Below are 57,671 nucleotides of genomic sequence, written 5' to 3'. Positions count from 1 at the left end.
TCGGTTCGGCTTACTGGAACCGGGTGTATTTCTTTAATCCGATCATGGCACAGCTGATGTCACACAATACTGTGTTTAATGGCATCTGGTGGGACCGTCTGCCTGACTATGCTGCTTACGGTGAAAAGATTGAACTGGGTCGCTGGATGAGTCCACAGGAAACCAATGATGTGTATAACGGCACTAAAATTGTCATAAACCTCCATCGCTCCCACGAAGACGATTCGGTCAACAACAATCATATTAAGATTCCACCAGCCTCACCGAACCCGAGAACGTTTGAAATTGCCGCTTCCGCTACCCTTCAATTGACAGATGCCCGTGATGATCTGGCACGTTTCTATAAACCGGGTGTGGAGATCGAGACGTACTCATCCCCTCAGGAATTGCTCGACAAGGTGGAATACTATATTTCCCATGAGAAAGAACGCCGCGAAATTGCCTTGCGCGGACTTGAACGCACACTGAAAGACCACACGTATGGCAAAAGAATCAATGAACTGTTGACCATAATATTCCCTTAATTTTGGCCGGAAGGAGGTGTGCACAGAACCCTGCATGCTTCATGCAGGGTCCGTGCGGCCATGGCGAATAAACCTAGACTCATGTTGTTTTCCCATGTGTGCAACACCCGCAGCATTACGGGGGCGGAGAAGCTGCTGCTTCATTTTATGAGGGAAATGGGTACCATCTTCGATTGCATACTTGTCGTGCCTCAGGAAGGTAAGCTCGCCGGACTTGCGCGGAGGTTCGATATTCAGGTCAAAATATGTTTCCTGCCGATGCTTCACGGTGTGTACACACCTTACCGGGGAATCGCAACGGATGCAGAACAGCTTCGCCAATCACCAGCCTATCAGGACGTGGTTTCCCTTATCCGGGAGACTGCGCCTGAACTGGTGTTAACGAATACCTGTGTCAACGTGATGCCAGCTGTAGCAGCGAAATCTCTGCAAATTCCGGTGATCTGGAAGATTACCGAAATTATTCAGGAGAATGAACATACAAACGAGGCTGTACAGATGATTGGTCGTTACGCGGATTGGATCATAGGTATATCCGAAACGGCGATAACCCCATTCAAAAAAGCGGGCATAAGCGACAAACTCACGGTGATTTCCCCAACCTGTGATCCGTCTCTGCCAGCTCCAGATCGATGGGTGCACTTAAGGGAACGCAAACGCAAAGAACTTGGTTTCAAGCCATCGCAAATCTGTATCGGTTATATCTCTTCATTTATATATGATGCCAAAGGTCTAAAGCCGTTCATTGACATGGCGCTGCAATTGTGTGAAGTCCATTCACGCTGCCGTTTCTGGATCATTGGCACATCAGCTGACAAAAAGTATTATGACGAGTGCGTGTCACGGGTGAAAAAATCCGGTTATTATCGCAGGTTCACCTTTACGACGTTTGAAGAGAACGTATCTCTGGCGTATACAGCCATGGATATCGTAGTTATCCCGAGTATGGTCAAAGAAGGATTCGGCATGACCGCGCTGGAGGGGCTTTATTTTGCCAAACCGGTTATCGCATTTGCCCAGGGCGGATTGAAGGAATTGCTGGAATCGGTAGGCAGTGGTGCATTTTTGGCTCCACCGGGTGATACTCAAGCGTTGTTCACGCTGGCCACAACGTTGTTGAATGATCCTGAACTGGCTTCCGACATCGGATGGCGCAATCGGACAGAAGCGGAAAAGCTCTATGGTATTGAAACCTACAGGGCAAAGTTGCATACGATGGTGACACAGTGGTTAACGCGTTTTCCCGGATGGTTTAGGTACATTCAGCCTCCGAATGGTCCAGTGTACGCATGGGGCGAGGGACAATTACGAACCGTGCTGGTTCTGGAACCAGCTACAGTTCGGGCACTTTTATTTCCACTGACTGTGATCCAAACGTTGCCGCTCTCACCGTTACCTCCGCTTGCAATAGGTCAACCTGTCCATGAAGCAACAGAACCACGCTCAAGCCACAGAACGGGACGAAGGGGGCGGTATCCCCATTCAACCCCACGCAGCAGGGTTCGTGAACGAATGAAACGAGGTACGGGAACAGGCGGTAGGAAGCTGAAGGCACGTAAAAAGAAGCGTGTACGCGTGGGGCAACCGACTGCCCGCAAACGTGCTCCTCGCAAAGCCAGACGAACCCGGATCCACCGGAGAGCATCCAATAGACGATGAAGGCAGGGATTACGATGAAGATCATGACGGTGCTGGGGACTCGACCTGAAATCATACGGCTCAGCCTGATCATTTCCAAGTTGGACCAGTACGCGTCCAAACATATTCTGGTACACACGGGACAAAACTTCACGGAAAGTCTCAGCGGTCTTTTCTTCAAGGAAATGGGCTTGCGGGCGCCGGACTACGTCCTTCAGGATGAAGCGGCCTCGCTCGGTCGGCAATTATCCTCGATGTTTACGCAAATGGAAGATTTGTTAAATCAGGAGCAACCGGATAAAGTGCTGCTGCTCGGCGATACGAACAGTGCATTATGTGCTGTGCTGGCTGAACGGATGGGCATACCCGTCATTCATATGGAAGCGGGCAACCGATGTTTTGATCTGGATGTGCCTGAGGAGAAAAATCGCCGGGTCATCGACGCCATTTCAACCATTAATATGCCTTATACCGAACAGAGCAAGAAACATTTGGTTAGTGAAGGGATTCCCAGTCGTCGAATTGTGCTGACGGGCAATCCGATCTATGAAGTGATGCGTCACTACGACACACAGGTGAGTTCCAGCAAAATATTGAAAAAATTGAAGCTGAAATCCGGGCAATATTTTTTGGTTACGGCCCATAGGGCAGAGAATGTTGATCACCCTCCTCATTTGCTGGAGATCATGAAAGGCTTGAACCAGGTTGCTGAAGAACATGCCATGCGAGTCATATGCAGCATTCACCCTCGAACGGCTATTCGAATTGCCGAGCATCTGCAACTGGAGATGCACCCGCTGGTGGAATTTCACGAACCATTCGGTTTTTTCGACTTCGTGATGCTGGAACGACATGCACGCTGTGCACTTACGGACAGTGGTACCGTACAGGAGGAGTGCTGCATCATGGGTGTGCCTACGGTAACCATGCGACGCACAACAGAACGACCGGAGACGGTGGATTGCGGCAGCAACGTGGTCTCAGGTCTGGATGCGGAGCGTATTGCGGGTTGTGTGAAAGTAATGATCGAAATGTCAAACGACTGGGATTGTCCACAAGGCTACAAAGCAACCGATGTATCCAGTAAAGTGGTCAAATTTCTGCTTGGAGGGAAAATGCATGTTTGAAAATAAGCGTATACTCGTGACTGGCGGTACGGGATCATGGGGTTATGAACTTGTGGCTCAACTTCTGCCCCAGCAGCCCAAGGAGATTATCGTTTACTCCCGGAATGAATCCAGCCAAGTGGCGATGAGTCGTGAATTCGAAGACCCGCGTCTTCATTTTCGTATTGGTGATATTCGAGACAAGGACGCCTTAACCGTTGCCTGTCAGCATGTGGACTATGTATTTCATCTCGCAGCGCTCAAACATGTACCGGTGTGTGAAGACCAACCTTACGAAGCACTCAAAACGAATGTGATCGGCACACAAAATGTCATTGAGGCTGCAATTGAAAATAATGTGGAAAAAGTCATTTATATCTCGACCGATAAGGCCGCCAATCCATCCAATTTCTACGGCATGACTAAGGCGATCGGTGAGAAATTGATCGTATACGCTAATCTGCTTCACAGCAATACGCGATTTGTCACTGTACGTGGTGGCAATGTACTTGGAACGAATGGCAGTGTTGTGCATTTGTTCAAAAATCAAATTCGTCAGAAAGGCCAAGTTTCCATTACCGACATGAAAATGACGCGGTTCTTTCTGACCTTGAAAGATGCCATCACCTTGCTGTTCAAAGCATCGGTGGAAAGCGTGGGTGGCGAGATTTTTGTTATGACCATGCCGACGTGCAAAATTGTGGATCTGGCAGAGGTACTGATTGAGGATTCAGGTGTGGAGAATGTGTCCATTGTGGAGCGCGGTACTCGGCCTGGCGAGAAGATACACGAGATTCTGATGAGTGAATTCGAGAGCATGACCACAGTGGTATACGATGAGCAATATCTGGTGATCTTGCCTACACTCGGCATACCGGGGTTGAAGGAGCATTATACCAATTGCCCCCCTGTTTCTTTCAGCAGTTTTAGTTCGGAGCATCAGCTAATGACCAAACAGGAGATTCGAGACATTCTGCAACGCGGAGGGTTTCTGTCATGAAGCTGCTGATACTTGGGGGGAACGGAATGGCCGGTCATATTCTGGTCGATTATTTCCGCCGTCAAGGCATCCACAGCGTCTTCTATACCACCCGGGATGTAACGGACCCCAACGGTCTGTTGCTGGATGTAAATGACAGCTTTATGGTTGACCGTCTGGTAGAGGCGGTGCACCCGGATGTCATCGTTAACGCTGTAGGTGTTTTGAACAGTTTTGCAGATGAAGACAAAATTACTGCTTATCACATTAATGGATTCCTGCCGCATCGTTTGCGGCGGGTTGCCGACACGATTGGTGCACGTCTGATTCATATCAGTACGGACTGTGTGTTTAGTGGGGATCGGGGGGCATATCGGGAGGACGATGTTACTGATGGAACATCTGCCTATGCGATCACGAAAGCACTGGGTGAAGTCCAGGATGCTGGACATCTGACGATTCGCACGTCCATTATTGGACCTGAAATTCGGAAGGGTGGCATCGGTCTGATGCATTGGTTCATGTCCACTACAGGGGAAGTTGGCGGATATACACGTGTCTTCTGGAATGGGGTAACCACCCTTGAACTAGCCAAGTGGGTAGATCATTATCTGGCATCGCCGGTCAGTGGTCTAATCCATCTGGCTCATCCGGTACCTGTCAGCAAACATGATCTGCTCATCCTGTTCCAAAAGACATGGGATAAGCAGGATGTTGTTGTTGTCCCTGATGATAGCATAGTGCAGGACCGTACGCTGGTGTCCACACGTGAGGACGTGAAGACAGACCTTCCGGATTATTCTACAATGCTGAAGGAGCTGGCATTATGGATGGAGCAGAGCTGACAGGTAAAAAGATACTGATCACGGGTGCCTCCGGCTTTACCGGACGGCATGCGGTCGCTTATTTCCGCGCAGCTGAAGCTGCGGTTGCTGCAGTGGTCAGGCGGGCAGGTGCACATTCGTTTGGCGATGACGTGGCTGTACACGTCTGCGATCTTAACGACAAGCAACAAGTCCGCCATCTGATTGAAGAGGTGAAACCGGATTATGTGCTGCATCTTGCAGGCAAAAATTCCGTACCCGATTCGTGGTCCGATCCACTACTGGTGCTGGAGACCAATGTGATGGCTGTACTGTATCTGCTAGATGCTCTCCGGAGCTGCCCAGCGGCACGGACCGTTATTGTAGGTTCCCGGTTAAAATACACACCTGAACCCGGTCGGCATCCTCAGCCTCCCCACCCGTACAGTCTCAGCAAAGCACTGGAGGAGATGGTGTCGCTGTCGTGGATGTCCCTCTTTGGACAGCAGATTATGTTGGCAGAGCCGGGGAATCTGATCGGGGCAGGTCCTTCAACGGGCATATGCTCGCTGCTGGCACGTCATATTGTTGCCTGTGAACAGGAAGGTAAGACAGAGGCCTTTCGTCTATCCGGGCGGGATAATACCCGTGATTTTCTGGATGTACGGGATGCGGTTCGGGCCTACGCAACCTTGCTTGTTCAGGGCGTGTCAGGCACCGTCTACCCCGTCGTATCGGGCAAAGAGCGAAGCCTGGGTGAAATAGTGGATACGCTGCTAACCATGACCAAAGCAGAGGTGCCTGTACGCTGGGATGGAGCTTCATCCGGTCCAGATGGGGCTGGAGATCAGGAGGAGTTATCGGCGCTGCGCAAGTTGGGCTGGCAGCCGCTGGTTCCATTTACCCAATCTCTGCAGGACATTCTGAGAGATGTTCGTACCCAGCAGGGGAGGTCGACTACTTGAATCCGAGAGTGTCCATTGTTATTCCGTTTTACAATTGTCCCTATGTACCTCAAGCAATCCAAAGTGCACTGAATCAGACATATACCGATGTTGAGATCATTATCGTCAACGATGGCTCTACCCGGCATACGGAATTGCTCCAGCCGTATCTCCCCTACATTTATGTTCTTGGCAAAAGCAATGGCGGTACAGCTTCAGCTCTGAATCACGGCATCCGTCATGCCTCCGGGGACTATGTCGCCTGGCTGAGTTCGGATGACCTCTTATATCGGGATAAGATTCGTCATCAGGTTGAATTTATGCAACGGGAGAATGTGCTCATCTCACATACCAACTTTAATTACATTAATGAGCACTCTGCGGTGACCAAGTTAAACGGGGGAGCAGAACCGATGGCAGAACCGGATTGGCTGCGCCTCTTCGTAAACGGCAATCCGGTGAACGGCTGTACCGTGATGATCCGCAAGGATCTCTTTAGTGGGGTGGGCCTGTTTAATGAATTGTTGCCTTATACGCATGATTTGGATCTATGGATGCGTATTTTACTGAACGGACATCGTTTTCCATATCTGAACGAGTCGCTTACTGCATATCGACGGCACGGGGGGATGGGGACGTTACGCCATGCAGATGCCATCGGTCGGGAGGCCGCCATGGTATGGTCCAGATATCGGGAGCCTTTGTTGCAGCGGATTACTGCCATGGGGGGATGAACAACTTTGGTGGGGGTTATGGAGGCCGTATGTTGGCTGAATAACGCCCTCTTTATTTATATGTAATTCGATCTATAAGCCACTCATTGGATTAATGCAAAATGCTCATATGCGTAAATTATGAGTCGTTATGCAACAGATGCCCGATACCTAACGGATCTATCCTCATATAATAGGGAGAATGGTAATATTCACGCGGAGAAAGGGGAGTACCGAATGGAGCCGAAGGTATCAATTGTCATTCCTTTTTATAATTGTGCGTATATCGAGCAGGCTGTTCACAGTGCCATTCACCAGACGTATCCGCATATTGAGGTCATTGTGGTGGATGACGGCTCTACGAAGCATGTGGAGCGGCTTCAACCATTCATGAATCGCATTCGCTATATACGAAAAGAGAATGGTGGAACAGCAACCGCGTTAAACGAGGGAATCAAACAGGCGACAGGTGATTACTTTGTCTGGCTCAGCTCCGATGATGTGATGTTGCTGGACCGGGTAGAGAAACAACTGAAGTTCATGCTAGAGGTCAAGGCTTCGTTCTGTCACGGGGCCTATCATTATGTAGATGCGAACAGCGAATGGATGGACACAGTGAGACCAGAAGTAGGCAGTCGTCTAGAGATGCTTCAGGTGCTGACCGAAGGTTGCCCAATCAACGGTTGTACAGTGATGCTTGAGATGGATGCATTTCGAAAGTTCGGCGTGTTTGACACCGAATTTCGCTATACGCATGACTATGAGATGTGGCTGAGGCTGTTTCCGCTTTATGAGCTGTTCTATTACAGTGAACCACTGATGTGTTATCGGGTTCATGAATCAATGGGAACCAAGAAACACTTTGAGGCATTGAAAGCCGAAATGGAACTTGTTCAAGCGAAGCATCGACCTGTATTACTCAATCTGTTGCAGGTTGGCGGTTACTGGAAGTAGTTGTGATAAGTCATGGAAGAAACCAAGAATGTTAGATAGTGAACCACAAACAAGAAAAAGAGGATATTCGGTTGCCGTAAAGTGCTTGCGGCATGAACGAATATCCTCTTATTTGTTCCTGTTTGTAGAGTTACTTGACTCTAATTATTCTCAGATGTGAGAATGAGCATGCTTGCCGGATCAGGGAATACGTACCCTTTGGGCAGCTTTCTCATTAATTCGTTCATTACAGCGTAATCCACCTCGATATGCGTCGTGGACACAGGGGTGGAGAACCAACGATTATACAAATCACTGGGGACGAGCAATGTCATATTCTCTGACCTCCCAACTGAATGGCTTCCTGGTAAACATGCAGCGTGCGCAATCCCATCTCTTCCAGTGATCGATGTTGTTCAACCCAGGCTTTGGCTGCTGCTCCTACCTTTGCACGGGTAGCATCATCCTGCAGAAGGGCATTTAACAGTGCGCTAAGGGCTTCGACATCCTGTGGCGGCACGACCCAACCGGTATGTTCAGGCTGCACCATCTCAGGCATACCTGCCGTACCGCTTACAATGACAGGCAATCCGGCGAGCTGAGCCTCTGTAACCGAGAAAGGCTGCGTATCCTGCAAGCTGGGCTGTACATAAATGTCAGCATGGCGTAGGAATGAAGGGATGTTGTCGAGTTTCCCCCAAAAAACGATGTCAGCACCTACTCCAAGGTCATTGGCTAGGGAGCGTAAATCCTCCATCAGATTGCCTTCCCCAGCAATCCAGCAGACCCAATCCGAGCGATTCTTCTTAAGGCTGGAGAGTGCTTTTACCAGAATATGAACCCCTTTGATGTGCTCCAGTCTGCCCGTAAAGGCGATCACTTTTTTGCCCGCTGTCTTCCTCTGACGGAACTTGACTGCTGCTTGGGCACGGTAGGCTGGAATATCCACAGCATAAGGAATAATTCGAAATTTGGACTCGGGAACATGGAGGTCCGTAAGTGTGCTCTTAATCCAATGGCTGGAGACCAGAATAAGCTGGGATTGTTCAGCGCTTCGCTCTTCCAGTGACAGGAAGTAACGTCCACGTTTGGATTGCAAATATTCGGGAAGTGTTAGCTTCGCGTTAGAGTTTTGAGCATCGTAAAAAGCTTCTCGCGCAAGCGCCCCGTGATAACTCGTTACCATTGGTGTGTTGCGGTTTAATATACGTCTCATTGCGACTGCTGCTACCGGGTCCTGCGCATGGATGACATCGTAATGATCAACGCCGAGATACGCGGCTCCCATTTCAAAGGCATACCTGTTCAATTCATAATAAGCCACGAGAGAATCGGCTGTGAATTGAGGCAAATCAGTCGGATTAAGTTTGGCTTGAAGCATGGGCCATACCTTATCTTTGGAGAAGGAACGATTGAGATTGCGAATGTACACTTCATTTTTGGCTCCGTTGGTGCCCATAATATCCACCTCTACGCCAAGAGCCATTAGCCTGTCAGCCAGCTGTTTCACATATGTCCATATTCCACCCATCTGTGTAAGCTCCCAATAGGTCACGAGCAGAACTCTCATAGGTACCTCCTTGTCACGGCCTGCACAGGCCGATCTTCTATCCTGTTAGTCTATGAAAAAAAGCAGACGAAAGGGTGGGCATTTCCGTGGAATTAATTAAAATGGGTGATTGCAAATAGCAATGGACGAGAGCAGGCATACCATATCTAGAGAAAGGTTCAACTCTGCCCTACAGGAGGGATATACCGTGGCCGCATATGTATTGGAGATTCACGAAAAACTGCTGCAAACCGTTGTTCCGGTGAGATATATGGACATTGAATTGGCATTTGTAGGAAATGACGATGTGGATATATTTGTCGGAGAAATCAGTCACACCCGTGGGGAGCTGTATCGCTATCTTTGTCGGATTGGGGCGGACACAGGAAATCACATTATTCATAATCTCACAGTCTCATCCGAACCGTGCGAACTGCGCATCATTAGCAACAATTCTACACCAAGGCATCTGGTTATTCGCATATACTGCAGGAGTGACCAAGGCCAGACCTTGGGTATACTTTCGGAGCATCAGATGATCAAATTGGCAGATTAGAAAATATCACCATAATGGACATCGATTAACCAATGGGGTGGAGCAGGAGAAGACCTGGTCCATTTTTTGGCATACATACGTGATTCGTTATCCAATAAAAAATAGCTTGACAGCAAAGGTATTTTCATTAGAATTAACCTATGCTTAAACAAGAGTTTAAAACGACGGTTTAAAACGAAAGTTTGAAACGTCGTGAATATAAGGCCGATGGGGAGACACATACAAAGATATTGCCTCCAGGCCGGAAAAGAGAGTGGAGAGAGTGAAACAACAAACAGCAGTGCCCCAGGAACCGGCGGAGTTCTCGATTAAAACGATTATTCTGCCCCTACTGGCTATTATTGTCGGGATGATTATGGTCATCTTGGACAGCACGGTAGTTAACGTGGCAATTCCGAATCTGGTTCAATATTTTGAGACCGATCTGAAGACGATTCAATGGACGGTTACAGGATATACGTTGGCCTTGTCAGCAGTCATACCGCTAGCGGGATGGTTGACCGACCGATTCGGTGCCAAAAGAGTATTTCTGTTCACGATCGCGATGTTTACTCTGGGTTCAGTATTGTGTTCGATCGCGCAATCTCCTGAACAATTGATTATTTACCGTATCATCCAGGGGCTTGGCGGAGGCATGGTTGCACCGATTGGTATGGCGATGGTATTCCGTCTGGCTCCTCCTGAAAGAAGGGGCTCTATCATGGGTATGCTCGGGATTCCGATGCTGTTGGCCCCTGCACTGGGTCCGGTATTATCTGGCTGGTTTATTGAATCATTTAGCTGGCACTGGATCTTCCTGATCAATCTGCCGATCGGTATTGCCGCTTTTATTCTATGTATCAAATTCCTGCCAGATACAGATCGTGGACGCACGCCTGCGCTTGATCTGCTCGGTATGATTCTGGCACCAATCGCATTCTCGATGCTCGCATACGGTGTAAGTGAAGGCGGAACAAGCTGGACGTCTGCAACAACACTAACAGGTGTGATTGTCGGAGGCGTGGCGCTGATCTTGTTCGTTATCGTGGAGCTTCGTCACAAAAATCCGCTGTTGGAACTTCGGGTGTTCAAATCATCTGATTTCACACGGGGTATTATTCTGGCATGGGTGTCACAAGTCGCTTTGTTTGGGGCGATGATTTTGATTCCACTTTATCTGCAACAAATCAAAGGCTACACTGCATTGGAAACAGGGCTCATTTTGCTCCCGCAGGCGCTGGCTTCGGGTGTAGGTATGCCGCTTGGTGGACGTTTGTTTGATAAAATTGGTGCAAGACCCTTGGCTTTCGTGGGTCTGGGTATTATCTCGGGTGCACTGTTTATTCTGTCGACAATTACGGCGGAAACGGGTCTTGGCCTAATCATTCTTAGCCTTGTCATGATGGGATTAGGTATGGGTTTCTCCATGATGCCACTCAATACGCATGTACTGAATGCTGCTCCACGTAAGCTGGTAGGTCGGGTTACCCCGCTTACTGCTGCTGCACAACAAGTGGTTGTGTCCTTTGCAGTTGCCGGCTTGACCGGATTCCTGACCTCCCATATTGCAAGCAATACAGCTGGAGCTACTGATGCTACAGGTGTGGTGAATGGATTAGTGGCTGGTTTCAACGATACCTTCTTCCTGGCAGCATGTATTGCCTTGTTTGGATGCCTGCTCAGTCTGATTCTGCGCAAACCAAAACGGATGGAGGAAGAAACCCTTCAAACAGGGGATCAACCTGATCCTGCAATGATGATGGGACATTAATTCTTATAAGCTAATCAAGATATTCATTTAAGGCAGTTCAGGAAATTCTTCTGAACTGCCTTTTTGTTTTGTTTAGAAGAAAATACTCAAGGCTGTCATCATTTCCCGAAATGAAGCGGCGTATCGATCAGGTGAGAAGGAGACGGCCATATGCTGTCTGCCCTGAATACGTATATTCTCTCGCAGCTTCTTGTTCCGCATAAGGTCTACTGCTTCGGATACAGCGGCTTTCACGTTGCCAAGCGGATAAAATTTACCCGTTTTGTTATGTGTGATAAAGGAACGCACGCCATCTGAATCAGTGCTGAGCACTGGGCAGCCGCAACTGATGGCTTCAGCAACCGCATATCCAAAACCTTCAAGCAGGGATGTAGACAGCATAATCCCCCCGGAAGCTGCAATCATGGAATAAAATGTGGGCATCTCGGAATGGGGGACATTGATAAAAATGCCAATCCGATCTTCAAGACCGTATTCGGCGAGCATGTGTCGGAACATGACCTCATCTTCCGGATTAGCCAAGGTAGGATCGTGAAACAACCATAGTCTGGCTTTCGGAATTTTCTTAATGATTTTGCTGGATATCATCAAGTATTCCCGCCAGTTTTTATTGTGTTCGAGCCTTCCTACCCATGCAAGTACCGGATAGGGAGGAGTATCCACCGAAATTGGGGCAAAGGTATTGGTATCCAGCATATTGGGAATGACAAACCGATGAAGCCAAGGGCACATATGAATGAACAGCTCCAGTAAATGATCTGTTGGAGGAATGACCGCAGCATTACAGTGGGCTTGAAGATAAGGTACTCCCAACTGAATGGTTTCCATAGCCTGTTCACGCGTCCCAAGTCCCTGTGCTTCATAGATAATGCGTCCTTTATACCCGAGGGCTCTTAATCTGCCCGGCATGGCAATATCGGAGGTAACAATAATGGCATCATAACAATGATGATGAATCAAACTATGAATTTCCTCATCACTGGAAGCGGTGAAGACCGGCGTACTGGTATTGTTCTGCATTCCTGAGCCAGGGTACAAATACAATAAATGCGCTTCGATGCCATGGCGTTGCAGAACGGCTGTACGCAATCGGTTTAAAGTATCCACACCGCCGCTTGGAACAAAAAATGTGAATAGTACTTTCACACGGTTCACCCTCTGACTTTTGTGCAGGTGCTCAAGCTCCTGTACTGTAAGGTACGTTGTCTCAGAGTACAGGGTGTGGGTGAATGAAGTGGTGTTCACATTTTAGACACATATTTTTAAGCTCTCTTTTAAGTGACATTAAGCTGCATTTAGGATACAACACGTAAGATACAAGGAACTTCCCGTGTTGACCATCTGAAGAAAGCGATGATGGCACACGGGTATTTTAACGGGAAAGGATGAATGATGTGCTCGAAGTGAAACAGGTAAGCAAAGTATTTGATGGACGGCGCGGCGTGCATCAACTGGATTTCACAATGGAGCGCGGTGAGATTGTTGGATTTTTGGGACCGAATGGTGCCGGGAAAACCACAACGATGCGAATGATTACGGGCTATTTGCATCCTACGGCAGGCTCCATTGCAGTGGATGGCATATCGGTGCACGATCAGAGCAGGAGCGTTCGTTCCAAGATCGGCTATCTGCCGGAGACACCGCCGCTTTATCCAGATATGACGGTACAGTCTTATTTGAAGTTCGTCGCTAATCTGAGGGATGTCCCGACACGCGAAGTGAAATTGCGGATCAGTGAGATGGTCAGCAGGCTGGGTCTTCAAGGTCGTGAAAAGCAATTGGTTCGCGGACTGTCCAAAGGGTACAAGCAGCGTCTGGGTCTGGCTGGAGCCATTATTCACAAACCGGATCTGCTCGTGCTGGATGAGCCGACTTCAGGACTCGATCCAAATCAGATTATGGAGATACGGGATCTGATCCGTGAACTGGGTGAGAATCATACAGTGCTGCTTAGTACACATATTTTGCCGGAAGTGAGCACGCTTTGTAATCGCATGTTGATTATTAATCAGGGGCAGCTCGTATTGGATGGTTCACCGCAGCATTTTGGCTCAGCAATGGGAGATCAGTTTAAGGTGTCCATTGAAGTGAAGTCCACAGAGCAGCAATTACATAATGTGCTGACACCATGGGAGAAAGTTCGGAGCGAAGTCATTCAAGCAGCAGATGGGCAATCATCCAATGGTTCTACTGATACGGTAAAAATGCTGCTTACCGGCGAATCTTCTGAAGATTTCCGGGAGGAACTATTCTACCTTTTGTCTGGTGCAGGCTTGCCCATTCTGGAGATGAAGAAAGAAAATCTCAGTCTGGAACAGATTTTCCTCAAGCTGACCACAACGGAAACGGTATCCGAAGCGGAACTGGCAATACAGGAAACACAGGAGACAGAAACTGATAAAGTGCAGCTCGTCAGTCAGGTCCCAGAGGAAGAGGACAATTTGGGAACCACTTCAGATTCGAAGCAATCGGCTAGGTCCGGGAGTGCTTCATCTGATTCCCACACAGGGGAGGGTTCCAAATGAGAAGAATGATGGCGGTTTGCAATAAAGAACTGCAGGCATACTTCCTGTCACCTACGTCCTATTTTGCTTTTGCTGTATATGTACTGATGACAAGTTTGCTGTTCTATTCCAGCTTTGTGTATTACCAGCCAAGCATTGTAGATTATCGACTAGTGCTGGGAGATACGCTATCCATGCTGCTGTTTGTGGTGCCGTTGCTGACGATGCGTCTGGTAGCAGAAGAATTCCGTCAGGGAACGGACGAACTGTTGTTGACTTCACCTGCACGGGTGACAGAGATTATTTTCGGTAAATATTTGGCGTCACTTGCCATTCTTGTTGTACTTATTCTGTGTAGTCTCGTTTACCCGTTTATTATGTCCTTCTTTGGTGAACTGGATCTGACATCCGTATGGTTGTCTGCACTGGGTCTCTTTTTCCTGGGCGGAAGCATGATGGCAATTGGACTGTTTGCTTCCACATTATCTCAGCACCAGATGGTGGCTGCGGTTGCCGGTTTTATTATTTTGCTCGTATTGTGGATGCTTGATTCATTTGCAGGCAATTCCGGGTCTGCGTTACAACAATGGCTGGACCCGTTTGCGTTAACGAACCGGTTTGACAGTTTCACCAAGGGTGTACTTAGTGGCCCAGATATATTGTATTACGTGACGCTCTCAGGTGTGTTTCTGCTGTTAAGCATTCAAATTGTGGAACGGAAGCGGTGGAGGTGAGAAGATGAAAAAATGGTTGAGTCATACCAACAGTACCGTGCTGTCTGTAGCGGTGATTGGCATCTTTATTTTGCTGACCCTGTTTCTGAATTCGATTGGCGGCTTCCAACTGGATCTGACCTCAAATAAACAATATACCTTGTCTGACCAGTCTCTTACCGCGATCAAAAACGTAAAAGAAGACGTCAACATTCTGGTGTTAACCGTCGAAAATGCGAATAATACGGTCTTGAACCGCGAAGTATCGGATATGGTTCAGGAATATACGAAACGCAACAGCAAACTGACGATGAAGCAATACAATCTGACGCAGGAGCCTACCCTGGCCTCCAAATATGGTATCACAGGCAGCTCCATTGTATTGGAGCAGGGCGATCAACATAAAGTCATTGATATCGCCAGTCTATTCACGGCAGTCGGGGATGGAAGTGATGGATCCTACCAGTTCACAGGTGAGGAAAAGTTGACACAAGCGCTAATGAATCTGTCTTCAACGGAGATGCACAAGATGGTCTTCCTGACAGGACATGAGGAGCTTGGCCTGGATCAACTGACTACGCTGCGTACATCTCTGGAACAGAATAATATCACGACAGAAGAACTTCAGCTGAATCAGGCAGGTCAGGTTCCAGAAGATGCGGACGTACTCGCGATTATTGGTCCACAGCGGGATATTAGTGATACTGAAATAAAAGCTATTCGGACTTATTTGAGTAACGGAGGGAAATTGCTGTTATCCCTCGGTTTTCACGAAGACATGAAGTTGACTTGGAAAAATATCGATGCACTCATGACGGATTATGGCGTGGTTGATGAGCATGCAGTTATGGTGGATAATCAGCAGGCCAGCACAATGGGCCCACTGTGGGTTGTGCCGGAGTATGGCACACATGCCATCACGGATAAACTATCAGAAAGCAAACTGTATCCGATGTTATCCTTGTCCATTGCTTTGACAAGCAAAGAGCAGGATAAATACACATTATCGCCGCTTATTCATTCATCCGATGACAGTTATGGCGAGACGAATATTGCAGGTTTATTGCAAAACGAAACAACCAACGATCCGGATCAGGATGTACAAGGTCCTGTTGAACTTGGATATGCGGCAGATACAACAGATGGCAAACCGAAAGCTGTAATTCTGGGTTCATCCATTTTCATGCAGGACTCGGAAATAGTGAACGGTGGTAACCGAGATTTTATTCTGAATACCGTCAATTATCTAAGTGAAAAAGAAGATGGAGTAACGATCCGGCCTCGAGTGCAAACCGGTTATCAAACGGCGTATCTGGACGGTGAACAAGCCAGAACCATTTTCTTCGTGGCGATTGTCGCATTCCCGCTCATCTTTGTTATGATAGGTGTACTCTTATGGTGGAGGCGCAGACGTGTATGAAAAAATGGGTCCCAACGATTTTAGTCTTATTGGTCTTGATTATCGGGTGGGTCTATGCGGCCAGTCAAAATTATTTTCGTGAAGAGGAAGCGGAGAAGGTCAAATTACTTGGTATTAAGTCTTCGGATATAGAGTCGATCACGATTCATGATAACAGTACAGATACATCAGGTGCTTCAAAAACCTCATCTTCACAATTGGAACTAAAGAATGGCGTATGGAGTATGGTGGAACCCAAGTCTTATCCTCTGAATGGTTATACGGTAAGCAGCTGGCTCGATGCCTTAAGTGGCGCGAATCAGGAACTGGTTGTAGAGGAGGAGCCGAAGAATCTCGACAAGTATGGATTGGGTTCAGATGCAGCGCTGCTGGACATTCAACTGAAGGATAACCGTGAGATCAAACTGAGCATCGGTGGCAAATTGCCAGCAGATGACGCTCGTTATGTGCGGGTAGACTCCGGACCTGTCGTAGCAGTACAGACGGAATCCATCAGCAATATAGAATTATCACGGCAGGATCTGCTGGATACGACTCCGTTTAATCTGGATGAAACTAATGTCACTACATTGGAATGGGAAGGCGAAGCAGCCACCTGGATGCTCAAATCTTCGTCAGAGGAGGGTGCGGCAGAGCAGACGTGGACGCTTAATGGTGAAGCTATTGAAGCTACCGATGCTGTATCTCTGATTGGCAAAATTAAGAACCTGTCCACGGCTGACGATGTGCGCAAAGCTTCTGAACTGAAGGGAACCGTGCCACGCTTTACTTTATCCGTTGAGCAGACGGTTAATGGAGAAGCTGTTACGGATGTGTACCGTGGGCTTACTATTCCATCAGAACCGGATCAGATCTGGGTAATCACACCTGACGGTCAGTGGGCCTATCCGATGGATGCAGCTAGTCTGAAGGAAGCAGAGCAATTTCCGAATTCGATCAAAAAATTAGAATCAGATGCAACATCTTCTTCGAGTAGAGATGATGCTGATGCGAATTCCTCCCCCACATCCAAGTAAGTGAATAGCTCCTTCAACATGATAATGAAGATTCACACTAGAATGGGAAATACAAAGTTTTATGGAGCGGTGCTGCACTTTGTGCAAGCACCGCTTTTTTATTTTTTTATGTGAAATGTATGAGCCCAGATAAAGGAGGCTAATGTTCCATATCCTTTCAGCATATCGCTTTGTACAGAAGAGCATCCTATCCTTGTGACCAAAACCAACATAATTGGAGGATGAGACATGCCAGCAGCCAAAAAGGCGACAGCAATCAGCTTATCTTTGTCTACTGCAATCTTTGTAATGGCTGGATTGACGGGTTGTGGAACGAGCACAAAAGATAACAATCTGCACACCCAAAGTGTTCGTCACGAAGTGAAAGGCATTAACCGTTATGGTGTTGAGTCCAATGGGATGGATGGTATCCGTGCGAAAAGCTATCGTACGCATAACGTCACTAACCTGAAATCAAGTGACGAGTTGGCTAAACGCATTACGGAAATGAAGGAAGTGAAGTCCGCAAATGTTATGCTGACTGATCGTAATGCATATGTTGCAGTCCGTTTGACAGATGGTCACGCTGGCAAATTGGAAAGCAAATCTTTGCGTAACCGTGCGAACGGTACTATGCGTACAGAAAGCTACAACCAAGATATGGGCGGGTTGCGTGTACATGGTGGTAATGGAACTATGTCTCCATATAGCACCAGCGGCATAGCTCCGGGGCTGAACACCAATGCAGCTACGGATCGCAGCCACATGGGCAATGACCGCAGCATCTATGGAACCATGGGAACGGGATCTTATGGCATGATGCGTGGTCTGACGAATAGTGGAAATGCACGTACAATGACTGATGGTCACTATGGGATGAAGAGTGAAACTTCACGTATTGACAGCACGGATGACAACACACCCGAAGAGATTAAATCTAAAATCTCAGCGAAAATCAAGCAATTTGCACCTCACGTGGAGAACGTATACGTGTCAGCTAACCCGGACTTTGTACAACATGTGGAAAGTTATTCCACAGATATCCGTAACGGCAAACCGGTTAGCGGCATGATTAATACGTTCCAATCGATGGTTGAACGTATTTTCCCAACGAATGCGTTGAACACCAATCACCGTGACGGCGTGCTTGATGATGGCATCATGAATCGTAACAACAACGATGGCATGATGAACCGCATGAATCGGTAATTTAGGTTGAACAATATGCCTTTGCGCTGGTGGTCAACATTAGTCGCAGAGGCATGTTTGTTTTTAAAAGGTTATTGAAAATAACGATGAATAAAATGATACATAGTATGCTTAGATGATACTTAGTCCCCAATTTGCGACTTCCGCTTACTACGTTTGTACCTACATAGTGATTATTCATCCAAATTGCAATTCACTGCCCATTTTTTTGATAAAACTGAACCAACGCCCTTGACCTTACATAAGATGAGTTGACTGTATCCCCTTAACCTTGTTACACCAACACAACCCGAGCAAGGAGGGGTGAACATTGAAGGGTATCGATCATAAAAGCAAATTTCTGTTGACCCACCGTGAACGCGAAGTATTCGAATTACTGGTTCAGGACAAAACGACGCGTGACATCGCAGGGCAGTTATTCATCAGCGAGAAAACGGTGCGTAACCATATTTCGAATGTGATGCAAAAACTCAATGTTAAGGGTCGTTCGCAAGCAGTTGTAGAGCTGATTAAGCTCGGAGAACTGAAGATCTGACGCGATACTGCACAGTTGATTGAAGCAGCATGAAAGTCTTTTTCTATTCTTCATGATGAAGAATGGGGAAAGACTTTTTTGTTTTAGGTGGAAAGCAAAAACAAGCGAATTCCTTACGTGAAGGAATCGCTTGTTTTGAATGGATATTCTCAGAAGTCTGGATTCAGAAGCTGCTGATTGCAGTCCGCTATTCTGGTTAGCTCAGATTTTCGATAGCCTAGCCGCTTTGTCTTTTCGCAGCACCATCTACAGGAACAATGTATTTTTCCTTTTGCAAAAATACCTTCGAACTTGTAGGACCAATCGTATCGTACAGCAAGCTGTTTTTTACGTTGAATAACACGCTTTCTGTGATGCCTGTAATAGGCTTGATTTCTTTGCTGAGATTTCATGGATCATCACGCTCCCTTGGGAAAAGGCTCAGCCCGCAGAAATCCCAAGGGTGCAGATTGCTACGGGCAGAGCGTGATGGAAATCACAACCGTAATCGTATATGGCATAAGGGTTCACCTACATATGGTTATTGAATGCACCTCAATAAAGGATTTCCATTGTTTCTTTGAAAAAGGTTGATAGAAAAGCTGCTCCAATTCCCCGTATTGTGTTTCGTCTAGATGCAGATAGAGTGCTTTTTTCGCGATTTTGGCAGCAGGCTGGGACGTAGATTTTGTAGCACCAGTTTTACGTTTGATTGGAATATGAAATTGCAGCAAGTCTGCGAGGTTATTCCAACCTTCCCAGCTCAGTCGCGCTCCGCGCTTCCAGTCGACGGCATAGAGGGCATAGTATTTACGAGCTTCGGATTGTTTTATGGCAATAATCCAGGTGGAAGGAATCATTTTTTGACGTTGTCGTTGATTCATCAAGTGTACTCCTTCCGTAGAAATGAAATGTCCACATTCAATTCAAGGTTTATCTCCAATATAAGCGGAATCCCATTCCTTAAGCAAGAAGATACCTTTTTAAAATTCATCATACATACAGCGAATACATGGTTAAAATCCTCTTGATTTGCAACAACGTATTGATTAAAATGAAATTATAAAAATAATTTTCTTTATTTATAATAATTTAATAAAAATAATTTTCATAAAAGGAGGACTCATGGCAGCCATACTACATGCGTTGCAGCAAGAGCTGAATGAACTTCCGTCTCAGGAACGGCGAATTGCAGAGGTGATTTTACAGTCCCCATCCGATATTCCTGGCTGGACCATTAACCATCTTGCACAGCAAAGCGGAACAAGTGCGGCTACGGTAACCCGCTTTTGCAAATCATTCCATTTCAAAGGTTTTCCTGATTTCAAAATGAAGCTGGCCGCAGAATTGTCCCATTCCACCAATGAAACAGCCTATCAGGATATCGTGGCAGGGAATCCTTTATCCAAAATTGTGGAAGCCATCGAAGCCAATCATCTTGCATCCATTGCAGACACCACCCGTTTGCTGGATCTGGGAAGGCTGGAGCATGCAGTTCAGTTACTATGTCATGCCCGTCGCATTGATCTCTACGGCGTTGCAACCTCTTCCATTGTTACGCAGGATTTCTATCAGAAACTTGTGCGGATCGGCAAAAGCTGTACCGCCTTCTCGGATTCACATATGCAAATTACGTCGGCTTCTTCACTATGTGAGGGAGATGTGGCGATGGCGGTATCTTATTCGGGTGAAACGCCAGAGACGATCGATGCCTTGCATTGTGCCAAAAAAGCGGGAGCTTCTACCATTTCACTGACATCCTATGGCAATAACAAACTTGCGGCGGTGTCGGATATTCCGCTCTTTACGTCTTCACTGGAAGAAGGAATGAGGCGGGGCGATATGGCTTCACGTATAGCACTGCTGCATGTCGTTGATATTCTGTTCACGGGCATGGTTAGTGCCGACTTTGACCGTTTTATCCCCAAATTGGAACAATCGTATCACAATGTACAGTCTTATCGAGTTCAACATAACGGAGGTGCCTAAGAAGATGAATATACGTATTTTTGAAAATGAAGAAGATTTGAATGCAACGGGTGCAGGGGTGATTGCCAGTTTGCTTCAGACGAAACCCCGGGCTGTACTGGGACTTGCGACTGGAAGTTCTCCTGTAGGTATCTATAAACAGCTTATTGCTATGTATCAGAAAGGTTTGGTCAGCTTTGCGCAGGCATCTTCCTTCAATCTCGATGAATATGTCGGTCTTCCTGTAGAACATCGCGAAAGCTACCGCAGCTTTATGAATGAGCAACTGTTTTCGCATATTGATATCGATCTCGCCAGAACCCAGGTGCCGAATGGACAGGCTTCGGATTTAAATGAGGAGTGTGTTTCCTATGAACAACGGATTGATGATCGTGGACCAGTAGATCTGCAATTGTTGGGTATCGGACATAATGGCCACATTGGCTTCAATGAACCCGGAACCGAGCTTACAGGACGGACACATGTGGTGGATCTCAAAGAAGAGACAAGAAAAGCAAACGCCCGCTTTTTTAATCATATTGATGAAGTTCCAACTCAGGCCATTACGATGGGGGTAGGTACGATTCTGAAAGCCAAACAAATTCTGCTGATCGCCCGTGGTGAGGAGAAAGCCGAAATTATTCGTGAAGCCTTTATGGGGCCGATTACGACCCAATGTCCCGCTTCGCTGCTGCAATGTCATCCTAATGTAGTCGTGTTGCTGGATCGTGCGGCTGGGAGGCTGGTGAAATGAACGTAGAAGCTATGGAAAACCAGGAGCAAGAGAGTGAAAAAACCATTTCCCTTCTTCGAGGTAAAATCGTACTGCCCGATGGTGTAATGGAGGATGGTGTACTTGTCTGGACGGATGGGAAGATCCTTTATGCTGGCGCACCCGAGGGATTATCTGAACATATTCGCCGTGAAGCCGTATCTGTGCCTGTTTCCAAGCATGGCGTCATTGTGCCTGGATTTATAGATATCCACGTACATGGTGGCAATGGCGAAGACTTTATGGACGCGAGTGAGGAAGTGATGGATAAAATTACTTCATTCCACAGCACACAGGGGACCACTGCAATGCTGGCAACGTCCATGACAGCGCCCAAAGATAGTCTGGACCGGGTATTGGCTGAAGTGGACAGCTACCGTTCCGGTGACATGCCTTATGCACAGCTGGAAGGTGTACATCTGGAGGGTCCTTTTTTCAGTCCGAAGTGGCCCGGCGCACAAAACCCGGATCATATTGTATTGCCTAATGTGTCCTGGCTGGACGCGTGGGAAAAACAATATCCGGGCCTGATCCGTCAAGTCACCCTGGCGCCGGAACGAGAGGGAGCGCTCGAAGTCATTTCATGGCTGCGCGAGCAGCGAATTACGGCAGCATTAGGACATACGGATGCGACCTATGAAGAAGTACAGCTTGCGGTCGAGGCCGGACTGCACCATGCCGTGCATACATTCAATGCGATGACACCGCTGCATCACCGGAATCCCGGAGCTGCCGGCGCAGTGCTTAGTGATTCCCGCATCAGTGCAGAGGTCATTGCAGACGGTATCCATGTGCATCCGGCGGCGATGTCTATTTTGGCTCAACTGAAAGAACAAGCAGATCAGCTTGTGTTAATCACAGACGCGATGTCTGCTACCGGGCTGGATGATGGTGAATACAAAATTGGCGATCTGCCTGTGATTGTTACGGAAGGTGTGGCACGTTTGAAAGACGGAGGCGCACTGGCAGGAAGCACGCTCACGATGATTCGCGGTTTCCGCTATCTGGTACAGGAAGTGGGCTTGAGTCTCAATGCAGCCTCACGGGCAGCCAGCCTGACGCCGGCACGTCTGCTCGGCATTGATCACCGCACGGGTTCCTTTGCTAAAGGCAAACAAGCGGACGTCGTTTTGCTGAATGGTGATTTGAAAATTGAGGAAGTGTGGGTGAAGGGAAGACGAATCGGCGTTTAATTCTACATCTGTAGTGTTGTCGTGTGCTTCAACAGGCAATAGCTTGCGTAATGTGTTAAAATAGATCTCAAAAAAGCCGGGATCTGAGGATCACGCATTACGGAGGCGTGAAACATGGAACGTAACGCTATGCTCGAATTCGACCCGTTCATCACAGAGCTGGCGGAAAAGCTGCACGTACACGGATATTTTGCCTTTTATGGCGAGCACTACAATGAGACCGATATGGAGCAGTACCGTAGACACCTGTTCACCTCATTCAGCAATATCGTATGGGTGGAGCTGGATGCACGCAAAAAGTACATGATTGTGGATCACCGTGGACGCAACACGGTCATGAAATTAATCGATGGTATGCTGAACACCCGTAGAACGCTGCGGGCCAATCTGGCGATGGCAGGTACAGACACCTCCGAAGTTCAGCAGGAAATCACGCACATGATGCAGCTTGTGCATATGTTAAATTTCACAACCTTCCGCTCATAAGTGGAGGATGTCACGTGGTTTTACCGGTTATTGTATCTAGATCTACCAATTATAAAAGGGGTGTGTCGTCATGAATATGGACGGCACACCCCTTTTATATATTTATATACTACCTACTACCCTTCATTTGTAAAGTAAGCTCAGTCTTAAAATAAGTTCATGGAAAAGCTGCAAAGTAGTGCAGGGGACGAAATCGATTCTGGAGAAGCGGAGCGTTCGCCTAAAAGCTTTCTGCAAGAAAGCTACTTCGGAAGCATATGCTATCGTCGGATTTTACCCTTTGAGAAGGGGAATCCAAAAAATCCGACGATAACAGCGATCGAAAGAACGATTCGTATCCGGAACGGCCACTTCGCACGCTTTCCAGCACTTATTTTTGAAATGAACTATATTTTACAAACTTTTTAAAAACTGAACAATCGTCAACAACCCTTTATCAAAGTTCTCCAGGTTGAAATGCTCATTCGGTGCATGCAGGTTCTCATCCGGCAAACCGAAGCCCATCATAACAGCCGGAATACCAAGCACGCGTGAAAGTTTCTCCACGATCGGAATGGAGCCGCCGTCTTTCGTGAACAGGGCACGAACGCCGTACACTTGCTCATAGGCATCAGCTGCTTTTTGCAGTACTGGATCCGAAGGATCGGTATTGAATGCAAAAGCTTTCTCAATCTGCTTTATATGCAGCGTTGCGCCTGGTTGAACATGAGCGCGCAGATGTGCTTCGATACGGTCCAGTACCTGCTGTGGATCTTGATCCGCAACAAGGCGGCATGTAATTTTGGCATGAGCTTCCTTCGGAATAACGGTTTTGGTGCCTTCACCTTGGAATCCGCCCCATACCCCGTTCAGTTCCAGTGTTGGACGTGCGCCAACACGCTCCACGAACGAGTAACCTTCTTCTCCGTACAACTGCTCCAGTCCGAGGTCTTGACGAAGCTGTTCTTCATTGAAGCCTTGCTTCACGAATTCTTCTCTCATCTCAGGAGAGAGCGGCAGAACACCATCATAGAATCCATCTACGCTCACGCGGCCTTGCTCATCATGCAGCGAAGCGAGCAGGGATACCAATGCGTGCAGTGCGTTCGGTACACCGCCTCCAAATGAACCGGAGTGCAGGTCAGTATTGGCTGTGTTCAGATCCACTTCGAGTGAGCAAAGACCACGCAGACCTGTGGAGATCGCCGGTTTTCCTTTTTCGAGCAGTGACGTATCCGAGATCAGTACCATGTCTGCACGCAGCTTGTCTGTATTGTCATTCAGATAGATCGGCAGGTTCGGGCTGGAGATTTCCTCTTCGCCTTCGATGCAGAATTTCACATTAACGGGAAGTTCCTTGTTTTCGGCAAGCAGTGCTTCAACCGCTTTGATATGTAAGAAGATTTGTCCTTTGTCATCCGTAGCACCACGTGCAAACAGTTTGCCGTCACGAACGGTAGGTTCGAATGGAGGTGTTTCCCACAGGTTAAGCGGATCGACAGGTTGTACATCATAGTGTCCATAGATCAGTGCGGTTGGTTTGCCGGGTGCATGCAGGTGATCTGCATATACAATCGGATGTCCCGCTGTTGGAATAACCTCTACATTTTCCATACCTGCACGGGTGAGTGCATCTGCAGCCCATTGTGCTGCACGGTTAATATCCTCTTTATGCGCTGAAATGGCTGAAATACTTGGAATGGATAACCATTCATTCAATTCTGCCAGGTGCTTCTCTCTATTTTCTTGAAAATAAGTTTGTTCCTTCATTAAAAGGCCTCCTTCATGTTTTGCTTTATCCTATTGTAATCCATTTTGATGCGTTAATAAAACATTGGTTAAAAAATGATCTGATACATACCGTTTCATTCCCCTGGAAATTATGCGTATAATACAAGAAACGGATTTCATCCATATATTCTCATGTAAACCATTCCGCAGGGGAGTTGAGGAAGTTCCCATGACAGTCAGACCATACGCAAGCAGGCAGGTGAGCGCTGATGGAACCGGTTAGGAAGGTAAGAGCGTCCGGCAGACTCACGCGTTGGCCAGCGTTAACCACAGGACGACATAAAGGACGTTTTTATCGAAATAGTTTGATGCTTATTCTGCTCATTGCCAGCATTCCCGGACTGATTACAGGCGTCGTGATGTATCAGTTGGTCGTTGGCCGAATGGAGAATGAATTTAATCAGATGCACCAAAGCCAGATTGAGAACCGGGCACGCAACGTGGACGACCAACTCGCTTATCTGGAGATGACCTTGTCCCATTGGGCTTTTGAACCCAGGTTTGGCAATGCGCTGCGAACGCTGGATTTTGTGTATTATTTCAACGAAACCCAGGAGATTGTTACCACACTTTACGTGTTGCAAGGCTCTCATCCGCTTATCAAATCCGCGCAGCTATATTTACAGGAACCGAAACCGATTTTGTTTAACCGTGATTATAACGAGTTGAAGGATGAAGCGAAAATACAGGCCTACGACCGCTATTTGACTATGGGCAACCATGTGTATTGGACAGACTGGATTGCGAGCCAGAGTAGTGATAAAGCATCTCAAACGAATGATAGTATACTGCATACCGATCCGGGTAATGCACTGGTTCTTGTACATAAGATTCCAGGTGAAAGCATTAATCCATTTGGTGCGTTAATCATTACACTGGATAATGAGAAAGTCGCCAGTTTGTTGAAAACGCTTACCCCATATGATGAAGGTTTAACGTTTCTTATGGACCAGCAGGGCAATACACTGGTTACGGGTAATCCGGTTGCGGGGAAGGCTGATCTTACATTTGAGCAGCAGCTTAAAGAAGAAATTGCCCTGAATTCAGACGCACATTCCTTTCTTTTCAAATATGAGGACGAAACCTATTCGGTTTCCTATGGATCACTGAGTCGGATTGATTCGGACTGGACATATGTTTCCGCAGCTCCGCTGACCTCGGTGACCTCGCCAGTGAAGCTCGTATCCAAAATTATTGTCATTGCGAGTACCGGCAGTCTTATCCTGGGGTTGGTGTTATCCTGGTTTGCTTCACGCAGAATATACTCTCCCGTAGCAAGGATGCTCCATTTATTGACACCGGGCAGGAATGAAGCGACAACAGACAACAGACTGGATGAATTCCAGCTGCTGGAACAACAGTGGAACGAACTGACTTCGCAGAGTCTGACCGCCCACCGGCAATTGCAGGAACAGCTTCCCCATTTGCGGGACAGTTTTGTACTACAACTGGTGCAGGGCCATCTGTATGCCTATAACGAGCAGGATCTTCAGCAGCGGATGAGAAATCTTGGATTTGAGGTGGAAGGTCAGCAGTTTTTGCTGCTCCAGATGTATTTTACGGGCTATGCCCAGTTGCAGGGGAGATTTGGGAGCCAGGACACGGGGCTGGTTACCTTTGCGGCAGTTAATATCATTGAAGAAGTTGCCAAAAATTATTTTAGTCAAATTAGCGTAATGAACTTTCACGACCTGTCTTCAGCCATGCTTGTGATTGCTCACGAGGACGAGCCTGTGAAGTCCCAAGCATTGTTATGGGGTCAGGAATTGGTGAAGGTCATTGGCCAGACATTGAAAATGAACGTGACCGTGATAGTGAGCCGCCCGGCCGCTTCACCTCAGGAATTGCCGGGATTATTCATGGAGATGGAGCAGGCCGTTGCCTATCGCAGCGTGGAAGATGGGAGCCAGATTCTTGATCTGGAGGATGAGCAATGTTTCCGCAGAAAGGAAGAAGCCTCGTACCCTTTGGGGCTGGAACGTGAGATCCTTCAGGCGATCAGACTTGGGAAGAAGGATGAGACTGAGCGCGTACTGGAGCAATTTATGTCCGAGATCACCCGAACGGGCAGTTCCGAATTCCAGGTGCAACAGATGATGCTTCAATTGCTGGGAAGTATTCAGCATATGATGCTGCAGACCGGGGTAACGCCTTACAGACTGTTTGGCGGCTGCAACATGTATGAGCGGTTGTCCACGATTCGGGAACCTGAACAAATGATGAAGTGGATGATCGGAGAAGTATTACTCCCATATGTGCAGGAGATCGAGATGCGATCCCATGAGCCGCTGAAGCAGGTGGTGGAACGTACGATGTTATTTATTGATGAGAATTATAGAAATGATCTTTCCCTGGAAGGCTGTGCAGATGCGGAGCAGATGACTCCTTATGCATTAAGCAAGGCCTTCAAGCAAGTATCTGGAATGAATTTCATTGATTATTTAACACGAGTACGAATGGATGCGGCGAAGCAGTTGCTGCGTGAGACCACGTTGAAAATCAATGATATCGCAGGCGCTGTTGGATACCAGCACAGTTACTTTAATCGGATTTTCAAGAAACAGGAAGGTTTAACGCCGAGCCAGTATCGGGATCAATGGTTGGGTAAATAAACCTGTTCATAAGATTTCAGCGCCGACCGGAATCCCGCTTCATGGGACTCCGGCTTTTCATGTTTCACCTTGGAAACAAAGAAGGATAATACTGCAAAAATGTGCAATAACCTCTGCCAAAATATATTCAAATTGAAGGAGGAATAGCGTTATAGCGGGCTTTCGGACCACTTTGCGCAACCATGCAAAAAATGAAGGTTGCCGGAAACAGGGCAGCTGTATAGTCTGAATAACAGGCAAATTGATAACGCTTACATAGATAGGGAGGGGAGACATTATGAACGGGAAGACGGACTGGAATGGAAATGGCGCTACAGCAGCTCAAGTGGAAATGGCCGCATTGCCGATGAAGCGTGAGTCCAATTGGAAGAGGCAGATCAAACGAAATAAATGGCTGTACGTGCTTGTGCTTCCCGGATTTTTGTACTTTGTCATTTTTAAATACTTGCCCATGTGGGGGATCGTTATTGCCTTTCAGGACTATCAGCCTTTTCTGGGCATTCGCGATAGTCAATGGGTGGGCATGGAGAACTTTACGAATTTTTTCTCCAATCCGGATTTCTTCCGATTGCTGAGAAATACGCTCGTCCTTGCCCTATATGATCTTATATTCTTTTTCCCGGCACCGATTATTATCGCTTTGTTACTCAATGAAATCCGGGTCGCTTTCTTCAAAAGGACCATCCAGACGCTGGTCTATGTACCTCACTTTGTTTCGATGGTCATTATCGCGAGTATCACTTATGTATTCCTGACTCCGCAAGGTGGGGTACTCTATGACCTGATCTCCTGGATTACAGGCAAGCCGATTGATGTGCTGGCAAGTCCGGGTTCATTCCGTCCGCTCATTATTGTTCAGATGATGTGGAAGGAGATGGGTTGGGGAACGATCATCTTCTTAGCCGCACTGGCTGGTGTGGATACAGAGCAATATGAAGCTTCCATTGTGGATGGTGCAGGACGATTACGACGCATGTGGCATATCACGCTTCCAGCGATTCGTACGACCATTGTTATTTTGCTCATTCTCAGGCTGGGTAACTTCCTGGATACCGGTTTTGAACAGATCTATCTGATGACCAACTCGCTGAATCGTGATGTGGCAGATGTATTTGATACGTATGTATACACCGTTGGGATTACGCAGGGTGCATTTAGTTACAGTACCGCGGTTGGGTTATTCAAGTCTGTGGTCGGAATTATTCTGGTGCTGGGCAGCAATAAACTGGCCAAGAAATTCGGGCACCCCGGAATCTATTAAAAGCATGTTCATCATCCATTGAAAAGGAGGAAATCGCCCATGAACAGCCGTCTATACAACAGCCCTGCCGGCAGAGTATTTGATATTTTCAATTACGTCATGCTGGGGATTCTGGGCATATTAACCGTTCTTCCTTTCCTGTATATTATAGGGAATTCATTCGCGACCGAAGCCGAGATTACCGAACGCAGTTTTTTTCTTATTCCGAAGGTGTTTTCATTCAGTGCATATGAGTATATTTTTTCCTCGTCCACCATCTTCCGCAGTATAGGCGTTTCAATATTTGTTACGGTTGCAGGTACATTGGTCAATCTCTTCTTCACGCTGACGATGGCTTACCCGCTGTCCCGAAGTGATTTCTGGGGCCGAAATGTCATGATGAACATGGTTGTTTTCTCCATGTTGTTTGGCGGCGGGATGATCCCGACCTATCTCGTCATTCGTGGACTTGGACTTCTGGATTCCTACTGGGCCCTTATGCTTCCTGGCGCGATCAGCGCTTTTAACTTAATTGTTGTCAAAAACTTTTTTCAACAAATGCCGCCAGGGCTGGAGGAAGCGGCCCGTATCGACGGCTGTTCGGATCTTGGGGTACTGTGGCGAATTGTTCTGCCATTATCCAAACCGGTGATTGCCACATTTGCGTTATTCTACGCCGTAGGGCACTGGAATAACTTTTTCTCGGCACTCCTGTACATCTCCGACAGCGACAAATGGCCACTGCAAGTCATGCTGAGACAGATCGTATTGCTCTCACAAGCCAGTGTCGGAGATATGGCGAACATGGACCCTAATTTTGTACAGCCACCAGAGCAGTCGATCAAAATGGCAGTTATCGTCGTAGGTACTATTCCAATTTTGTTGGTGTATCCGTTTTTGCAGAAGCATTTTGCCAAAGGTGTCATGTTAGGTTCAATCAAAGGCTAAAGCCAAGGGGGAGAACGTATGGGACAAAATACTGGATTCAAAAAAGGCGCATTGCTACTCTCAGCAACATTAGTGCTGAGTACCGTTCTGGGAGCTTGCTCCACGGACAAAGCAGGTTCAGGAACAGCTGCGGGAGGCACGGATCAGATCACGATTATGCTTCCGAACTTTGAAGCGGAGAATCCGCCGGATAACAGCCCTGTGATTCAGAAGCTTGAGGAATTGACCAAGGTGGACGTGAATCTGCAATGGGTACCGAGCAGCTCTTATGAGGACAAATTCAATATCACGCTGGCCTCGGGCAAGCTGCCAGATGTTATGGTTGTGCTTGGTAAGTCCCCAAGTTTTATTAATGCAGCTCGTACCGGAGCTTTCTGGGAGCTTGGACCTTATTTGAAAGACTATCCGAACCTGAGCAAGATGAATGAAATTATTACCAACAATGCTTCAATCGATGGCAAAACCTATGGCATCTACCGCGCACGTGCTCTGGGACGTAACGGTGTTACGATCCGCAAGGATTGGCTGGAGAAGCTTGGTCTGGAAGAGCCAAAGACCATTGACGAGTTTTACAATGTATTGAAAGCGTTCACGAAGGATGATCCGGACGGCAACGGTAAAGACGATACCTACGGTCTGGTGGCGAGCAAATTCACGGGCCCTTGGGATAATATGCAGATTTGGTTTGGTGCACCCAACAAATGGGGCGATGATGGTAACGGAGGTTTAATGCCGGCACATGAGACTCCAGAATATATGGAAGCTCTGAAATTTTTCCGCCAAATCTATAGCGAAGGTCTGGTCAACAAGGACTTTGCCGTGATGGATGCAACGAAATTGCCTGACCCTTTTGTAAACGGGCAGGCGGGTGTCATGGTGGATGTAGCGGATAACGCACAGCGGATGGATCAGAAGATACTGGAGAAAGATCCGTCAGCGACTGGCCATGTGGATGTACTTCAAGCGATGGAAGGTCCAAAGGGATTACGTGATATGCCAACATCCGGCTATTCCGGCATGATTGCCATTTCCAAAAGCAGTGTCAAAACGGAAGAAGAACTGAAGAAGGTGCTGAGTTTCCTGGATCAACTAAATGAACCTGAATTACAGGCGCTGCTGGGGAACGGTCTGGAGGGCAAGCAGTATGAGAAAAAAGAGGGTTACATCATTCCTACCACTGATAAACTGGCGCTGCGAGATGTACAGGGCTTAAATCAGATTCTGATGTTTGTTCCCGAAGACAGAACCCTTCGTGTGCAACAGACACCTGTTCGCGAAAAGGTTGCACAGGTGCAGAAAGCCAATGAGGAAATCGTCATTGCCAATCCTGGCGAACCACTGATTTCCGATGTTTATGCCCAGAAAGGACCGCAGCTCGATAACATCATCAATGATGCCCGTATCAAATTCATCGTGGGGCAAATTGATGAAAAAGGCTTCCAGGATGCTGTTGCATTGTGGAAAAGTAGTGGCGGCGACGACTATGTCAAAGAAGTGAATGAGCTGTACGCCGCACTGAAGTAGTTTGATGTTCCAGAGCCCGGCAGCCTTGCTTGTAGTGCAAAGGTGCAGCCGGGCATTTCCGTATATGCATAGTTCAGGACGATTAAAACCATCTTCATCTCTTTTTTTGTGAATTATAGCTTCCAGTCTTTGGATTTTGATGTATAATCAATGCGAAACAAACCTATTTGAACTTAAATGAACGTTAACGGTAGATGGACGACCACTCTTGCACATACAGGGAGGAAGCGACATGTGGAACGGGGATGCATTTGAAAATCCCGAGGCGCAGTACCGGGTTCATCCCTTTTGGTTTTGGAATGGGGATATGGAAGAAGGGCAAATCAAACGGCAAATAGCCGAAATGTCTGCACAGGGTGTAGGTGGTTTTTTCATCTGTCCACGTCAGGGGCTGGAGATTCCCTATCTGTCCGAGGCATGGTTTGACAAGGTACGGATTGCAGTGGAGGCGGCGGCCGCCTGCGGCATGCAGGTATGGTTATATGACGAGTATCCCTATCCAAGCGGGATGGCCGGCGGTGAGGTGACACTTGATTTTCCTGAGGCGAAGCAGCGTCAGCTGGTACATCAGCAGATTTGTGTTCATGGCGGAGAAACAGTGAATTATGAGTTGCCGTGGGGTCGAATTTTAGTGGCGAAGGCAATACCCAAGGATGGGCAGGGCAAACGATTGTGGCATGAATCCATTGATTTGCGCAGTAACATCGGCAATATCCAGACGGATCAGGTATATCAGGAGACAGGACTCACGTCGTATAATCGCAAGCGGTTTTTTACATACCGAACGGCTTTCCGCCTGTTATGGAAAGCTCCCGCTGGGGAATGGGACGTGATTATATTTCAGGAAGAAGAGATGGATGATTTCAAATATTACGGCAACTTTGTAGACCCGTGTCACCAAGAAGCGATGAGCCGTTTTGTTGAACTGACCCACGAACGGTATAAGGAAGCCGTTGGAGAACGATTTGAAAGCGTAATCAAAGGCATGTTCTCTGATGAAATTGCACCGCTCGGGCGTATTCCTTGGTCTCCACAGCTTCCCCGATTTTTTAGCGAACGCTGTGGTTACAGTCTGATCGAGTCCCTACCCGCTCTGCTGCATGGTGATGTCCCAGATGCAGAACGAATCCGGTATGACTACTACCAGTCGTTACATCTGCTGCTCAGGGAGTCATATCACAAGCAGGTACATGACTGGTGCGAAGAAGCAGGGATTCAGTATGCGGCAGAAGTGCCTGGGGTACGGATGACCACGCAGTTGTTCAGCCACATGCCAGGTGGAGATTCGGCGCATGAGAAAATCGGACGTCCCTTATCCTGGATTTTGGAGCGGTATGGCAAAAAAATGCGTGACAATCCGAAGATGGTCAGCTCGCTTGCCAGACAGTTGGGACGAAGTCGTAATTTGATAGAGTGCTTCCACAGTGTAGGCTGGTCGATGACCTTACAGGATGCCAAATGGATGATTGACCGGATGGCAGCCATGGGCACCAACTTTTTTAACTTCCACGCCTTTTTCTATACTATCGGAGGACTTGCCAAGCATGATGCACCGCCATCCCAGTTTATACAGAACCCGTATTGGCGTCATTTCCGACAGTTGGGAGATTACACGGGACGTTTAAGCTATCTGATGAGCACCGGGACAGCGGACATTCGAATTGCTGTGCTTGATCCAACGACCACGTTCTGGAGCCTCATGGGCAATCCGCTTCACGGATTCGAATATGGTGGAGAGGACGAAGCAGAACGGACCAAGCTGGATCGTCTCACGAACGACTGGATGCGCATTAGCTCCCACTTGCTCGAAAACAGACGTGACTATGACCATCTGGACCCCGAGCTGTTGGCCGAAGCTGTGCTGGCCGATGGCACAATTCAGATTGGCGTTGCACGTTACGAGGTACTGATTCTTCCACCGATGCTGAACCTGGAGGCAGCAGCCTGGCAGCAGGTGAAACAGTTCGTGGAACAGGGAGGAACGGTCATTTCCGTAGGCATGCCACCACATGTAGCCATCCAGCCGGGGAGCCCTGCGGGAGATGAGGCTGCTAAGTTCTTTGGTGCAGGCAACCAGCCGCACGAGGCATATTGGGGCAATACGGAAGAAACAGATCACGACAGCGGAGAATCCATGTGGCGACGGGGGCAGGGAAATGCCTATTTTCTACCTGCGGGAACAGGTCGCGGGGATGACTTCTCCTTGGAATTGATCTCCCTGCTGCTGGATCAGGTACTGCCCGAACCGATCTGTTGGATTATGGAGGAAGAAAGTGCGTCGCTACTTATGCAGACCCGTCAATTATCGGACGGAGAGTTTATAATCTTTTTGTCCAACCAGGAGGGCCAACACCTTGAAGGGCAATTGAAAATGGTAGCCAAGCGGTTATGGACGGATGTTGATCTTTCAGCGGGTACAACTCTGCTTGCGGAACGGCTCGATCTGGAGACAGGACAGTGTGATCCATTACCATATACCAGCAGTGGAGGGGAGTGGTGCATTTCGCTAAAGCTTGCTCCCTATGAAGCCCATGCTGTGAAGCTCACTTTACAACATGCCCAAGAGGCATCTGAGGGGAATTCTTTTGCTCTGATCCAAACAGGGACGAAGTCTGGAGCGGACCGTTTAGTTACTGAGACTGAAAATGCACCCTATACCATTCAGCTTCCGTCGGAAGGGCCATGGCGCCTGGAAACGGTGCAGGCCAACACACTTCGAATGGGAGAGTTCAACGTAACGGCTTCCAATGACAACGGTGTAATTTTTGAACGTAATCATGTTACAGTCAAACCGTTTATTGACCAGGCGGCTGAATTGCCGGAGAACCATCATCTGCCGCTCCAGTTTAATCAGGTATTTGGTACACCGAAGAAAGCATCTGTTGCCTATCCAATCCAGTGCAAGTATACGACTACATTTGAGCTGAGAACGGCATTGGCAGAATGTCTGTTATTCATGGACAGGGCAGCGATATCAGGTGACTGGACCATGGAAATCAACGGACAACAGATTGGAATCGATCAATTTGAGACGGTTGAAATTACCGATCACCATAATATTAGTTGCAATATAACAGAGTTGTTGCGCAGTGGTCTGAATGAAATGACCGTTACTGTACAGGTCACAAGGGATGAAGAAGGTATCGTTGATCCGCTGTATCTGCAAGGGCGGTTTGGCGTGGAATTCCATCATGAGGGGATGATCTCTCTTGTTCCTGAACCGGATACAGCGATTCGGATTCAGCCGGAACCCCAACCGCTTTATCCCTACTTTGCAGGAGAGATGAGTTATAAACGTAACTTTTGGCTGGATGATCCTGCTGAAGAGAGGGCGTCATTCGACCTGGAATTCATCGACTGGCGGGTACAGGATGTGGTAGAAGTACGGGTGAATGGTTATAGTCTGGGTATTCGATGCTGGTCTCCATATCGTTGGACGGGAGAAGCCTCCATGCTGCGAGCAGGGGACAACGATATTGAAGTACGAGTTACCAATACATTAATTGGACTGCTGGAAGGTACGTATTTTGACTCGGGCAGCCACAGTTTGCGGGAAGCTGGCCATGGATCAGCTGAAGAATAAACCTCTCAAGATAAACGGATTTATTCCTGGAGAGTACGAAGAAGAAGTTGAATTGGGAGGAGTAAAAAGATGGGACATCGTATCCAGTTTGACCGCTACCCGGGTGGCGTGATGAAGGCGTTGACGCTCAGTTATGACGATGGCGTGGTGCATGATCGCAGACTGGTGGGAATTTTCAATCAACATGGGCTGCGGGGCACATTCAATCTGAATTCCGGTACGCTGAGCAAGCCTGGCCGAATTGAAACGACAGAAGTAGCTGAATTATATGCCGGGCATGAAGTGGCTGTGCATACGGTCACCCATCCCACATTGCCCTATGTTCCGGATGAGCTGCTGACCGAAGAGATCATGGAAGATCGGAGATCGCTGGAACAGCTTGTTGGTTATCCAGTAAGAGGCATGGCCTATCCGAATGGAGGTTATGATCGTTCTCTTAGCACCAAGCTCGAATGGCTCGGCATCGATTATGCACGCACGGTTGAATCCCATGGCAGGTACACCCTGCCTGAGCGGCCCCTTGAATGGCATCCGACCTGCCACCACAACCATGATTTGACGGCCCATGCCGCTCGATTTATCCAGCATACGAAGACAGGTACGCCACTCATGTTATATGTATGGGGTCACAGCTACGAATTCAATGATAACGACAATTGGCAGATTATAGAGAAGTTTGCTGAGCAGATTGGCGGCCGGGGCGACATCTGGTACGCGACGAACATCGAAGTGATTGCTTACTGGAAAGCGGTCAAACGTCTGGAATGTTCAGCAGATCGGTCCATCATCCACAATCCATCCGCTATCTCCGTCTGGTTTACGGCAGATCAGCAGGTGTTGGAAGTGAAGGCTGGAGAGACATTGCGTCTAACCCAACGAATCAAGGTATAGGAAGGGAGCTGACGATCATTCGTTATTTTCATGAGAACGAGGCGATTGCAGGCAAGGTGTATGATTCAATTCCGGATATTTTGACCACGGTCGCACAGCGTTATATTGGAGACCATCCGAAACACTCCTTTTTATTTCGGGCGTACCATCAGGGAGGTTTCCGCAGACTTGGGGATTACCGATATGATTTGAATCTGGATGCCAAGTGGAAAAAGGCTCGTGCAGGACAGTATGTGTACGTATGGGGCAAGTTGTGGAGCCAGCAGGAGGCTACGTTAAATACGGGACTGAACTGTTATAGTCCGGTGACGGTCTATGTGAACGGAGAAGAGATCTTCAAATCGGAGCTATTGCAGGAGTTATTTCCCGAGCGAAGAACCCAGATTCCGATCTCCGTGAAATATGGCTGGAACGATGTGTTGCTTTGTTTTGTAAAAACAGAGGTGGGATTCGGCGGGATTTTTGGAACCGTCTCATTTAAAAACTTCCCGCTTCACTTCCTCACACCATGTGTGGATCGTCAAGGTCAGGAGGGCTGGTTGTACTCCGAACCAGTTGATGAAACGTTATCATCACTCCCTCGTGATGGCATGACTGAAGAAGAAACGGGCCTCTCTTGGTATCCACGCAGGGACTGGACAGAGGGGGAAAAGAACGTTGGAGCTTTCGCCAGAATCTTTGGGACAGAGCAGCCTGCTGTTGCGTACGCATGGTCCAAACTGGATGTGATCCAACCGGGATCTTCACCTGTTCTTTTGCAAGGAAAACATGAAGGTGCCCTGACGCTGTACGTTGATGGCAAGGAAATATATTCTGCTGGGCAAAGCGGCAATTTCCGTATTGAACTGCCTCGTCGCTACGGTCCATCTGATCTGGTAGCGAAAGGTGAAACCAAAGCTGGGAGCGAGTTATGGGGATTTACATTGGAAGATGCGAAGGATTCCACTGCAAAAGGCTGGAGGTTAAGACCACCTCATCCGGTTGCAGGGTGCCCCGACGTGTGGCTGTATACGGGTGTATTTTCCCCAGGCTCTGAACCATCTCCCCAAGACATCGTGGTAACAGATACCGTATTTGATGATGGAGCCCAAGGTGTATACTGGCATGTGGATCTACCTGAAACGAGTGTCCGGCCCTATTTGGAAAATACCCATTATGGCAAATGGAATTATCCACTCGGTGTTACCCTGCTTGGACTTCTTCAGATTGGACAGGAGTTGGGACGCGACGACTATGTTCAGTATGTGCGGGACCATATCGGCCTGAGTACGTCGTTTGACCGTTATGGTCTGTGGGATCGGGAAGGGTACGGCGCCGCGGGAATTAATAATCAGTTGTCTGCCATCGACAGTCTGGATGACTGCGGTTCGTTTGGATCCACTTTGCTGGCAGCGATGGAACTCGGAGACATTCGTGGAGGAAGGGATACGGCGGATCGTATTGCGGGTTACATTACGGATGAACAGGAACGTTTGGATGACGGAGCCTTTTACCGTGTTCGTGGCAGCGGAGAGATGCGCCAGGAAACGATGTGGTGTGATGATCTGTACATGAGCACACCTTTCCTGATGCGTTACGGCCAGTTGACGGGAGATACTTCTTATTGGGACGATGCGATCAACCAGTTCCTGATGTTCCGCAAATATCTGTATATTCCCGAACAACAGATCATGTCCCATGTGTATGATTTTGTACGTGGACGGGCGACGGGTATACCATGGGGACGCGGGAATGGATGGGTATTGTTTTCACTAACCGAACTATTGTCGATTCTACCAAGTGATCACGTCAAACGGCCGGAACTGCTGAACTTCTACCGGGATTTATGTCAGGGGTATCTGGCGCTGCAAGGTGAAAATGGTCTCTGGCATCAGGTGCTGAATCGCCCCGATTCGTATGAGGAAACCTCCTGCACATCGATGTTCATTTACGCCTATGCCCGCGGTATTCGCGAAGGCTGGCTGAAGCAGCCAGAGGCCTACCTGGATGCGGTTCGCCGGGGATGGGAAGGCATGACCCGTCTGTCCATTGATTATAAAGGCAACGTGTACGGTGTATGTCGGGGTTCCGGTTACTCCTTTACCGCACTCTATTACCGGGATGATCTGGGATGGATTCTGAACGATACGCACGGTATCGGCATTGTACTCCTGGCCGGGATTGAGGCGTATAAAATGAACCAGCAACTCTGCGAGGGGTCTATAGATTCTTCGGTTACAGCTGCACAATGCTAGTACAGCAATCATGAGTATAGCCTAGCGACAAATAAAGCGGCACAGCCTTAATGGCTTACCGCTTTTTTTCGTTATGAATGGAAATATTCAATGCAGATCCCGAATTAAACGTGTGGCTAAAACAGTTCCAATTGCTCTGGTCCCTCTTCCTCCTCCGGCTCCGTGCGGTCAGGGAAGGGCTTCACGGGCTGCTCCAGCAGCTCCATCATCATCTGTGCATTGGCAGCGGCGTCGCCGCCCGAGTTGTTGTTGAAAATCACATACACATCTTTGCTCTGCTCCTGCAATTGCTCCAAATAACCTTTCCACTCCAGCAACTCTTCCTGGTTGTAGCGATACAGATAACGGGTCTCGCGCCAATTGGGTGCACCATTCTGATGCCAGCCTGATACATTGCGCCCATGCATACGCACCAGCGTCATCTCGGCATCGGTAGCTTCGGGTACAATAGGGATAGATCCTGGCCCCGCCTGAGGCTCATCACAGACGCTGTGAATCCATCCCTGTTCCTTCAGGAATGCCAGCGTCCGTTCACGCATGCCCTCTTCATACCAGCTGCGATGGCGAAATTCGAGGGCACACGGGATGCCTTCCATCCGCAGCTTTACTTCACGCAGTTCATTGACGTTGTCCCGATTGCATTCAAACCACGGCGGGTACTGGAACAAGGCTGCCTGCATCTTGCCTGCTTCTATGACAGGGTCCAGAGATTCGCGGAAAGCCTTATACATCTCTGAGGTGCTTGTGAAATAGGGTTTTCCCCGTAGGTGTCCTGTCATCCCTTGATAAGCTTTGACGATAAAAGCAAAGGAATCCGGCGTTTCTGCTGCCCAGCGTGCCATACGGTCCCGAGGCTGAACGGCGTAGAAGGAACTGTCTACCTCCACGGTCGTAAAATATTGTCCATACAGACGGAGCTTGTCTTTCGCTTTGGTACGGTTCGGGTACAAATCTTCCTGATCTCCCCAGCCCGTAAGTCCAATCCGAATCATAAATAACACCTCCAACTGCTTCTTTTATGTTAGCGTATATTTCAGCCGTCTCATGACGTTCATGAAGCGAAATTGCCATACTGATTCGACTTCAATCTTCTATGTATAGTTAACCGATTCGCGGGGGGTGACTATGTTTAACATTATATCGTGTGGTTTCCGGCCGTTCAATGTGGACGATCCTTGGAAATTTTTGAGTTAGAAGGATAAAGACGATACAATGGCTAAAAGCTATAGAGATATGATCCAGCTGATATTACAGCGTATTACGGATAGTTGGGCCAGTGACCATGTGGAGGGCGATACGTAATGACGGAATGGTATGAAAAGAGTTTTGGAGAAGACTACCTTCTTGTGTACAAACATCGGGATGTGCAGGGTGCATATCAGGAAGTACATAAAATGATCAATTGGTTAAAGCTTCAGCCAAAGTCCAAGGTACTTGACCTGTGCTGTGGTATGGGCCGACATTCTCTGGCCCTTGCAGATGCTGGTTTCCAGGTGACCGGAATCGATCTGTCTGATGTGCTTCTGTGTGAAGCACGCAGCATGGACACCGAACAACGTGTTGAGTGGTATCATGCCGATATGCGTGAGCTTCCACTGAAAGGCGGATTTGACGCCGTTGTCAATCTGTTCACCTCATTTGGTTATTTCCGAGAGGATGGAGAGCAACTAAGGGTGTTACGCGCCATTCATCGGATGCTGAAGCCGGGCGGCAGCTATATTATTGATTTTATGAACACGGCTTATGTGACTCGCCATCTAGTGCAGCACTCAACACGTGAAAGCGAAGGACAGAATATTGAGGAGTTTCGCAAGATACAGGATGGATTTGTGCAAAAAGAAATTCACATCACCGATGCCGAATCGGGCCAAAAACCACGAATCTATCAGGAACGCGTTAAGCTGTACACTCGCGAACAACTACGTGATCTGCTTCACGAGGCAGGACTCATGGTGGATCAGGTACACGGCGGTTATGATGAAGAGAAGTACGATGAGCAGACATCGCCGCGGATGATTTTTGTCGGTCATCGGTCGGAACAGTAGAGTTGGGGGAGAATATTAATGAAGCGAACGGAATCCATTTCCATGCCAGCAGGCATGCATCGGGTCAAGATTACTATGGCTTTTCCACTGCGCTGGGTGAACAGCTATGTCCTTCATGAACCGGATGGATCAATAACAATTGTTGACCCGGGACCACGCAGTACTGAGACGGAACAGGAGTGGCACGAAGCACTCGCAGATTTCAATTTAACTTTTCAGAATATTAGTCAGATTGTACTGACCCACCATCATCCCGATCATCTGGGATTGTCCGGCTGGATACAGCAGCAAACGGGTGTGCCTGTTCGAATGTCCACACGATCTCGTCAGGAAGCAGATTACATGTGGGGAACGGAGGCAACCATCAATACAGTGCTGCCTGAATATTATGGTCGCCATGGAATGCCGGAAGACAAGACGCAGCAGATACGCGAACATATGGAGGGATTTATCTCACAGATTACGCCACTTCCGGTAGTGACACCGATTGAAGATGGCGATTGGCTGGTTATGGGCGGGAAAAAGTGGCTTGCTGTAGAAACAGGTGGACACGCGCCAGGGCATCTATCCTTCCATGCGCCGGATTCCAGAGAGATCTTGTGTGGAGATGCCGTATTGCCGCAAATATCACCGAATATTAGCTTGCAACCGGGAAGTGACGATCAACCCTTATTGTCTTATATGGAAGGACTGCATCGGCTGGGGGCATTGGATGTAGAAGTGGCATATCCAGGGCATCGGAATCCGTTTGGCCATTTTGCCGATCGAACGGTTCATCTGCTCACACATCACGAAGAGCGCCTTCAGAAGATGAGGGAGCGAATTCGCGAAGCACCGACGAATGCGTATGATATCTGTGTGTTTATGTTTGGTGACCGATTGGGAACACATCAGCTTCGTTTTGCGATGAGCGAAACTTTAGCCCATCTGCAGGAATTGATTCGGCGAGAGCATATTGTACAGGAGCAGCAGCACGACGGAGTATTCTTTTTTATCGAAAATACTTAGAATTCCAAGACTTTGACCAGGAGAACTTCCTGTTCAGAGTCTTTTTTTTGCGTGTAACGACTCAAATATATGAAAGCTTTAGTCTCTCTTAACCGTTCATTCATCTTCTTTTAAGGCAGCACTTCTATGATAAATGCATGAACTTCGCCAGAGAAAGCAGGGATGAGCGATGACCCGAAAAAAACGAAATCAATGGAGAAAATGGCAAGCCTCAGCGGCAGCAACGTTGACCGTGGCTGCACTCTTTCAATATGTAAGAACTTCTGATGCCTTTGATGTCGCTTATGCGGCTGCAAATGGTAACGATATAAGCAGTACAGCATCTACCCAGATAAATGCTCAGGATGATGTCATGGACGAATGGACGAACAACACAGATAGCCATTCCAATGCATCGTCGAATGAGGGCAACAACCTGGATAGGGGAACGACTGAAGGAAGCATTGCCAATGTTCCGAATCAAGGCTCATCGGGCGGCTGGATAACAGATCAGAGCAGCAATGAGGATACAGACTCCGGATATAGCCGTGGCAATTATCAGTCACGCACAGGTGCATCATGAGCCGTACAGAGCAAGTCTCCCGTCTCCTCAAGTTCCACTTCCGGGCGATGAACACGGATGTGGAAGTACACTTGGCCGCAGGACGAGAAGAGGCTGAACATGCAGCAGAGCTGGTGAAGAATTGGTTTGAGACGCAGGAACAGCGTTTCAGCCGATTTGAGGCAGACAGTGAATTGAATCGTCTGAATCGTTGCACAGGATGGATGCCAATCTCCGCAGCAATGGATGAAGTGTTAAGTTTGGCCTACGGATATATTGGTCAGACGGAAGGGATTTTTCAGCCAGGTATCTCTCAGGCTCTGCGGGCTTTCGGTTACGATGTCAGCTTCGAGCAGCTGCAACAAAGAGAGCTACATCAATCTGGAACCGAGCGCAGATTGGACATCCGACCATTGGATATAACAGATATGCTGAGAGATGAATATGACTATAGCCGTCCACGTTGGATTCAAAGAGAAGGCAGCCGAATGGTTCATAAGGACCCTGGGACTGAGCTGGACCTTGGGGGCATTGTTAAGGGCTGGGCCGTTGAACGTATCGCTGATTGGCTGCAGCGTACACTTCATATTTCGGCGGGATTAATTAATGCAGGTGGAGACATTCAGGCATGGGGGACAACACTTCATCCGATGTGGTCTGTGCAAGTCACCGATCCTTATCAGGAGGAGCGAAATCTGATAGGGAATATTCAATTGAGGAAAGGTGCAATTGCCACTTCAGGAGTGGTACGAAGACAGTGGCAGAATACGGACGGAAGCCTTTCACATCACCTAATTGATCCCCGGACGATGGAGCCGGCAGATACGGATGTGCTGCAGTGTACCGTTCTGGGCCAGCATACATCGCAATGTGAGATTATTGCCAAGACCGTCTGTATTTTGGGAAGTGCCGACGCAGTAAGTTGGTTAAACCGTCATTACGACCGGCATGATGTCCTGTGGATGACCCGGGATGGGAGCACTTATTTTAGAGGAAATACCGATACGCTCGCTGAACGCTGGCCTGGTTTCGATCCGGATCACCGCTTCAGTCTAATATAAACGACAAGTCTATCAGATATGGGGGAGCCGGTTATGGCGCAATGGATTGTAGATTACCTGCCGACGTGGAATATCATTCGAATTAGTGGGATCGCCGCTTATTTGCTGCTCTTTGCGGGGGTATTTCTGGGGATTGCCCAAGGGATGCCCATGGCTAAAGGCAAACCCAAAGCGGCGATGTTTAAATGGCATACCCGAACGACCTGGCTCGCCTTTGGACTTGGACTTGTGCATGCATTAACCCTATATATTGATCACTATAGCCCATTTACCTGGAGTGAACTGCTCATTCCGTTCACGGCTTCAGTACATCCGATTGGGAGCGGACTGGGCACGCTATCCTTTTATGGTTTGGTAATCGTTCTGTTATCCAGTGATCTGCGTAACAAGCTCGGCCGCAAATGGTGGTTTATGTTCCATATGTTGTCTTATCCCGTATTCATTGGTTTACTGTTCCATGGCATGGTTACCGGCTCAGATTCAGGCAATGTGCTTATGCGTCTGATGTATGTGTTTACTGGTTTGAGCATAATTGGTATTACGGTACTTCGTGGCATGCTGCGAGAACGCAAAGGTCCAGAAATTACAATTGGAACCAATCGTGTACAGTCTAAGCCGGCAGCGGAACAGAAATGGGCTGAGGTGTATCGTTTGGCGGGAGCGGGAAGACAGGAGCACCTGAAATAGTGTATTACTAAAATAGTGAATCGACACAAAAGAAGCGGCCTGGTGGCCGCCTTTTTGTCATGATCAGAATAAGTCTGAATGCTCAATTTACTTAATCAGTTCATTTCGAACTCCTATTACACATGCAAAACTATACGATATCATCGCTGACAGTTTTTTCTCCCAAAGCTTCTTCGAGCTCCGATTGTTTGCGATGCGCAATCCGGCTACTGGCCGCTGAGGCGATGGCCCCTACAATATCATCCAGGAACGTATGAACAGGCCCAAGGCTCTTGTCGTTCAAACGTTCAAGCACACCGGGTTTTAGCTTGTCTACATAACCGTAGTTCGTAAATCCGATACTGCCGTATACGTTGACGATGGAGAACGCGAGAATCTCATCCACGCCATATAATCCTTCATCATTTTCAATCATCTCCTGCAAAGGAGAAATGAGTTTGCCTTGCTCTGCTAGCAAGTCCAGTTGAATGCCTGTCAGTACTGCGTTCTGCACCTCACGTTTGCGTAATACTTTCTCCACATTGTCGATACATTCTTCCATCGTAAGACCTGGGTAATACTTTTTCTGCAGCATCATGACCAGTTCTGCGATCTCAGGGATCGTAACGCCCCGCTTGTGCAGCCATTCCCTCGTTGCCTCTGCCACTTTGCGGCTATTCAGGCTGTAAGGGATTTTTTCTTGCTCCGGATGTTCCATGGGCGATTCCTCCTCTGAAGTTAGCAATGTCCCTATACATATATCCTAATACGTTATTAACCGTTTTGGGTTTCTTTGCTATCCTTCGACGGGGATAGAAGGCCTGTTTTCAGCTTTATGCATGATGAGCTTGTTTAAAAAGTAGTTATTTTTTGGGCAAAGGCTCGTATACATGGTAGTACAAACTGTAAAAATGATGAGGGGGAACGTGATCATGAGTAAGATCCGTTATTTGCGTACAGCTTCTGCAGCTGCGCTGTTGAGTATTCCTGTGGTGTTATCCGGATGTGGCATGTTTGGGGCACAATCCTCCGAAGCCATTGATCCACCGCCGCCGATCCAGGAAGCGGCCATGATTCAGGCGGCTGAAGGCAACGGATCACTTGCCAAGCTACCACTTACAACCGTCTATTTGCAGGACCAGCAAGGTTTATTGGCTCCAGTTTCCATGACTCTCCCGTCGGGCACGGACGTCAGCAGCCCCAAAACAGCTCTGGATACACTTGTTACGGGTGGTCCATATGCAGGGATGCTGCCTGAAGGATTTCAAGGCGTTCTCCCACAGGGTACCGTTGTTCAGAACGTAACGATTCATCCGGATGACAAGCTGGCAGTTGTAGAGTTCTCCGGCAACTTTGCCAAGTATGATGCCAAGAACGAGCGCAAAATGCTGGAGGCAGTCACCTGGACACTCACCGGTACACCGGATGTGCAGAATGTACAGATCTGGGTAGACGGCAAAAAGTTAACGCAAATGCCAGTAAACAGCACGCCACTGCCGGAACCGCTGAATCGTGCGGTGGGTATCAATCTTGATTTGGGTGATACATTCACTACCAACAGCAGCCCGGTAACGGTTTATTTTTCAGCCGCTTCGCCAGCAGGCATTCAATATTATGTTCCGGTTACACGTCTTGTGACACCAGGAGGAGACCGGGTGCAGGCGGCGCTGAATGAACTGATCAAGGGACCAGCCAAAGGTGGCGAGCTGGAAGAGGTTATGACAGGCGGAACGCAGCTACAATCGGTCAAAACGTCTGAGGATGGAACCGTAACGGTTGCACTTAAAGACGACATGTTCACTGAGGGAGATGTCGTGCCAAGTGAACTGCTGCAATCTGTCGTATTGACTACGGCCGAGAATACAGCTGGCAAGGAAGCTAAAGTGCAGATCGAATGGAATGGGCAAAAGACAGTCATGAGTGATGATAATCGGGATTACAGTGCCCCAGTATCGAAGCCTGAATATATCAATGAAATTCCAATTTAAGTCACAATAAGCGGTCTGATGTACGGTTGACAGAACTCTTTGGTGGACAGGATGCTTTTAAGTGAACTCTTTGGTAAAATAGAAGGGATTAGTAAAAGTGTGAACAAGCTCGACATTACAGGATGCTTAAGTCGTAGGAGGCAGAAATGATGAGATCTAACGGACGAACCAGCGACCAGCTGCGCCCGATGAATTTAACAATTAACACGAATAAATACGCCGAAGGTTCTGTACTGATTGAAGTGGGAGATACCAAGGTTATTTGTACAGCTACGGTGGAGGAACGTGTTCCTCCCTTTATGAAAGGGCAGGGTAAAGGCTGGGTAACGGCTGAATATTCCATGCTGCCACGTGCAACACATACCCGTAATCAGCGTGAAGCGAACCGCGGCAAATTGACTGGACGCACCATGGAAATTCAGCGTCTGATTGGCCGGGCACTGCGCTCTGTTGTTAATTTGCAGGCACTTGGTGAGCGTACGATTACACTGGACTGTGATGTCATTCAAGCCGACGGAGGTACACGCACAACGTCCATTACCGGATCGTTTGTAGCTCTGGCGCTCGCGGTTAACAAAATTGCCCAACAGCATAAATTGCAAGTATTCCCGATTACGGATTTCATTGCAGCGGTAAGTGTGGGTGTAGTTGGAGAACAGCCTGTGCTGGATCTGAACTATGATGAAGATTCCAAAGCCAAGGTTGATATGAACCTCGTGATGACAGGTGGCGGAAAATATGTGGAGCTTCAGGGAACTGGTGAAGAAGCACCATTTGACCGTCGTGAGCTGAACGCAATGCTGGAGCTGGGTGAGCAGGGTATTCTGGAGATGATTGAGCGTCAGAAAGAAGTTCTCGGTCCTATTGCTCTCAAGATCGGTGCTCGTGGATTAGGAGAAGCCTAACATGAGTCTGGATAGCCCAATTATCATTGTCGCAACCCGTAATGCAGGGAAAGTACGTGAATTCGCTCATGCATTCGCTCCACTGAGCAAAGAGGTCAAAAGCATGTTCGACTATCCGGAGCTGCCGGATGTCGTTGAGGATGGCGAAACCTTTGCAGAGAATGCCTGGAAGAAAGCTAAAGCGGTGGGCGATGCTCTTGGTTTGCCTGTCCTGGCTGACGATTCGGGATTGTGCGTGGATCTGCTCGATGGTGACCCGGGAGTGTATTCTGCGAGATATGCAGGCGAGGGTGCAACCGATGCAAAGAACAATGCCAAATTGCTTGAGGCGCTGGAATCGCTCAAATCCGGTGAGGATACGGAGCAAACGCTGTTGAGTCCAGCAAGTTTCGTTTGTGCATTGGTGCTGTATGATCCGGTAACCGGAGACAAGTATGAATCAGAAGGTATGGTGGAAGGTTGGATCACGGCTGAAGCAGCCGGTGGTGGCGGTTTTGGATATGACCCACTCTTCTACGTGCCTGAATACGAGATGACGATGGCCGAGCTTACGCTGGAGCAAAAGCAGGCAATTAGTCATCGCGGGCATGCTCTGAGAGCGCTCGTATCCAGTCTGAAAGGCTGAGATTCAAACGAATCAGCTCATATGATTATGAATGTATAAGGTGAATTATTGCCTTGTCTAAATATCAAAGCGTTAGTGGAAGGTAAGAGTCATTCCTGTGGAATGCTTCACCGACCATTAACGTTTTTTTATTTTTATGGAGTGGAGCCAAGGTTAATCAAGCCAGTACGTGGGACCCAAATAAATCCCGCTTTTTTTAGTGAAATAATTAGAACGTATGTTCTTGTTCCTATATAAATAATGTTTAAATTTCACGTTTGAGCAGAGCGCTAGGACCGGGGTTGGAAGAAGTTGCAAGTCTTGTACAGTATGGGTTAACATTCAAGTTAACGAATCATCAATGAACTCAAACGGAGGGGATTTGCTTATGCAAGAAGTGAAGCTTACGGTGTCTTATGATGATTATGAGGACGGTATTCGTATGGAAACGTTGATCAGGGAACTCGCTGCCAAACCGGAGGCTGGTTCGCTGGAGAGTCTGATTATAGGAGACTGGGGACAGGCCTATGAAAATTCGCCGGATGAATTTATGGGCACGCTCATCGAACTTGCTCCAAGCTTTCCGTCTTTGAAGAAACTGTTCATCGGAGATATGGGCTTTGAAGAATGCGAAGTATCATGGATTATTCAGACGGATCTCACACCACTATTGGTTGCTTTTCCTGAATTGAAGTCATTCTCAGTGAAGGGCAGCAGCGGACTAAGTCTGGAACCCATCGAGCATGCCAAGCTTGAAGAATTAATCATTATTTGCGGTGGTCTTCCCCAAAGTGTGTTAGCTTCAATTGCCCGGGCTAAGTTGCCTGAATTGCGTAAGCTTGAACTGTATCTGGGCGTGGATGATTATGGATTCGACGGTTCACTGCAAGATGTACTTCCACTTTTGGAACAGGGCTTATTTCCAAAGCTCGTATACCTGGGGCTGAAAGATAGTGAAATTCAGGATGAGATTGCGAAAGCTGCAGCTGAGGCCCCAATTGTGGACCAACTTGAAATCCTGGATCTGTCAGAGGGCACGTTGTCTGATGAAGGGGCAGAGGTGCTGCTTGCGAGCGACAAGATCAAAAAACTTAAACATCTCAATCTCAGTTACCACTACATGACGGACGAAATGCTCATTCGCTGGAAACGCTCCGGTATATCTGTAGATGTTAGCGAGCAACAACAGAGTGATGAAGATGACTGGCGCTACCCGTCGTTAACGGAATAAATGATGTCAGGCATGACGGAATTGGAACAAAGTTTGCAACTCCCAGTTAAGGATACGGATCTGGAACAGCCGTTATTGTTAATTGGGAACCCGAATAATCGACGTACCCTTGGATTACAGGAGGCAAGACAGCGACTTGGCTTACAACCAGCACTTATGCTGCCTTATGCCCGGTTGCTACAGACTTGGAGACGGGGCGGAACCATGGCGGATGCCGTACAGCAATGTCTGGAAGGGCGAGGGGCTACGAACAGGCAGGTTCTTATTCGACTGGATGCCCCTGGTGAGGATTGGGAAGTAGAATGTGAGCTGCTCTTTCTTGGAGCTGTGAATGATGTATCTCCGTTAAACGATGGCCTTTCTGCGAGGATGATTCCGGCAGAACAGACACTCACTCTTGAACAGCAGTGGGGGCGGATCTACGCGCCCAACCAATGGTTTCGCGGATGGAAAGCCTGTCTGGAACGAATTCGCCATGAAGGTCTGGAATATTGGCCTAATGCCCGGTTCATGAATGATCCCGATGACATTGCGATTATGTTTGATAAAAGGAAATGCCAGCAGCATCTATCTGCCCATGGCGTTCGTGTCCCTCCAACGCTCCAATCTTCGGAGCCGATCCGCAATTATGAAGACCTGCGTGAAGCAATGAAAACTGCCGGTATGAGCCGCGTTTTCGTGAAACTTGCGTGTGGCTCTGGGGCGTCAGGCGTTGTTGCCTATCAAGTTAATCCGCGAACGGGTGCCGAAATCGCCATAACCACTGTGGGAATGGAACAGATTCAGGAGAAGATCATTTTTTATAATGAAGGCCGGATGCGCAGGTACACACATACTTCAGAGATTTCTGCGCTCATGGATTGGCTGTGTGCTGAGGGTGCCCAGATTGAACGTTGGATGGCAAAAGCGTCTTTGGGTTCAAGCGTATTTGATATTCGCCAGCTTGTGGCAGGTGGACAAGCAGGTCATGCCATTGTACGGCTTAGTCAGACACCAATCACCAATCTGCATTTGCGTAATGAGCGGTTGCTTCCCGCAGAAGCAGGGCTGGATGAACAGCAGATGAGTGGAGTTCAGACGGCAGCGAAAGCAGCAATGGCTGCCTTTCCCAACTCATGGTCAGCCGGAATTGATGTGATGCTCAGTGGAGGTAATGAGCCACGTGCCTATATTTTGGATGTGAATCCGTTTGGAGATTTGTTGTACAGAGTACAGCATAACGGACTTGGAACCTATGAATGGGAAATGGAACTTTTGCGAAAGGAGCCTTACAACTATGACTGATATGAACACCATCGTAGGCTCCCATGATCTATTAATGATTACACTGGACACGTTAAGATATGACGTGGCCAAGCTGGAGGAACAGAATTGCCCCAACCTGTGCGGTACGGGTCCTTGGGAGAAGCGTCATACTCCGGGAAGTTTTACCTATGCGGCGCATCATGCTTTTTTTGGTGGCTTCATGCCTACACCTGCCAATACGGACAAAGCATCCCATGTACGACTTTTTCATTCCCGGAATACCGGATTAAAGACGCATCCGCATACGTGGCTGTTCGACACACCGGATATCGTATCCGGTTTTGCAGCTGAAGGATATCGTACGATTTGTATAGGTGGGGTCATTTTCTTCACCAAGAAAAATCCGCTCGCCAAAGTGCTGCCGGGTTATTTTCAACAGAGCTACTGGCGGATGAATTTTGGGGTAACCAACCCCAAATCGACTGAGCATCAGGTTCAGCATGCCTTGAAGCTGCTGGAGCAAAGCGCACAAGATGAGAAGCTGTTTTTGTTCCTGAATGTGTCTGCCATCCATGGACCCAATCGCTATTTTGTGGAGGGTGCAAGAGAGGACTCGGTAGAAACACAGCGTGTAGCGCTTCGGTATGTGGACGAGGCCCTTGGACCATTGTTTAATGCAATGAAGCAGCGTTCAAGGCCTACGTTTTGTTTAGCTTTTTCCGATCATGGCACGGCATATGATGAGGACGGTTATCAGGGGCATAGACTGGCACATGATGTCGTCTGGAATGTACCATACCGTGAATTTATTTTATAGAACAAATAATTCATATCATCAATAACTACAAACCGGATACAGGGAGGAAACCGATGGACGATCAATCGCAACATACGACAACAGGTCATTCCGCACAGTCCGGATCCAACACAGCTACAGGTCTCAGAGAAGTACTTGCTTCCCCCTATCGCTCTTATTTATATTCGTATCCCCACAAGACGGCATATCGGGAATTGAACCCGCCTTTACAGCTCGGTCCATTGTGGGAACGTGAGAATACTGATACGTATTTTTTATATATGCACATTCCGTTTTGTGCCGCACGTTGTGGATTCTGCAACCTGTTCACATTGCCGGATCGCCGCGATGACACCCATGTGCGTTATGTGGATGCGCTGGAACGGCAAGCCAAGCAGTGGGCACCACTCACATCACGCAGACCCTATTCGAGGTTTGCCATCGGTGGCGGGACGCCCACATTATTAAATGAAATTCAGTTGAACCGCTTGTTCGATATTACGGAACAGGTGATGGGGCTCGATCCGACGCAAGCTTCGATCTCGGTAGAAACGTCACCGGATACCGTCACGGAAGCCAAATTGGCGATCATGAAGGAGCGAAGTGTGGACCGGGTAAGTATGGGAATTCAAAGTTTTATCGAAGCCGAAGCCTCAGCCATTTACCGTCCGCAGAAACCACAGGAAGTGGAACGCGCGCTTGAAAAGCTTACACAGTATGAATTCCCTTTGTTGAATCTGGATCTGATCTATGGTCTGCCGGGACAAACGGTGGAATCATGGCTGTATTCGCTGGAACGTGTCCTTTCATATGAACCGGGTGAGATTTTCATTTACCCACTGTACACCCGTGAGAATACCATTGTGAAACCGGATGATATACAACGGCAGGGACCGGATATTCGGATGGAGCTGTATACGGCTGCGCGTGAGACTTTAAAAAGCAGAGGCTATGTCCAGTATTCCATGCGCAGATTTGCCAAAGAACAATCATCTTCTGGAAGCAAAGAGCTTCTACCCTACAGCTGTCAGGAGGAAGGCATGGTTGGTCTGGGGTGCGGTGCACGCTCTTATACCAGTGAAGTACATTATGCTTCCAAGTATGGTGTTAGTTATAAGGCTACACAGAGCATCATCGCCGATTATGTGGCAACCGAGCGTTATGATGTCGCTGATTACGGCATTGTACTCAGCCGGGAGGAGCAGAAGCGCCGCTTTATTCTGAAAGCTCTGCTGCATCGGGAAGGCTTGGCGCTGTCGGATTATGATCAACGATTCGGAACGGAAGTTATGTCAGACTACGGATGGTTGAATGAACTGTTGTCTGAGGGCATGGCTGAGCTCGAGCAGGACGATAAGGGTAATCGGGTGCTGCGTCTGACAGAAGAGGGATTGGGCTACTCGGATGCCATTGGAGATTGGCTGATCTCCGCTGAGGTACGTGAACAAATGGAAGGGTTTGTGTTCTCATGAGAGCAACCTTGTATTATCGGGGTAAGCTGTCGTCCTGTAATTACGACTGCCCGTACTGTCCGTTTAGCAAAACGGTAGATTCCAAGGAAACGCTGGAAGTGGATGAACAACAACTGCGTCAATTTGTGAATTGGGTGAGGGATCAGGAGAGTGCTGGTCATCAATTTTCGATTTTCTTTAACCCATATGGAGAAGCTCTGGTAAGACGTTGGTATCGGGAAGCAATGATAGAACTATCCCATATGCCACATGTGGACAAAATTGCAGTCCAAACCAATCTGTCTGTCAAACTGGACTGGGCCCGCGAGTTGAATCGGGATAAAGCAGCATTTTGGGCGACCTATCACCCACGAGAGACGAAGGAGTCTTCCTTCGTCAAACAATGTTTGACTTTACGTGAGATAGGACTTGCTTTTAGTGTGGGGACAGTTGGATTGCGCAGTGCATTTCCTGCTATTGAATCGATGAGACAGGCGTTACCCGATGACGTGTATATGTGGATCAATGCATTTAAAGATCGACCCAAATATTACAGCGTGGAAGAGGTGGACTTTTTACGATCCGTTGATCCGCTGTTTGATGGGAATCTGCGGGATTATGAGAGTCTGGGCAAGCGCTGTTCCGCGGGTTCGGAGGTATTTTATGTGCAAGGGTCAGGGCATGTAAAGAGGTGCTACAAGGATCGTCGGATTATTGGGCATCTCTACCGCGATGGTTTGGAGGCTTTGGCCGCAGATCGGCCGTGTGGCATGAAGAAGTGTGGCTGTTACATCGGTTATATTCATATGGAGGATTCTCCGTTCAGAGATATCTTTGGCAGTGGACTGCTTGAGCGTAATCCGGTTCTGATTAATCAATAGATATCAGTCAGCAAGTAGGCAGGAAGAGGTTGCGGAAGAATTACAGCAGTCTCTTGGTTATTTAAAGTAGGATGATGTGTAGCTATAATAATTTGAGTATGACAAAGGGGTGCCGCTTAACAGCTACTATGCTGCTAAGCGGCACCCCTTTTACGAATGAAAAGATAGCATTATTTATCGAATGGCCACTTTGTACGTACGCAACCACGAGTTGATCTGTGTCAGATAAGCAAACAACTGTGGACCCGACATTAACTGTCCAAACCAGGGCAGGTTCGATGAAGCATCCGGCGAGGAGGCCAATTTGCGAATTTGAGCCTTGTCGATTAATGGCAAGATCGGTGAGCTTGCGTCATCCAGAATATCCAGCACCTGCTGTTTAACGGCAGCAAGATACTGCGGGTTATGTGTTTTCGGATATGGACTCTTTTTCCGATACAACACATCGTCAGGCAGTACACCTTCCAGCGCTTTGCGCAGAATGCCTTTTTCCCTTCCGCCTGTCATTTTCATGTCCCAAGGCACGTTGAATACATATTGAATCAAACGATGATCACAGTAAGGCACCCGAACCTCAAGCCCGGCTCCCATACTCATCCGATCTTTCCGATCCAACAATGTTGGCATGAACCGGGTGATGTTCAGATAAGACATGACTCGCATTTGGGCTGCCTTACCGGTCTCTCCATCCAGTAAAGGCACTTCAGCCACAGCATCCGAGTAACGGTCCGCTAGATAATCGAGTGGTCTGATCCACTCCCGAATGTCCGAAGATAACAATCCTGCTCGCATATCAGGCGCTACAGACCATGGGAATGTACCGGAGTTCAGCATCTCTTCCCGATGGAACCAGGGATAACCGCCAAATACTTCATCCGCTGCTTCGCCCGAAATGGCAACGGTGGCTCCTTTTTTGATTTCCTTACAGAACAGATAGAGAGAGGAATCTACATCTGCCATACCCGGTAAATCCCGCACAAGCATCGCCTGGGTCAGGGCATGAACCAACTCGCCATTTTCAATCTCAATCCAGTGATGATCTGTCTTCAGTTCATCTACCATACGCTTAATCCAGGGTCCATCTGCACCAGGTTGGAAGGAATGGGCCTGAAAATGTTTTGCATTATCCACATAGTCTACGGAATACGTACTGACCTGACCTTGACCTGTACGATTATAATAATCCACCGCTAACGCAGATAGAGCGCTTGAATCCAGTCCCCCTGACAAAAGAGAGCAGACCGGAACGTCTGAAGCCAATTGGCGTTCTAATGTATCCTGTAACAGTCTGCGTACTTCAGCAGCTGTCTCATCCAGATTATGTTCGTGATGCTGACTTTCCAGCTTCCAGTAAGGGTAGGTTTTAATCCCGTTTCGGTTGTAAATAAGTGCATGCGCAGGTTTGAGCTCATTAAGGGAGGAGTATACGCCGTGTCCAGGTGTCCGGGCAGGACCAACAATAAATACTTCTGCCAAACCTTCAGGGCCTACCGCAGCTTCAACATCCGGGTGGATGAGCAGTGCTTTGGGTTCGGAGCCAAATACGAGTGCATCCTTTGCATGACTGTAGAACAGGGGCTTGACGCCCAGCCGATCACGGGCGATAAAAACCTGTTCGCGTCCGCCATCCCATATGGCAAAAGCAAAAATTCCGTTAAACCGGTCAACGCAGGCCGGTCCCCACTCAATATAAGAGGCGAGCAGCACTTCCGTATCACATTGTGTGCGGAAATGGTGTCCGCGCTGGAGCAATTCCTTTTTCAACTCGGGTGCATTGTATAGTTCTCCGTTATACACGACGGTATAGGAGGTGTCTCCCTGTAACGCATGCATGGGCTGTGCCCCGTTCTCCGGGTCCATAACACTGAGACGCCGATGTCCGAACGCACAAGGATTGGAGATCCATGTACCTGAAGCGTCGGGCCCCCGGTTCGACAAGCTGTCCGTCATCCGAACCAGCAGCTCTGATTCCTGGGTCAAATCCCGATTCCACTGTATGAAGCCGGTTATACCGCACATGGTTTGTTCATCCTTTCTTAGTCGAGTCATTCATCCGTATGGCTGCTTAAGTCACTAACAGCCACAAATGTTGTTTTTTTCGTCAGAAGTCGTAACAAATATATGCCGAAAGCAGGCATAAAATGTCTGTCCTCTTCGGAAACTAGTTCTAGGGACAATGGCTTCAACATGCCTGTGAAGGAGAGAACTTGCAAATGGACAGTATGACCTATTATGTATCTGTCATGGGGCGCTCCGTTATTCCGGATCCGCACGCAACGTCGTATGAATGGGTGATCCAGGCGACGCCTCAGGAGGCGGAACAATTACTGGGACTGCTTAATCTGATGCAGGAAAAAGAGGAAGAAGCCTTTCCAGGAATGGTATTCCCTTGGCCGGATACGCCGGAGGAGTCTGTAAACCGTGCATATGAAGCTGTGTTACAGCAGGTGTATCGGGAGATTTATCGCTTGGGAACACCAGAGACCCGATACCAGATCGAACAAAGTACATGAAATGGACAAAGGAGCGCGATAACAAATGTATGCCATTCAGGATGCCAAAATACGCAGATTAACCGAAGTGGATGGATTGTCTTGTGCAGAAGTTGAAGTACAGCCTGGAAATACGGGTGATCCGTCTTTACTTGTATACGTGGCGGCTACCCAGCCGGGGAATTCGCTTGAAGTCGTTCGAATTGTACGCAATCATTCCGATGCAGTCCTGGATTGGTACAATAACAATATGCATACCGCGTTTGAAGATGCCACGGAAACAGCGTTTGAGAACAGTGAGGGCATTACAGCAGGGGAAGATAAAGTCCGGTTTCAGAGTGAGTTACTTGCTTTTGGATTACTGGGACCGACACTTCAACGCTATTTGGTGGGGCAAGGTTAAGGTATTCGTTCCAACAAATGCCGATAGCTGCAAAGGATAAGCGGAATTACCCGGAGCCATACTATATGCAAGTTCCGGGGGAGGTGATAGCAATGGCTTCCAAGTTCAAGAAAAACAAAGGGAACCTTTATGCGCATCATACCGAGTTTGCCGAGGAAGTGCTCGCCATTAACAGCAAGCGTCCTGCCCAGAGAAATCCGTGGCGTCAGGGAAACAAGTAACCGGAATGCAGAAACCCGCCCTTCTTTCGAAAGGCGGGTTTTTGAATGTTTATTTTAACTTGGTTATGGAGCTTGTGGTTAGGCATATTCACGCAGCACTTGAATACCTTTGACGATATTGTACACAAAACTTAGTGCATAAATGACAAAAAACAAAATAACAAATCCGACAGCGGAACCCAGACTATGGGCGGTAACGAAGAAATAAAGTAGCGGGATTGCCGCAATAAACGGGAATATATGCGAGAATAAGGCCCGTTTTGCATGTCCCTCAATATAGTTGTCTTTGGCTACAATCCAAATTATGATGGGAAACAGGAATGGGGCAAAGAAGATACTAAAATAGGATAATGCTGATAAAAGTTGTCTCATAGCGATTTCTCTCCTTTATTTGGTTCCAGTAGAATGTATGTATGCAAATGATTACCCAGCAAGTCTCATTATGAATATGTCTGCCAATTTTCTAAACGCATCTGAGCTTAATATTTCCAATATTGCCTCGTTAAAGCATTCATATTCTATAGCTTTCCTAAGTATGAAAATAATACGTTCAAGTCATGTGGAATGATGCATTTATTAATTTTTTTATAAAACTATTGAAAAATATAGAAATGAGAGTATAATAGTAATCGCGCGGTATTTTTATTATACATATTTGTCTCAGTAGCTCAGCAGGATAGAGCAACGGCCTTCTAAGCCGTCGGTCGGGGGTTCGAATCCCTCCTGGGACGTTAGAAAAAGCTTCCTACGGGAAGCTTTTTGCGTACAAGGGATGAGAACCCCGATGGTTCGTCGGAGCATAAGCATCGATAGGAATACTTCGCAGTCTCGACTGTAAGGAGAGTATCCCTCCTGGGACGTTAGAAAAAGCTTCCTACGGGAAGCTTTTTTGCGTACAGGGGATGAAAATCCCAAAGTTTCGTCGGAGGTTAGTATTTTTTATAGGTATAACCTATCAAGTGAATAGATTTTATATATTTAAATAATAAACTATCTTGTGACACAATGTAGATATCAATCATGAAAGCGACGGTGGTATCCATGCATTCGATTAATCAATGGCAAGCGGATGAGTATGACAACAAACTGGCTTTTGTATCGGGTTACGGCAAAAGTTTAATCTCATGGCTTCAACCTCAAAAAGGGGAGTATATCCTTGACTTGGGTTGTGGGACGGGGGATTTGACGTACGAAATTTCTGTAACGCATGCTGAGGTAGTTGGCATGGATGCATCACCGGACATGATTCGCCGTGCAAAAGAGAAGTTTCCCGCTATCGATTTTATGGAGGGAGACGGACATCAGTTTGCGACGAACAAGCTCTATGATGCCGTCTTTTCCAATGCAGCTCTGCATTGGATGCGAAGTCCTCGACTTGTAGCGGATAGTGTATGGAAGTCTTTGAAGCCTGGGGGACGTTTTGTAGCAGAGTTCGGTGGCAAGGGTAATGTACAGATCATTGTAGATGCATTAGAAGAAGTGTTTGAAAGACAAACTGGCATACGTGGATCTGAGCGCAACCCTTGGTATTTCCCGACGATCGGGCAATATAGCAACATTTTGGAACAATGCGGATTTTTGGTGCGGCAGGCCTACCACTATGACCGCCCTACCAGACTGGCGGATGGTGAACAGGGTATAGAGGGCTGGTTGGCCCATTTTGGAGGGGACTATTTTGATGGTTTGAGTCAGGAGCAAATTCAGAAAATCTGTCGTGAAACTAGCCAAATCGTTGTGCCGAAGCTCTGGAAAGAAGATGCAATCTATGCCGATTATAAGCGTCTTCGAATTGAAGCAGTGAAGCCGGGAAGTTAATTAAGCAAAAGATGTGTCACTGTTAAATGAATTAATAAAATATTTTTCATGAAATCCATCGATCACAAATAGGCTGGGAATCTCTTTCGGAATGAAGAGGATCTTGGCCTTTTTTCCTATGTCATATTTTAAAATTGAACTATTCAATCGACAAATAAATACAATTTAACATTTTTCTCTTACTCAAGAACCATATAAGTAATTTTTATATCATAATTGTAATTATTTAGAAGGTAAATGTGCTATT

54 protein-coding genes and 1 tRNA gene (1 of these 55 only partly in view) are annotated in these 57,671 nt (G+C 47.8%); 46 read left to right on the top strand and 9 right to left on the bottom strand.

Annotated features, from left to right (window positions below; genetic code table 11):
• From DC345_RS27905 to DC345_RS27870, 8 genes are all read left to right on the top strand, one after another.
• A protein-coding gene (locus DC345_RS27905; RefSeq protein WP_258530896.1) for a CgeB family protein crosses the window boundary here: on the top strand, nt 1–524 show its 3' portion. The gene continues 616 nt to the left of window position 1, outside the view; only the last 524 of its 1,140 coding nucleotides appear in the window; its start codon lies off the left edge, out of view; the stop codon is at nt 522–524.
• An 18-nt stretch (nt 525–542) separates the two neighbouring features.
• Complete coding sequence (locus DC345_RS27900) at nt 543–2,183, top strand: glycosyltransferase family 4 protein (protein ID WP_113055926.1); 1,641 nt, start codon at nt 543–545, stop codon at nt 2,181–2,183.
• A gap of 14 nt (nt 2,184–2,197) precedes the next feature.
• Entirely contained in the window at nt 2,198–3,289 is a 1,092-nt protein-coding gene (gene wecB, locus DC345_RS27895) for a non-hydrolyzing UDP-N-acetylglucosamine 2-epimerase (RefSeq protein WP_113056046.1), read from the top strand.
• A complete protein-coding gene (locus DC345_RS27890; RefSeq protein ID WP_113055925.1) occupies nt 3,282–4,268 on the top strand; it encodes a polysaccharide biosynthesis protein in 987 nt (328 codons plus the stop codon). The genes wecB and DC345_RS27890 overlap by 8 nt, the downstream gene beginning before the upstream one ends.
• Nucleotides 4,265–5,092, top strand: a complete 828-nt coding sequence (locus DC345_RS27885) for a dTDP-4-dehydrorhamnose reductase family protein (RefSeq protein ID WP_113055924.1) — start codon at nt 4,265–4,267, stop codon at nt 5,090–5,092. The genes DC345_RS27890 and DC345_RS27885 overlap by 4 nt, the downstream gene beginning before the upstream one ends.
• Nucleotides 5,074–6,015, top strand: coding sequence for an NAD-dependent epimerase/dehydratase family protein (locus DC345_RS27880; RefSeq protein WP_113055923.1), 942 nt, complete (start codon nt 5,074–5,076; stop codon nt 6,013–6,015). The genes DC345_RS27885 and DC345_RS27880 overlap by 19 nt, the downstream gene beginning before the upstream one ends.
• A complete protein-coding gene (locus DC345_RS27875) occupies nt 6,012–6,728 on the top strand; it encodes a glycosyltransferase (protein ID WP_113055922.1) in 717 nt (238 codons plus the stop codon). The genes DC345_RS27880 and DC345_RS27875 overlap by 4 nt, the downstream gene beginning before the upstream one ends.
• Nucleotides 6,729–6,944: 216 nt before the next feature.
• Entirely contained in the window at nt 6,945–7,661 is a 717-nt protein-coding gene (locus DC345_RS27870; RefSeq protein ID WP_113055921.1) for a glycosyltransferase, read from the top strand.
• A 140-nt stretch (nt 7,662–7,801) separates the two neighbouring features.
• On the opposite strand, the gene DC345_RS31890 is transcribed toward DC345_RS27870, so the two are convergent.
• Both DC345_RS31890 and DC345_RS27865 read right to left on the bottom strand, forming a co-directional pair.
• On the bottom strand, nt 7,802–7,975 hold the full coding sequence (locus tag DC345_RS31890; RefSeq protein ID WP_181586754.1) for a hypothetical protein: 174 nt from the start codon (nt 7,973–7,975) through the stop codon (nt 7,802–7,804).
• Entirely contained in the window at nt 7,972–9,210 is a 1,239-nt protein-coding gene (locus DC345_RS27865) for a glycosyltransferase family 4 protein (protein ID WP_113055920.1), read from the bottom strand. Before DC345_RS27865 ends, DC345_RS31890 begins: the two co-directional genes overlap by 4 nt.
• 187 nt (nt 9,211–9,397) lie before the next feature.
• On the opposite strand from DC345_RS27865, the gene DC345_RS27860 reads away from it, so the two are divergent.
• Nucleotides 9,398–9,745, top strand: coding sequence for a hypothetical protein (locus DC345_RS27860; RefSeq protein WP_113055919.1), 348 nt, complete (start codon nt 9,398–9,400; stop codon nt 9,743–9,745).
• Nucleotides 9,746–10,007: 262 nt separating this feature from the next.
• Nucleotides 10,008–11,495 carry a DHA2 family efflux MFS transporter permease subunit gene (locus DC345_RS27850; RefSeq protein ID WP_113055917.1) on the top strand — a complete coding sequence of 496 codons (1,488 nt, stop codon included), beginning with the start codon at nt 10,008–10,010 and terminating at the stop codon, nt 11,493–11,495.
• A gap of 72 nt (nt 11,496–11,567) precedes the next feature.
• On the opposite strand, the gene DC345_RS27845 is transcribed toward DC345_RS27850, so the two are convergent.
• Nucleotides 11,568–12,650: a glycosyltransferase family 4 protein gene (locus tag DC345_RS27845; protein WP_309304353.1), complete on the bottom strand. Its 1,083-nt coding sequence runs from the start codon at nt 12,648–12,650 to the stop codon at nt 11,568–11,570.
• Between the two features lie 230 nt (nt 12,651–12,880).
• Here DC345_RS27845 and DC345_RS27840 point away from each other — a divergent pair, with 230 nt between their 5' ends.
• The 6 genes from DC345_RS27840 (at nt 12,881) to DC345_RS27815 (ending at nt 18,871) form a co-directional block, all read left to right on the top strand.
• Nucleotides 12,881–14,020, top strand: coding sequence for an ABC transporter ATP-binding protein (locus DC345_RS27840; RefSeq protein WP_397333772.1), 1,140 nt, complete (start codon nt 12,881–12,883; stop codon nt 14,018–14,020).
• Entirely contained in the window at nt 14,017–14,733 is a 717-nt protein-coding gene (locus tag DC345_RS27835) for an ABC transporter permease subunit (RefSeq protein ID WP_113055916.1), read from the top strand. The genes DC345_RS27840 and DC345_RS27835 overlap by 4 nt, the downstream gene beginning before the upstream one ends.
• A 4-nt stretch (nt 14,734–14,737) precedes the next feature.
• Nucleotides 14,738–16,132, top strand: coding sequence for a GldG family protein (locus tag DC345_RS27830; RefSeq protein ID WP_113055915.1), 1,395 nt, complete (start codon nt 14,738–14,740; stop codon nt 16,130–16,132).
• Nucleotides 16,129–17,148, top strand: coding sequence for a DUF4340 domain-containing protein (locus DC345_RS27825; protein WP_181586753.1), 1,020 nt, complete (start codon nt 16,129–16,131; stop codon nt 17,146–17,148). Before DC345_RS27830 ends, DC345_RS27825 begins: the two co-directional genes overlap by 4 nt.
• A gap of 228 nt (nt 17,149–17,376) precedes the next feature.
• A complete protein-coding gene (locus tag DC345_RS27820) occupies nt 17,377–18,336 on the top strand; it encodes a YhcN/YlaJ family sporulation lipoprotein (RefSeq protein WP_113055913.1) in 960 nt (319 codons plus the stop codon).
• Nucleotides 18,337–18,646: 310 nt separating this feature from the next.
• Nucleotides 18,647–18,871, top strand: coding sequence for a helix-turn-helix domain-containing protein (locus DC345_RS27815; protein WP_017692532.1), 225 nt, complete (start codon nt 18,647–18,649; stop codon nt 18,869–18,871).
• Between the two features lie 506 nt (nt 18,872–19,377).
• Here DC345_RS27815 and DC345_RS27810 read toward each other — a convergent pair.
• Nucleotides 19,378–19,734: a hypothetical protein gene (locus tag DC345_RS27810; protein ID WP_113055912.1), complete on the bottom strand. Its 357-nt coding sequence runs from the start codon at nt 19,732–19,734 to the stop codon at nt 19,378–19,380.
• Between the two features lie 241 nt (nt 19,735–19,975).
• Here DC345_RS27810 and DC345_RS27805 point away from each other — a divergent pair, with 241 nt between their 5' ends.
• From DC345_RS27805 to DC345_RS31535, 5 genes are all read left to right on the top strand, one after another.
• Nucleotides 19,976–20,839, top strand: a complete 864-nt coding sequence (locus tag DC345_RS27805; protein WP_113055911.1) for a MurR/RpiR family transcriptional regulator — start codon at nt 19,976–19,978, stop codon at nt 20,837–20,839.
• 4 nt (nt 20,840–20,843) lie between these two features.
• Entirely contained in the window at nt 20,844–21,572 is a 729-nt protein-coding gene (gene nagB, locus DC345_RS27800) for a glucosamine-6-phosphate deaminase (protein WP_064635788.1), read from the top strand.
• The gene (gene nagA, locus DC345_RS27795) at nt 21,569–22,783 is read left to right on the top strand and encodes an N-acetylglucosamine-6-phosphate deacetylase (protein ID WP_258530886.1); all 1,215 of its coding nucleotides are present in this window, start codon (nt 21,569–21,571) and stop codon (nt 22,781–22,783) included. The genes nagB and nagA overlap by 4 nt, the downstream gene beginning before the upstream one ends.
• Nucleotides 22,784–22,897: 114 nt before the next feature.
• Nucleotides 22,898–23,269 (top strand): hypothetical protein, encoded by a 372-nt coding sequence (locus tag DC345_RS27790; RefSeq protein ID WP_113055910.1) that lies wholly within the window; start codon nt 22,898–22,900, stop codon nt 23,267–23,269.
• 159 nt (nt 23,270–23,428) lie between these two features.
• On the top strand, nt 23,429–23,677 hold the full coding sequence (locus DC345_RS31535; RefSeq protein WP_146752169.1) for a hypothetical protein: 249 nt from the start codon (nt 23,429–23,431) through the stop codon (nt 23,675–23,677).
• Here the strand turns inward: DC345_RS31535 and DC345_RS27785 are convergent.
• A complete protein-coding gene (locus tag DC345_RS27785; protein ID WP_113055909.1) occupies nt 23,663–25,018 on the bottom strand; it encodes a dipeptidase in 1,356 nt (451 codons plus the stop codon). The two genes, DC345_RS31535 and DC345_RS27785, sit on opposite strands and share 15 nt — an antisense overlap.
• A 230-nt stretch (nt 25,019–25,248) precedes the next feature.
• On the opposite strand from DC345_RS27785, the gene DC345_RS27780 reads away from it, so the two are divergent.
• The 7 genes from DC345_RS27780 (at nt 25,249) to DC345_RS27750 (ending at nt 38,071) form a co-directional block, all read left to right on the top strand.
• Entirely contained in the window at nt 25,249–27,651 is a 2,403-nt protein-coding gene (locus DC345_RS27780; RefSeq protein WP_113055908.1) for an AraC family transcriptional regulator, read from the top strand.
• A 331-nt stretch (nt 27,652–27,982) separates the two neighbouring features.
• Complete coding sequence (locus DC345_RS27775) at nt 27,983–28,912, top strand: ABC transporter permease (RefSeq protein WP_052016746.1); 930 nt, start codon at nt 27,983–27,985, stop codon at nt 28,910–28,912.
• Nucleotides 28,913–28,951: 39 nt separating this feature from the next.
• On the top strand, nt 28,952–29,839 hold the full coding sequence (locus tag DC345_RS27770) for a carbohydrate ABC transporter permease (RefSeq protein WP_113055907.1): 888 nt from the start codon (nt 28,952–28,954) through the stop codon (nt 29,837–29,839).
• A gap of 18 nt (nt 29,840–29,857) precedes the next feature.
• Nucleotides 29,858–31,363 carry an extracellular solute-binding protein gene (locus tag DC345_RS27765; protein ID WP_113055906.1) on the top strand — a complete coding sequence of 502 codons (1,506 nt, stop codon included), beginning with the start codon at nt 29,858–29,860 and terminating at the stop codon, nt 31,361–31,363.
• 232 nt (nt 31,364–31,595) lie between these two features.
• Nucleotides 31,596–34,946, top strand: coding sequence for a glycosyl hydrolase (locus DC345_RS27760; protein WP_113055905.1), 3,351 nt, complete (start codon nt 31,596–31,598; stop codon nt 34,944–34,946).
• Nucleotides 34,947–35,015: 69 nt separating this feature from the next.
• Complete coding sequence (locus tag DC345_RS27755; RefSeq protein WP_113055904.1) at nt 35,016–35,837, top strand: polysaccharide deacetylase family protein; 822 nt, start codon at nt 35,016–35,018, stop codon at nt 35,835–35,837.
• A 56-nt stretch (nt 35,838–35,893) separates the two neighbouring features.
• The gene (locus DC345_RS27750; RefSeq protein ID WP_113055903.1) at nt 35,894–38,071 is read left to right on the top strand and encodes a glycoside hydrolase family 88/105 protein; all 2,178 of its coding nucleotides are present in this window, start codon (nt 35,894–35,896) and stop codon (nt 38,069–38,071) included.
• 116 nt (nt 38,072–38,187) lie between these two features.
• On the opposite strand, the gene DC345_RS27745 is transcribed toward DC345_RS27750, so the two are convergent.
• Complete coding sequence (locus DC345_RS27745) at nt 38,188–39,063, bottom strand: DUF72 domain-containing protein (RefSeq protein ID WP_113055902.1); 876 nt, start codon at nt 39,061–39,063, stop codon at nt 38,188–38,190.
• A 309-nt stretch (nt 39,064–39,372) separates the two neighbouring features.
• Here DC345_RS27745 and DC345_RS27740 point away from each other — a divergent pair, with 309 nt between their 5' ends.
• From DC345_RS27740 to DC345_RS27720, 5 genes are all read left to right on the top strand, one after another.
• A complete protein-coding gene (locus DC345_RS27740; RefSeq protein WP_113055901.1) occupies nt 39,373–40,116 on the top strand; it encodes a class I SAM-dependent methyltransferase in 744 nt (247 codons plus the stop codon).
• Between the two features lie 18 nt (nt 40,117–40,134).
• Nucleotides 40,135–41,124 carry an MBL fold metallo-hydrolase gene (locus DC345_RS27735; RefSeq protein ID WP_113055900.1) on the top strand — a complete coding sequence of 330 codons (990 nt, stop codon included), beginning with the start codon at nt 40,135–40,137 and terminating at the stop codon, nt 41,122–41,124.
• Between the two features lie 169 nt (nt 41,125–41,293).
• A complete protein-coding gene (locus DC345_RS27730) occupies nt 41,294–41,686 on the top strand; it encodes a hypothetical protein (protein ID WP_113055899.1) in 393 nt (130 codons plus the stop codon).
• Nucleotides 41,683–42,726, top strand: a complete 1,044-nt coding sequence (locus DC345_RS27725) for an FAD:protein FMN transferase (protein ID WP_113055898.1) — start codon at nt 41,683–41,685, stop codon at nt 42,724–42,726. The genes DC345_RS27730 and DC345_RS27725 overlap by 4 nt, the downstream gene beginning before the upstream one ends.
• A gap of 33 nt (nt 42,727–42,759) precedes the next feature.
• On the top strand, nt 42,760–43,413 hold the full coding sequence (locus tag DC345_RS27720) for a ferric reductase-like transmembrane domain-containing protein (protein WP_181586752.1): 654 nt from the start codon (nt 42,760–42,762) through the stop codon (nt 43,411–43,413).
• 130 nt (nt 43,414–43,543) lie between these two features.
• Here DC345_RS27720 and DC345_RS27715 read toward each other — a convergent pair whose 3' ends face one another.
• Nucleotides 43,544–44,110, bottom strand: a complete 567-nt coding sequence (locus DC345_RS27715) for a phosphatidylglycerophosphatase A family protein (RefSeq protein WP_113055896.1) — start codon at nt 44,108–44,110, stop codon at nt 43,544–43,546.
• Nucleotides 44,111–44,324: 214 nt separating this feature from the next.
• Here DC345_RS27715 and DC345_RS27710 point away from each other — a divergent pair, with 214 nt between their 5' ends.
• From DC345_RS27710 to DC345_RS27675, 8 genes are all read left to right on the top strand, one after another.
• Nucleotides 44,325–45,380 carry a GerMN domain-containing protein gene (locus DC345_RS27710; protein ID WP_090904407.1) on the top strand — a complete coding sequence of 352 codons (1,056 nt, stop codon included), beginning with the start codon at nt 44,325–44,327 and terminating at the stop codon, nt 45,378–45,380.
• Nucleotides 45,381–45,526: 146 nt separating this feature from the next.
• Nucleotides 45,527–46,285 carry a ribonuclease PH gene (gene rph, locus DC345_RS27705; RefSeq protein ID WP_053783129.1) on the top strand — a complete coding sequence of 253 codons (759 nt, stop codon included), beginning with the start codon at nt 45,527–45,529 and terminating at the stop codon, nt 46,283–46,285.
• A 1-nt stretch (nt 46,286) separates the two neighbouring features.
• The gene (locus DC345_RS27700) at nt 46,287–46,910 is read left to right on the top strand and encodes an XTP/dITP diphosphatase (RefSeq protein WP_113055895.1); all 624 of its coding nucleotides are present in this window, start codon (nt 46,287–46,289) and stop codon (nt 46,908–46,910) included.
• A gap of 367 nt (nt 46,911–47,277) precedes the next feature.
• Nucleotides 47,278–48,120, top strand: coding sequence for an STM4015 family protein (locus tag DC345_RS27695; protein WP_113055894.1), 843 nt, complete (start codon nt 47,278–47,280; stop codon nt 48,118–48,120).
• Nucleotides 48,121–49,404: an STM4014 family protein gene (locus tag DC345_RS27690; RefSeq protein WP_258530866.1), complete on the top strand. Its 1,284-nt coding sequence runs from the start codon at nt 48,121–48,123 to the stop codon at nt 49,402–49,404. It abuts the gene before it with no gap.
• Nucleotides 49,397–50,182 (top strand): STM4013/SEN3800 family hydrolase, encoded by a 786-nt coding sequence (locus DC345_RS27685; protein WP_113055893.1) that lies wholly within the window; start codon nt 49,397–49,399, stop codon nt 50,180–50,182. The genes DC345_RS27690 and DC345_RS27685 overlap by 8 nt, the downstream gene beginning before the upstream one ends.
• A gap of 53 nt (nt 50,183–50,235) precedes the next feature.
• Entirely contained in the window at nt 50,236–51,633 is a 1,398-nt protein-coding gene (locus tag DC345_RS27680) for an STM4012 family radical SAM protein (protein ID WP_113055892.1), read from the top strand.
• Complete coding sequence (locus DC345_RS27675; protein WP_113055891.1) at nt 51,630–52,493, top strand: STM4011 family radical SAM protein; 864 nt, start codon at nt 51,630–51,632, stop codon at nt 52,491–52,493. The genes DC345_RS27680 and DC345_RS27675 overlap by 4 nt, the downstream gene beginning before the upstream one ends.
• 174 nt (nt 52,494–52,667) lie before the next feature.
• Here the strand turns inward: DC345_RS27675 and asnB are convergent, their stop codons facing one another.
• A complete protein-coding gene (gene asnB, locus DC345_RS27670) occupies nt 52,668–54,512 on the bottom strand; it encodes an asparagine synthase (glutamine-hydrolyzing) (protein WP_113055890.1) in 1,845 nt (614 codons plus the stop codon).
• A gap of 194 nt (nt 54,513–54,706) precedes the next feature.
• Between asnB and DC345_RS27665 the strand changes: the two genes are divergently transcribed.
• The 3 genes from DC345_RS27665 (at nt 54,707) to DC345_RS32295 (ending at nt 55,609) form a co-directional block, all read left to right on the top strand.
• On the top strand, nt 54,707–55,006 hold the full coding sequence (locus DC345_RS27665) for a hypothetical protein (protein WP_113055889.1): 300 nt from the start codon (nt 54,707–54,709) through the stop codon (nt 55,004–55,006).
• A 25-nt stretch (nt 55,007–55,031) separates the two neighbouring features.
• On the top strand, nt 55,032–55,388 hold the full coding sequence (locus DC345_RS27660) for a hypothetical protein (RefSeq protein ID WP_113055888.1): 357 nt from the start codon (nt 55,032–55,034) through the stop codon (nt 55,386–55,388).
• A gap of 92 nt (nt 55,389–55,480) precedes the next feature.
• Nucleotides 55,481–55,609 (top strand): hypothetical protein, encoded by a 129-nt coding sequence (locus DC345_RS32295; protein WP_256336669.1) that lies wholly within the window; start codon nt 55,481–55,483, stop codon nt 55,607–55,609.
• A gap of 78 nt (nt 55,610–55,687) precedes the next feature.
• Here DC345_RS32295 and DC345_RS27655 read toward each other — a convergent pair whose 3' ends face one another.
• The gene (locus DC345_RS27655) at nt 55,688–55,981 is read right to left on the bottom strand and encodes a magnetosome magnetite crystal formation protein family (RefSeq protein WP_113055887.1); all 294 of its coding nucleotides are present in this window, start codon (nt 55,979–55,981) and stop codon (nt 55,688–55,690) included.
• A 285-nt stretch (nt 55,982–56,266) separates the two neighbouring features.
• On the opposite strand from DC345_RS27655, the gene DC345_RS27650 reads away from it, so the two are divergent.
• Nucleotides 56,267–56,340, top strand: a tRNA-Arg gene (locus DC345_RS27650).
• Between the two features lie 289 nt (nt 56,341–56,629).
• Nucleotides 56,630–57,424: a class I SAM-dependent methyltransferase gene (locus DC345_RS27645; protein ID WP_258530860.1), complete on the top strand. Its 795-nt coding sequence runs from the start codon at nt 56,630–56,632 to the stop codon at nt 57,422–57,424.
• Nucleotides 57,425–57,671 lie beyond the last annotated feature (247 nt).

Origin of the sequence: Paenibacillus taichungensis, assembly GCF_003287275.1 — a bacterium.
GTDB classification, from domain to species: Bacteria; Bacillota; Bacilli; order Paenibacillales; family Paenibacillaceae; genus Paenibacillus; species Paenibacillus taichungensis_A.
This window is presented reverse-complemented; position numbering and strand designations above follow the sequence as displayed.

Excerpts from the sequence above, each read along its gene's own strand:
- wecB (WP_113056046.1), top strand. The coding sequence starts at position 2,198 with ATGAAGATCATGACGGTGCTGGGGACTCGACCTGAAATCATACGGCTC.
- DC345_RS27890 (WP_113055925.1), top strand. The coding sequence starts at position 3,282 with ATGTTTGAAAATAAGCGTATACTCGTGACTGGCGGTACGGGATCATGG.
- DC345_RS27885 (WP_113055924.1), top strand. The coding sequence starts at position 4,265 with ATGAAGCTGCTGATACTTGGGGGGAACGGAATGGCCGGTCATATTCTG.
- DC345_RS27880 (WP_113055923.1), top strand. The coding sequence starts at position 5,074 with ATGGATGGAGCAGAGCTGACAGGTAAAAAGATACTGATCACGGGTGCC.
- DC345_RS27870 (WP_113055921.1), top strand. The coding sequence starts at position 6,945 with ATGGAGCCGAAGGTATCAATTGTCATTCCTTTTTATAATTGTGCGTAT.
- DC345_RS31890 (WP_181586754.1), bottom strand. The coding sequence starts at position 7,975 with ATGACATTGCTCGTCCCCAGTGATTTGTATAATCGTTGGTTCTCCACC.
- DC345_RS27865 (WP_113055920.1), bottom strand. The coding sequence starts at position 9,210 with ATGAGAGTTCTGCTCGTGACCTATTGGGAGCTTACACAGATGGGTGGA.
- DC345_RS27840 (WP_397333772.1), top strand. The coding sequence starts at position 12,881 with ATGAATGATGTGCTCGAAGTGAAACAGGTAAGCAAAGTATTTGATGGA.
- DC345_RS27835 (WP_113055916.1), top strand. The coding sequence starts at position 14,017 with ATGAGAAGAATGATGGCGGTTTGCAATAAAGAACTGCAGGCATACTTC.
- DC345_RS27830 (WP_113055915.1), top strand. The coding sequence starts at position 14,738 with ATGAAAAAATGGTTGAGTCATACCAACAGTACCGTGCTGTCTGTAGCG.
- DC345_RS27825 (WP_181586753.1), top strand. The coding sequence starts at position 16,129 with ATGAAAAAATGGGTCCCAACGATTTTAGTCTTATTGGTCTTGATTATC.
- DC345_RS27820 (WP_113055913.1), top strand. The coding sequence starts at position 17,377 with ATGCCAGCAGCCAAAAAGGCGACAGCAATCAGCTTATCTTTGTCTACT.
- DC345_RS27810 (WP_113055912.1), bottom strand. The coding sequence starts at position 19,734 with ATGAATCAACGACAACGTCAAAAAATGATTCCTTCCACCTGGATTATT.
- DC345_RS27805 (WP_113055911.1), top strand. The coding sequence starts at position 19,976 with ATGGCAGCCATACTACATGCGTTGCAGCAAGAGCTGAATGAACTTCCG.
- nagB (WP_064635788.1), top strand. The coding sequence starts at position 20,844 with ATGAATATACGTATTTTTGAAAATGAAGAAGATTTGAATGCAACGGGT.
- nagA (WP_258530886.1), top strand. The coding sequence starts at position 21,569 with ATGAACGTAGAAGCTATGGAAAACCAGGAGCAAGAGAGTGAAAAAACC.
- DC345_RS27790 (WP_113055910.1), top strand. The coding sequence starts at position 22,898 with ATGGAACGTAACGCTATGCTCGAATTCGACCCGTTCATCACAGAGCTG.
- DC345_RS31535 (WP_146752169.1), top strand. The coding sequence starts at position 23,429 with ATGGAAAAGCTGCAAAGTAGTGCAGGGGACGAAATCGATTCTGGAGAA.
- DC345_RS27785 (WP_113055909.1), bottom strand. The coding sequence starts at position 25,018 with ATGAAGGAACAAACTTATTTTCAAGAAAATAGAGAGAAGCACCTGGCA.
- DC345_RS27780 (WP_113055908.1), top strand. The coding sequence starts at position 25,249 with ATGGAACCGGTTAGGAAGGTAAGAGCGTCCGGCAGACTCACGCGTTGG.
- DC345_RS27775 (WP_052016746.1), top strand. The coding sequence starts at position 27,983 with ATGGCCGCATTGCCGATGAAGCGTGAGTCCAATTGGAAGAGGCAGATC.
- DC345_RS27770 (WP_113055907.1), top strand. The coding sequence starts at position 28,952 with ATGAACAGCCGTCTATACAACAGCCCTGCCGGCAGAGTATTTGATATT.
- DC345_RS27765 (WP_113055906.1), top strand. The coding sequence starts at position 29,858 with ATGGGACAAAATACTGGATTCAAAAAAGGCGCATTGCTACTCTCAGCA.
- DC345_RS27760 (WP_113055905.1), top strand. The coding sequence starts at position 31,596 with ATGTGGAACGGGGATGCATTTGAAAATCCCGAGGCGCAGTACCGGGTT.
- DC345_RS27755 (WP_113055904.1), top strand. The coding sequence starts at position 35,016 with ATGGGACATCGTATCCAGTTTGACCGCTACCCGGGTGGCGTGATGAAG.
- DC345_RS27745 (WP_113055902.1), bottom strand. The coding sequence starts at position 39,063 with ATGATTCGGATTGGACTTACGGGCTGGGGAGATCAGGAAGATTTGTAC.
- DC345_RS27740 (WP_113055901.1), top strand. The coding sequence starts at position 39,373 with ATGACGGAATGGTATGAAAAGAGTTTTGGAGAAGACTACCTTCTTGTG.
- DC345_RS27735 (WP_113055900.1), top strand. The coding sequence starts at position 40,135 with ATGAAGCGAACGGAATCCATTTCCATGCCAGCAGGCATGCATCGGGTC.
- DC345_RS27730 (WP_113055899.1), top strand. The coding sequence starts at position 41,294 with ATGACCCGAAAAAAACGAAATCAATGGAGAAAATGGCAAGCCTCAGCG.
- DC345_RS27725 (WP_113055898.1), top strand. The coding sequence starts at position 41,683 with ATGAGCCGTACAGAGCAAGTCTCCCGTCTCCTCAAGTTCCACTTCCGG.
- DC345_RS27720 (WP_181586752.1), top strand. The coding sequence starts at position 42,760 with ATGGCGCAATGGATTGTAGATTACCTGCCGACGTGGAATATCATTCGA.
- DC345_RS27715 (WP_113055896.1), bottom strand. The coding sequence starts at position 44,110 with ATGGAACATCCGGAGCAAGAAAAAATCCCTTACAGCCTGAATAGCCGC.
- DC345_RS27710 (WP_090904407.1), top strand. The coding sequence starts at position 44,325 with ATGAGTAAGATCCGTTATTTGCGTACAGCTTCTGCAGCTGCGCTGTTG.
- rph (WP_053783129.1), top strand. The coding sequence starts at position 45,527 with ATGATGAGATCTAACGGACGAACCAGCGACCAGCTGCGCCCGATGAAT.
- DC345_RS27700 (WP_113055895.1), top strand. The coding sequence starts at position 46,287 with ATGAGTCTGGATAGCCCAATTATCATTGTCGCAACCCGTAATGCAGGG.
- DC345_RS27695 (WP_113055894.1), top strand. The coding sequence starts at position 47,278 with ATGCAAGAAGTGAAGCTTACGGTGTCTTATGATGATTATGAGGACGGT.
- DC345_RS27690 (WP_258530866.1), top strand. The coding sequence starts at position 48,121 with ATGATGTCAGGCATGACGGAATTGGAACAAAGTTTGCAACTCCCAGTT.
- DC345_RS27685 (WP_113055893.1), top strand. The coding sequence starts at position 49,397 with ATGACTGATATGAACACCATCGTAGGCTCCCATGATCTATTAATGATT.
- DC345_RS27680 (WP_113055892.1), top strand. The coding sequence starts at position 50,236 with ATGGACGATCAATCGCAACATACGACAACAGGTCATTCCGCACAGTCC.
- DC345_RS27675 (WP_113055891.1), top strand. The coding sequence starts at position 51,630 with ATGAGAGCAACCTTGTATTATCGGGGTAAGCTGTCGTCCTGTAATTAC.
- asnB (WP_113055890.1), bottom strand. The coding sequence starts at position 54,512 with ATGTGCGGTATAACCGGCTTCATACAGTGGAATCGGGATTTGACCCAG.
- DC345_RS27665 (WP_113055889.1), top strand. The coding sequence starts at position 54,707 with ATGGACAGTATGACCTATTATGTATCTGTCATGGGGCGCTCCGTTATT.
- DC345_RS27660 (WP_113055888.1), top strand. The coding sequence starts at position 55,032 with ATGTATGCCATTCAGGATGCCAAAATACGCAGATTAACCGAAGTGGAT.
- DC345_RS32295 (WP_256336669.1), top strand. The coding sequence starts at position 55,481 with ATGGCTTCCAAGTTCAAGAAAAACAAAGGGAACCTTTATGCGCATCAT.
- DC345_RS27655 (WP_113055887.1), bottom strand. The coding sequence starts at position 55,981 with ATGAGACAACTTTTATCAGCATTATCCTATTTTAGTATCTTCTTTGCC.
- DC345_RS27645 (WP_258530860.1), top strand. The coding sequence starts at position 56,630 with ATGAAAGCGACGGTGGTATCCATGCATTCGATTAATCAATGGCAAGCG.